General features: G+C 70.3%; 54 protein-coding genes, 1 pseudogene and 1 riboswitch (1 of these 56 running past the window's edge). Of the genes and pseudogenes, 32 read left to right on the forward strand and 23 right to left on the reverse strand.

Annotated elements, in window-relative coordinates:
- Nucleotides 1-2,752: the 3' portion of an excinuclease ABC subunit UvrA gene (gene uvrA, locus AB3X07_RS16310; RefSeq protein ID WP_369939683.1), read on the forward strand. It extends 212 nt beyond the left edge of the window; only the last 2,752 of its 2,964 coding nucleotides appear in the window; its start codon lies beyond the left edge, outside the window; it ends in the stop codon at nt 2,750-2,752.
- Entirely contained in the window at nt 2,749-3,180 is a 432-nt protein-coding gene (locus AB3X07_RS16315) for an acyl-CoA thioesterase (RefSeq protein ID WP_369939684.1), read from the forward strand. The genes uvrA and AB3X07_RS16315 overlap by 4 nt, the downstream gene beginning before the upstream one ends.
- Before the next feature lie 90 nt (nt 3,181-3,270).
- Here AB3X07_RS16315 and AB3X07_RS16320 read toward each other — a convergent pair whose 3' ends face one another.
- Nucleotides 3,271-3,639 (reverse strand): hypothetical protein, encoded by a 369-nt coding sequence (locus tag AB3X07_RS16320; protein WP_369939686.1) that lies wholly within the window; start codon nt 3,637-3,639, stop codon nt 3,271-3,273.
- Here AB3X07_RS16320 and AB3X07_RS16325 point away from each other — a divergent pair.
- Entirely contained in the window at nt 3,638-4,087 is a 450-nt protein-coding gene (locus tag AB3X07_RS16325; protein WP_369939687.1) for a hypothetical protein, read from the forward strand. The genes AB3X07_RS16320 and AB3X07_RS16325 overlap by 2 nt on opposite strands.
- 70 nt (nt 4,088-4,157) lie before the next feature.
- Here AB3X07_RS16325 and AB3X07_RS16330 read toward each other — a convergent pair whose 3' ends face one another.
- A complete protein-coding gene (locus AB3X07_RS16330) occupies nt 4,158-4,601 on the reverse strand; it encodes a copper chaperone PCu(A)C (RefSeq protein ID WP_369939688.1) in 444 nt (147 codons plus the stop codon).
- Between the two features lie 35 nt (nt 4,602-4,636).
- On the opposite strand from AB3X07_RS16330, the gene AB3X07_RS16335 reads away from it, so the two are divergent.
- From AB3X07_RS16335 to AB3X07_RS16345, 3 genes are all read left to right on the forward strand, one after another.
- Nucleotides 4,637-5,416 (forward strand): enoyl-CoA hydratase/isomerase family protein, encoded by a 780-nt coding sequence (locus tag AB3X07_RS16335; RefSeq protein WP_369939691.1) that lies wholly within the window; start codon nt 4,637-4,639, stop codon nt 5,414-5,416.
- 154 nt (nt 5,417-5,570) lie between these two features.
- Complete coding sequence (tesB, locus tag AB3X07_RS16340; protein WP_369939692.1) at nt 5,571-6,479, forward strand: acyl-CoA thioesterase II; 909 nt, start codon at nt 5,571-5,573, stop codon at nt 6,477-6,479.
- Nucleotides 6,480-6,489: 10 nt separating this feature from the next.
- A complete protein-coding gene (locus tag AB3X07_RS16345) occupies nt 6,490-7,014 on the forward strand; it encodes a putative signal transducing protein (RefSeq protein WP_369939693.1) in 525 nt (174 codons plus the stop codon).
- A 341-nt stretch (nt 7,015-7,355) separates the two neighbouring features.
- On the opposite strand, the gene AB3X07_RS16350 is transcribed toward AB3X07_RS16345, so the two are convergent.
- Nucleotides 7,356-7,955 carry an EF-hand domain-containing protein gene (locus AB3X07_RS16350; protein ID WP_369939694.1) on the reverse strand — a complete coding sequence of 200 codons (600 nt, stop codon included), beginning with the start codon at nt 7,953-7,955 and terminating at the stop codon, nt 7,356-7,358.
- 216 nt (nt 7,956-8,171) lie between these two features.
- Here AB3X07_RS16350 and AB3X07_RS16355 point away from each other — a divergent pair, with 216 nt between their 5' ends.
- The 7 genes from AB3X07_RS16355 to AB3X07_RS16385 all read left to right on the forward strand — a co-directional run bounded on the left by AB3X07_RS16355 (nt 8,172) and on the right by AB3X07_RS16385 (nt 13,319).
- Complete coding sequence (locus AB3X07_RS16355; protein ID WP_369939696.1) at nt 8,172-8,933, forward strand: arginyltransferase; 762 nt, start codon at nt 8,172-8,174, stop codon at nt 8,931-8,933.
- Nucleotides 8,934-9,001: 68 nt separating this feature from the next.
- Nucleotides 9,002-10,309: an endonuclease/exonuclease/phosphatase family protein gene (locus tag AB3X07_RS16360; protein ID WP_369939697.1), complete on the forward strand. Its 1,308-nt coding sequence runs from the start codon at nt 9,002-9,004 to the stop codon at nt 10,307-10,309.
- Between the two features lie 112 nt (nt 10,310-10,421).
- Nucleotides 10,422-10,784, forward strand: coding sequence for a roadblock/LC7 domain-containing protein (locus AB3X07_RS16365; protein ID WP_369939698.1), 363 nt, complete (start codon nt 10,422-10,424; stop codon nt 10,782-10,784).
- A 10-nt stretch (nt 10,785-10,794) separates the two neighbouring features.
- Complete coding sequence (locus tag AB3X07_RS16370) at nt 10,795-11,295, forward strand: PAS domain-containing protein (RefSeq protein ID WP_369939700.1); 501 nt, start codon at nt 10,795-10,797, stop codon at nt 11,293-11,295.
- The gene (locus AB3X07_RS16375; RefSeq protein WP_369939701.1) at nt 11,292-12,047 is read left to right on the forward strand and encodes a PhnD/SsuA/transferrin family substrate-binding protein; all 756 of its coding nucleotides are present in this window, start codon (nt 11,292-11,294) and stop codon (nt 12,045-12,047) included. The genes AB3X07_RS16370 and AB3X07_RS16375 overlap by 4 nt, the downstream gene beginning before the upstream one ends.
- A 10-nt stretch (nt 12,048-12,057) precedes the next feature.
- Entirely contained in the window at nt 12,058-12,702 is a 645-nt protein-coding gene (locus tag AB3X07_RS16380) for a hypothetical protein (RefSeq protein WP_369939702.1), read from the forward strand.
- The gene (locus AB3X07_RS16385; protein ID WP_369939703.1) at nt 12,699-13,319 is read left to right on the forward strand and encodes a hypothetical protein; all 621 of its coding nucleotides are present in this window, start codon (nt 12,699-12,701) and stop codon (nt 13,317-13,319) included. The genes AB3X07_RS16380 and AB3X07_RS16385 overlap by 4 nt, the downstream gene beginning before the upstream one ends.
- An 81-nt stretch (nt 13,320-13,400) precedes the next feature.
- Here the strand turns inward: AB3X07_RS16385 and purT are convergent, their stop codons facing one another.
- Nucleotides 13,401-14,588, reverse strand: coding sequence for a formate-dependent phosphoribosylglycinamide formyltransferase (gene purT / locus AB3X07_RS16390; RefSeq protein ID WP_369939705.1), 1,188 nt, complete (start codon nt 14,586-14,588; stop codon nt 13,401-13,403).
- A 34-nt stretch (nt 14,589-14,622) separates the two neighbouring features.
- A complete protein-coding gene (locus AB3X07_RS16395) occupies nt 14,623-15,339 on the reverse strand; it encodes a LysR family transcriptional regulator (protein ID WP_369939706.1) in 717 nt (238 codons plus the stop codon).
- A 77-nt stretch (nt 15,340-15,416) separates the two neighbouring features.
- Here AB3X07_RS16395 and AB3X07_RS16400 point away from each other — a divergent pair, with 77 nt between their 5' ends.
- The 8 genes from AB3X07_RS16400 (at nt 15,417) to AB3X07_RS16435 (ending at nt 20,708) form a co-directional block, all read left to right on the forward strand.
- A complete protein-coding gene (locus AB3X07_RS16400; RefSeq protein WP_369939707.1) occupies nt 15,417-16,301 on the forward strand; it encodes an SPFH domain-containing protein in 885 nt (294 codons plus the stop codon).
- A gap of 58 nt (nt 16,302-16,359) precedes the next feature.
- Nucleotides 16,360-16,539: an Arc family DNA binding domain-containing protein gene (locus tag AB3X07_RS16405; RefSeq protein ID WP_369939709.1), complete on the forward strand. Its 180-nt coding sequence runs from the start codon at nt 16,360-16,362 to the stop codon at nt 16,537-16,539.
- Nucleotides 16,536-16,712 (forward strand): DUF4177 domain-containing protein, encoded by a 177-nt coding sequence (locus AB3X07_RS16410; protein WP_369939710.1) that lies wholly within the window; start codon nt 16,536-16,538, stop codon nt 16,710-16,712. Before AB3X07_RS16405 ends, AB3X07_RS16410 begins: the two co-directional genes overlap by 4 nt.
- 1 nt (nt 16,713) lies before the next feature.
- On the forward strand, nt 16,714-18,015 hold the full coding sequence (locus tag AB3X07_RS16415; RefSeq protein WP_369939711.1) for an alpha/beta fold hydrolase: 1,302 nt from the start codon (nt 16,714-16,716) through the stop codon (nt 18,013-18,015).
- 5 nt (nt 18,016-18,020) lie between these two features.
- Nucleotides 18,021-18,569 carry a PH domain-containing protein gene (locus AB3X07_RS16420; protein WP_369939713.1) on the forward strand — a complete coding sequence of 183 codons (549 nt, stop codon included), beginning with the start codon at nt 18,021-18,023 and terminating at the stop codon, nt 18,567-18,569.
- A 15-nt stretch (nt 18,570-18,584) separates the two neighbouring features.
- Nucleotides 18,585-19,400 (forward strand): M15 family metallopeptidase, encoded by an 816-nt coding sequence (locus AB3X07_RS16425; protein WP_369939714.1) that lies wholly within the window; start codon nt 18,585-18,587, stop codon nt 19,398-19,400.
- Nucleotides 19,397-19,984 (forward strand): hypothetical protein, encoded by a 588-nt coding sequence (locus AB3X07_RS16430; protein ID WP_369939715.1) that lies wholly within the window; start codon nt 19,397-19,399, stop codon nt 19,982-19,984. The genes AB3X07_RS16425 and AB3X07_RS16430 overlap by 4 nt, the downstream gene beginning before the upstream one ends.
- Nucleotides 19,985-20,156: 172 nt before the next feature.
- Nucleotides 20,157-20,708, forward strand: coding sequence for a hypothetical protein (locus tag AB3X07_RS16435; RefSeq protein ID WP_369939717.1), 552 nt, complete (start codon nt 20,157-20,159; stop codon nt 20,706-20,708).
- 257 nt (nt 20,709-20,965) lie between these two features.
- On the opposite strand, the gene AB3X07_RS16440 is transcribed toward AB3X07_RS16435, so the two are convergent.
- From AB3X07_RS16440 to AB3X07_RS16455, 4 genes are all read right to left on the reverse strand, one after another.
- Nucleotides 20,966-21,337 carry a DUF423 domain-containing protein gene (locus AB3X07_RS16440; RefSeq protein ID WP_369939718.1) on the reverse strand — a complete coding sequence of 124 codons (372 nt, stop codon included), beginning with the start codon at nt 21,335-21,337 and terminating at the stop codon, nt 20,966-20,968.
- Nucleotides 21,338-21,432: 95 nt separating this feature from the next.
- On the reverse strand, nt 21,433-22,602 hold the full coding sequence (locus tag AB3X07_RS16445) for a polyketide cyclase (RefSeq protein WP_369939719.1): 1,170 nt from the start codon (nt 22,600-22,602) through the stop codon (nt 21,433-21,435).
- Nucleotides 22,603-23,195: 593 nt separating this feature from the next.
- Nucleotides 23,196-23,837, reverse strand: a complete 642-nt coding sequence (locus AB3X07_RS16450) for a response regulator (RefSeq protein ID WP_369939721.1) — start codon at nt 23,835-23,837, stop codon at nt 23,196-23,198.
- On the reverse strand, nt 23,837-25,030 hold the full coding sequence (locus AB3X07_RS16455; RefSeq protein ID WP_369939722.1) for a sensor histidine kinase: 1,194 nt from the start codon (nt 25,028-25,030) through the stop codon (nt 23,837-23,839). Before AB3X07_RS16455 ends, AB3X07_RS16450 begins: the two co-directional genes overlap by 1 nt.
- Before the next feature lie 139 nt (nt 25,031-25,169).
- On the opposite strand from AB3X07_RS16455, the gene AB3X07_RS16460 reads away from it, so the two are divergent.
- The 5 genes from AB3X07_RS16460 to AB3X07_RS16480 all read left to right on the forward strand — a co-directional run bounded on the left by AB3X07_RS16460 (nt 25,170) and on the right by AB3X07_RS16480 (nt 28,512).
- Complete coding sequence (locus AB3X07_RS16460) at nt 25,170-25,763, forward strand: GNAT family N-acetyltransferase (protein WP_369939723.1); 594 nt, start codon at nt 25,170-25,172, stop codon at nt 25,761-25,763.
- A 2-nt stretch (nt 25,764-25,765) separates the two neighbouring features.
- Nucleotides 25,766-26,530, forward strand: coding sequence for a septum site-determining protein MinC (minC, locus tag AB3X07_RS16465; protein ID WP_369939725.1), 765 nt, complete (start codon nt 25,766-25,768; stop codon nt 26,528-26,530).
- 36 nt (nt 26,531-26,566) lie between these two features.
- Nucleotides 26,567-27,376, forward strand: a complete 810-nt coding sequence (gene minD, locus AB3X07_RS16470; protein ID WP_369939726.1) for a septum site-determining protein MinD — start codon at nt 26,567-26,569, stop codon at nt 27,374-27,376.
- Between the two features lie 2 nt (nt 27,377-27,378).
- Entirely contained in the window at nt 27,379-27,636 is a 258-nt protein-coding gene (minE, locus tag AB3X07_RS16475; RefSeq protein ID WP_369939727.1) for a cell division topological specificity factor MinE, read from the forward strand.
- A 378-nt stretch (nt 27,637-28,014) separates the two neighbouring features.
- On the forward strand, nt 28,015-28,512 hold the full coding sequence (locus AB3X07_RS16480) for a hypothetical protein (RefSeq protein WP_369939729.1): 498 nt from the start codon (nt 28,015-28,017) through the stop codon (nt 28,510-28,512).
- Between the two features lie 230 nt (nt 28,513-28,742).
- On the opposite strand, the gene AB3X07_RS16485 is transcribed toward AB3X07_RS16480, so the two are convergent.
- Both AB3X07_RS16485 and AB3X07_RS16490 read right to left on the reverse strand, forming a co-directional pair.
- Nucleotides 28,743-30,038 (reverse strand): sensor histidine kinase, encoded by a 1,296-nt coding sequence (locus AB3X07_RS16485; protein ID WP_369939730.1) that lies wholly within the window; start codon nt 30,036-30,038, stop codon nt 28,743-28,745.
- Nucleotides 30,028-30,729, reverse strand: coding sequence for a response regulator transcription factor (locus tag AB3X07_RS16490; protein ID WP_369939731.1), 702 nt, complete (start codon nt 30,727-30,729; stop codon nt 30,028-30,030). Before AB3X07_RS16490 ends, AB3X07_RS16485 begins: the two co-directional genes overlap by 11 nt.
- Nucleotides 30,730-30,967: 238 nt before the next feature.
- Between AB3X07_RS16490 and AB3X07_RS16495 the strand changes: the two genes are divergently transcribed.
- The 3 genes from AB3X07_RS16495 (at nt 30,968) to AB3X07_RS16505 (ending at nt 35,532) form a co-directional block, all read left to right on the forward strand.
- Nucleotides 30,968-31,750, forward strand: coding sequence for a phosphatase PAP2 family protein (locus AB3X07_RS16495; protein ID WP_369939732.1), 783 nt, complete (start codon nt 30,968-30,970; stop codon nt 31,748-31,750).
- Nucleotides 31,747-33,393, forward strand: a complete 1,647-nt coding sequence (locus AB3X07_RS16500) for a phosphoethanolamine transferase (RefSeq protein ID WP_369939734.1) — start codon at nt 31,747-31,749, stop codon at nt 33,391-33,393. Before AB3X07_RS16495 ends, AB3X07_RS16500 begins: the two co-directional genes overlap by 4 nt.
- A 144-nt stretch (nt 33,394-33,537) precedes the next feature.
- Entirely contained in the window at nt 33,538-35,532 is a 1,995-nt protein-coding gene (locus AB3X07_RS16505; protein WP_369939735.1) for a M2 family metallopeptidase, read from the forward strand.
- 77 nt (nt 35,533-35,609) lie between these two features.
- Here AB3X07_RS16505 and AB3X07_RS16510 read toward each other — a convergent pair whose 3' ends face one another.
- The 4 genes from AB3X07_RS16510 to AB3X07_RS16525 form a co-directional block, all read right to left on the reverse strand.
- A complete protein-coding gene (locus AB3X07_RS16510) occupies nt 35,610-36,968 on the reverse strand; it encodes a DUF1963 domain-containing protein (RefSeq protein ID WP_369939736.1) in 1,359 nt (452 codons plus the stop codon).
- A 254-nt stretch (nt 36,969-37,222) separates the two neighbouring features.
- Nucleotides 37,223-37,753, reverse strand: coding sequence for a GNAT family N-acetyltransferase (locus AB3X07_RS16515; RefSeq protein ID WP_369939738.1), 531 nt, complete (start codon nt 37,751-37,753; stop codon nt 37,223-37,225).
- A gap of 4 nt (nt 37,754-37,757) precedes the next feature.
- Nucleotides 37,758-38,168, reverse strand: coding sequence for a hypothetical protein (locus tag AB3X07_RS16520; RefSeq protein ID WP_369939739.1), 411 nt, complete (start codon nt 38,166-38,168; stop codon nt 37,758-37,760).
- A gap of 50 nt (nt 38,169-38,218) precedes the next feature.
- Complete coding sequence (locus AB3X07_RS16525) at nt 38,219-39,469, reverse strand: multidrug effflux MFS transporter (protein ID WP_369939740.1); 1,251 nt, start codon at nt 39,467-39,469, stop codon at nt 38,219-38,221.
- Between the two features lie 288 nt (nt 39,470-39,757).
- Nucleotides 39,758-39,862, forward strand: a riboswitch (glycine riboswitch).
- 101 nt (nt 39,863-39,963) lie between these two features.
- Between AB3X07_RS16525 and gcvP the strand changes: the two genes are divergently transcribed.
- Nucleotides 39,964-42,825: an aminomethyl-transferring glycine dehydrogenase gene (gcvP, locus tag AB3X07_RS16530; RefSeq protein WP_369939742.1), complete on the forward strand. Its 2,862-nt coding sequence runs from the start codon at nt 39,964-39,966 to the stop codon at nt 42,823-42,825.
- A gap of 230 nt (nt 42,826-43,055) precedes the next feature.
- On the opposite strand, the gene AB3X07_RS16535 is transcribed toward gcvP, so the two are convergent.
- The gene (locus tag AB3X07_RS16535; protein WP_369939743.1) at nt 43,056-43,505 is read right to left on the reverse strand and encodes a helix-turn-helix domain-containing protein; all 450 of its coding nucleotides are present in this window, start codon (nt 43,503-43,505) and stop codon (nt 43,056-43,058) included.
- 168 nt (nt 43,506-43,673) lie between these two features.
- Between AB3X07_RS16535 and AB3X07_RS16540 the strand changes: the two genes are divergently transcribed.
- The gene (locus tag AB3X07_RS16540; RefSeq protein ID WP_369939744.1) at nt 43,674-44,462 is read left to right on the forward strand and encodes a class I SAM-dependent methyltransferase; all 789 of its coding nucleotides are present in this window, start codon (nt 43,674-43,676) and stop codon (nt 44,460-44,462) included.
- 57 nt (nt 44,463-44,519) lie between these two features.
- Here AB3X07_RS16540 and AB3X07_RS16545 read toward each other — a convergent pair whose 3' ends face one another.
- Nucleotides 44,520-45,995: a GGDEF domain-containing protein gene (locus AB3X07_RS16545; protein ID WP_369939746.1), complete on the reverse strand. Its 1,476-nt coding sequence runs from the start codon at nt 45,993-45,995 to the stop codon at nt 44,520-44,522.
- A 464-nt stretch (nt 45,996-46,459) separates the two neighbouring features.
- On the opposite strand from AB3X07_RS16545, the gene AB3X07_RS16550 reads away from it, so the two are divergent.
- Entirely contained in the window at nt 46,460-48,571 is a 2,112-nt protein-coding gene (locus AB3X07_RS16550) for a catalase (protein WP_369939747.1), read from the forward strand.
- Nucleotides 48,572-49,881: 1,310 nt separating this feature from the next.
- Here AB3X07_RS16550 and AB3X07_RS16555 read toward each other — a convergent pair.
- The 6 genes and pseudogenes from AB3X07_RS16555 to AB3X07_RS16580 form a co-directional block, all read right to left on the reverse strand.
- The gene (locus AB3X07_RS16555; protein WP_369939748.1) at nt 49,882-50,580 is read right to left on the reverse strand and encodes a glycosyltransferase; all 699 of its coding nucleotides are present in this window, start codon (nt 50,578-50,580) and stop codon (nt 49,882-49,884) included.
- Nucleotides 50,577-51,173, reverse strand: a complete 597-nt coding sequence (locus AB3X07_RS16560) for a class I SAM-dependent DNA methyltransferase (RefSeq protein WP_369939749.1) — start codon at nt 51,171-51,173, stop codon at nt 50,577-50,579. The genes AB3X07_RS16555 and AB3X07_RS16560 overlap by 4 nt, the downstream gene beginning before the upstream one ends.
- Nucleotides 51,170-51,831 (reverse strand): annotated as a pseudogene (locus AB3X07_RS16565) (PIG-L deacetylase family protein). The gene AB3X07_RS16560 and the pseudogene AB3X07_RS16565 overlap by 4 nt, the downstream one beginning before the upstream one ends.
- Nucleotides 51,819-52,799 carry an acyl-CoA dehydrogenase gene (locus AB3X07_RS16570; RefSeq protein WP_369939751.1) on the reverse strand — a complete coding sequence of 327 codons (981 nt, stop codon included), beginning with the start codon at nt 52,797-52,799 and terminating at the stop codon, nt 51,819-51,821. The pseudogene AB3X07_RS16565 and the gene AB3X07_RS16570 overlap by 13 nt, the downstream one beginning before the upstream one ends.
- A gap of 210 nt (nt 52,800-53,009) precedes the next feature.
- Nucleotides 53,010-54,173, reverse strand: a complete 1,164-nt coding sequence (locus tag AB3X07_RS16575; RefSeq protein WP_369939752.1) for a zinc-dependent alcohol dehydrogenase — start codon at nt 54,171-54,173, stop codon at nt 53,010-53,012.
- Nucleotides 54,174-54,638: 465 nt separating this feature from the next.
- On the reverse strand, nt 54,639-55,382 hold the full coding sequence (locus tag AB3X07_RS16580; RefSeq protein WP_369939754.1) for a FadR/GntR family transcriptional regulator: 744 nt from the start codon (nt 55,380-55,382) through the stop codon (nt 54,639-54,641).
- Nucleotides 55,383-55,405: the final 23 nt, after the last annotated feature.

Genomic DNA, 55,405 nt, shown 5'->3' on the forward strand with positions numbered 1-55,405 from the left:
GAAGCCCGACATCGATCACATCGAGGGCCTGTCGCCGGCGATCGCGATCGAGCAGAAGTCGACCTCGCACAACCCGCGCTCCACCGTCGGCACCATCACCGAGATCTACGACTACCTGCGCCTGCTGTACGCGCGCGTCGGCCAGCCGCGCTGCCCCGACCACGGCTACCCGCTGGAAGCGCAGACGGTCAGCCAGATGGTGGACCAGATCCTGACCCTCGATCCGGAGCAGCGCTACATGCTGCTGGCCCCGGTGATCCGCGACCGCAAGGGCGAGCATGCGCAGGTGTTCGAGCAGCTGCGCGCGCAGGGCTTCGTGCGCGTGCGCGTGGACGGCGAGCTGTACGAGATCGACGCGGTGCCGGCGCTGGCGCTGCGCCAGAAGCACACCATCGAGGCGGTGATCGACCGCTTCCGCCCGCGCGAGGACATCAAGCAGCGCCTGGCCGAGAGTTTCGAGACCGCGCTGAAGCTGGCCGACGGCATGGTCTCGGTGCAGTCGCTGGACGATGCCGCGGCCGCGCCGCACCTGTTCTCCTCCAAGTACAGCTGCCCGGTCTGCGACTACTCGCTGCCGGAGCTGGAACCACGCCTGTTCTCGTTCAACGCGCCGATGGGCGCCTGCCCGAGCTGCGACGGCCTGGGCGTGGCCGAGTTCTTCGACCCCGAGCGGGTGGTGGTGCATCCGGAGCTGTCGCTGTCTGCCGGCGCGGTGCGCGGCTGGGACCGGCGCAACGCGTACTACTTCCAGTTGATCGCCTCGCTGGCCAAGCACTACAAGTTCGACGTGGACGCGCCGTGGCAGTCGCTGCCGGCGAGCGTGCGCCAGGCGGTGCTGTACGGCAGCGGCGAGGAAACCATCACCTTCACCTACTTCACCGACGCCGGCGGCCGCACCCAGCGCAAGCACCGCTTCGAGGGCATCATCCCCAACCTGGAGCGCCGCTACCGCGAGACCGAATCGCCGGCGGTGCGCGAGGAACTGGCCAAGTACATCAGCGAACGGCCGTGCCCGGACTGCAAGGGCGCGCGCTTGAACAAGGCCGCGCGCAACGTGTTCGTCGCCGACCGCCCGCTGCCGGACCTGGTGGTGCTGCCGATCGACGACGCGCTGGCGTTCTTCCGCCAGCTCGACCTGCCCGGCTGGCGCGGCGAGATCGCCACCAAGATCGTCAAGGAGATCGCCGAGCGGCTCGGCTTCCTGGTCGACGTCGGCCTGGATTACCTGACCCTGGAACGCAAGGCCGACACCCTGTCCGGCGGTGAGGCGCAGCGCATCCGCCTGGCCAGCCAGATCGGCGCCGGCCTGGTGGGTGTGATGTACGTGCTCGACGAACCGTCGATCGGCCTGCACCAGCGCGACAACGAACGCTTGCTCGGCACCCTCACCCGCCTGCGCGACCTCGGCAACACGGTGATCGTGGTCGAGCACGACGAGGACGCCATCCGCCTGGCCGACTACGTGCTGGACATCGGCCCCGGCGCCGGCGTGCACGGCGGCGAGATCGTCGGCCAGGGCAGCGTGCAGGACCTGCTCAAGGCGCCGCGTTCGCTGACCGGGCAATATCTGTCGGGCAAGCGCCGCATCGAGATCCCGGCCAAGCGCCACAAGGCCAACCCAAAGATGACCCTGCGCCTGCGCGGGGCCAGCGGCAACAACCTCAAGAACGTCGACCTGGAGATCCCGGCGGGGCTGCTGACCTGCGTGACCGGCGTGTCCGGCTCGGGCAAGTCGACGCTGATCAACGACACCTTGTTCACCCTGGCCGCCAACGAGATCAACGGCGCCTCGCACACGGTGGCGCCGTACCGCGAGATCGAGCACATGGACCTGTTCGACAAGGTCGTGGACATCGACCAGTCGCCGATCGGGCGCACCCCGCGCTCCAACCCGGCGACCTACACCGGCCTGTTCACACCGCTGCGCGAGCTGTTCGCGCAGGTGCCGGAAGCGCGCGCGCGCGGCTACTCGCCGGGCCGCTTCAGCTTCAACGTGCGCGGCGGCCGCTGCGAAGCATGCCAGGGCGATGGCCTGATCAAGGTCGAAATGCACTTCCTGCCCGACGTGTACGTGCCCTGCGACGTCTGCCACGGCAAGCGCTACAACCGCGAGACGCTGGAGATCCTGTACAAGGGCTTCAACATCAACGACGTGCTGCAGATGACGGTCGAGGATGCGCTGCGCCTGTTCGAACCGGTGCCGAGCATCGCGCGCAAGCTGGAGACGCTGGTCGACGTGGGCCTGAGCTACATCAAGCTCGGGCAGAGCGCGACCACCCTGTCCGGCGGCGAGGCGCAACGCGTCAAGCTGTCCAAGGAACTGTCGCGGCGCGATACCGGCCGCACCCTGTACATCCTCGACGAGCCGACCACCGGCCTGCACTTCCACGACATCGAGGCGCTGCTCGGCGTACTGCACAAGCTGCGCGACGAAGGCAACACCGTGGTGGTGATCGAGCACAACCTGGACGTGATCAAGACCGCGGACTGGGTGGTGGATCTTGGCCCGGAGGGCGGCCATCGCGGTGGCACCATCCTCGCCACCGGCACCCCGGAGGAGATCGCCGCGCACCCGGATTCCTACACCGGCCATTTCCTGGCCAAGCTGCTGCCCGCCGGCACCGTGGCCAAGCCGACCAAGCCGGCGGCGATGGCCAACAAGCCCGACGCGTTGCCGCCGCGCAAGAGCAAACCCGAGAAGGTCGCCAAGAAGGCGGCCAAGAAGACCACGACCAAGAAGGCCGCACGATGAGCGCATCCCCCACCGAATCCCCCTCCACCGCGCACAAGCCGCTGGCGCGCGTGCCGATCAGCGTGCGCTGGCGCGACATGGACAGCATGGGTCACGTCAACAACGCCAAGTACATCTCCTACCTGGAAGAAGCGCGCGTGCGCTGGATGCTGGGCGTGGAAGGCGTGTCGATGACCGACCGCATCGCGCCGGTGGTGGCCGCGACCAACGTCAACTACCGCTTGCCGATCGTGTGGCCGAACGACATCGTGGTCGAACTGTTCGTCGAACGCCTGGGCACCAGCAGCGTGACCATCGGCCACCGCATCGTCGACCAGCGCAACGACAGCGTGCTGCACTCCGACGGCAACGTGGTGGTGGTGTGGATCGACACCGAGACCGGCAAGAGCGCGCCGCTGCCCGACGCCGTCCGTCGCGCGTCGAGCTGAGCCGCCGCCCGCGCCGGGCCCGGCCGGCGCGAGCGAATCTGTTGCGGCGTCGCTGTCCGGCATGGCTCCGTCGTTCGAACTGCCATCCGATCAGTCGCCGCCCGGCAACGCGCCCGGCCACCGGCCAGCACCCGAATCCCAAGGACGCCGGCCATGGCCGGCATGATGCAAAGGACCGCCATGTTCCAACGCACCGAACTGCGCGACCTGCTGCCCGGCATGGTCCCCTTTCCCAGCGACGCGTTCCCGACCGACCAGGCCTGGCTGGGCCGGCACCTGCTGCCGCTGCTGACGATCGACCTGGGCGCGCTGCGCCCGGAACTGGCCGGCACCGCGCCGACACTGCTGTGCCCGGTCGAGCCATACGACGGGCTGATCGGCGAAACCACCGAAGCGCAACACAACGCCTTCACCGCGACCAATTGGATCGCCTTCGAGCTGGACCGCCGACAACCGCATGCGGTTTCTCGGCAATCAGGGCTACTTCCTCGACCACCAGGCACAGGGCCAGGAGATGCAGGAGCACGTCGCGCAGATGCGCGAGAGCCATGCCAAGGCACGCGCCTACCACGCCGAACACGGCCGTCTGGCCAGCTACTCGATGTACGACAAGGACACCGCCAGGGAGCACGCCTACCTGGACACGCTGGGCGGCCAGATTCCCGACGGCAACTGGGTCGAAGCCGCACCGATTCCGCCGGCCTTCGCGCTCGCTTTCACGGCGGCGGCGGATGATCCTGATGCACGGGACGACGCCGAGACGATCGTCATCACCCGCGACGGCCATCCCTTCTTCGCAGTGGCCACCGTCGGCGGCTACAACTGGTGCGCCACCGGCGCCGACGCGATCGTGATGCTGTACGAGCCGATCAGTCGCACGGTGCTGTTCTCGTACGACTGGTCGTAAGCGCGCCACGCAGCAAGCCGCGCCGCCGCGGCCCGGCAGCGGCCACGCAGGATCGACCTCTGGCGCGGCGCTACTTCTGCGCGCGCACGGTCAGCGTGGCCGCGGCCTCGTCGCCGCCTTCCAGCTGCAGACGCAGCGGCACGGCCTGGCCCTCGGCCAGCGCGCCCTTGCCCTGCATCAGCATCAGGTGCATGCCGCCGGGCTTGAGTTCGACGCGCGCGCCGGGCGCCAGCGGCAGGCGCTCGATCGCGCGCATCCGGCTGACACCGGCCACCACGGTGGTCTCGTGCAAGGACACATCGCCGAAGCGGGCGCTGCTGGCGCCGGTGACCACCACCGCCTTGCCGCAGCCGTTATGCAGCACCCCGTAGCCGGCGGTCATCGGCATCGCCGGATTCGGCGGCAGCCGCGCCCAGCCTTGCTCCAGGGTGACGCATTTCGATTCCGCGGCCGACGCCGATGCGGCGGCCGCACACAACGCCAACAATACGCCAGCGAATGGTTTGGTTATCATCACCGCGGTTCCCTTCTTCGAAATCAGACCGCAGCATGACGACGCTCATCGACGTGATCAACCACGACCGCATCCGCGAACTGCGCCTGGCGCGGCCGCCGGTCAATGCGCTGGACACCGCGCTGTGCACGGAACTGGCCGCGGCCATCGCGCAGGCGCAGGCCGACGGGATGCAGGCGCTGATCCTGTCCGGCAACGCGCGCATCTTCTCCGCCGGCATGGACGTGCCGCACCTGCTCGCGCATGGCGACGATCGGGGTAAGCTGCTGCGAAGCTGGACCGCCTTCTTCGGCGCGGCGCGCGCGCTGGCCGACAGCCCGATCCCGGTGGTCGCGGCGCTGACCGGCCACGCCCCGGCCGGCGGCTGCGTGCTGGCGCTGTGCTGCGACTACCGGGTGATGGCGCGTAGCCCCGACCCGGCGCATCCGCTCACTATCGGCCTGAACGAGATCCAGGTCGGCCTCGTCGCGCCGGAAGGCATCCAGCGCCTGCTGCGGCGGGTGGTCGGCGCGCACCGCGCCGAGCGCCTGCTGGTCGGCGGCGACCTGGTCAGCGCCGAGCGCGCGCTGGAGATCGGCCTGGTCGACGAACTGGTCGACGCCGAACTGGTGGTGGCGCGCGCGCTTGCCTGGCTGCTGGAGCTGCTGAAGCGGCCGTCGCAGCCGATGCTGCAGACCCGCGCCATCGCACGCGCCGACCTGCGCGTGGCGCTGGCCGACGAGCACATCGGGCTGGAACGGCTGATCGACGACTGGCAGGCGCCGGACACCCAGGCCGCGCTGCGCGCGCTGGCCACGCGGCTGGGCAAGGCCTAGAGCGACCCGGCCAAGGCGCGCACAACCGCCGCCGTTCGGATCGGGCTGAGCCAACGCGGCGCAGCGGCGCACTCGGAGGGAGGACACGCCCTGCAGCGGGCGCACGCGGACGGCCCGGTATAATCGGCGCACGTCCGCCTCCAGGCCTCGCCTCTTGTCCGCCAAGCCCGCCCCCGTCGTGTCCGAACTGATCGAGCTGCTGTCGCTGGAACGGCTGGAGGACAACCTGTTCCGCGGCCAGAGCCGCGACATCGGCACCAAGTACGTGTTCGGCGGCCAGGTGCTGGGCCAGGCCCTGTCGGCGGCGCAGGCCACGGTGGAGAACGGACGCCGGGTGCATTCGCTGCACGCCTATTTCCTGCGCGCCGGCGACATCGACCATCCCATCGTCTACGACGTGGACCGCACCCGCGACGGCGGCAGCTTCTCGGTGCGCCGGGTCACCGCGGTCCAGCACGGCAAGGTGATCTTCTTCTGCGCGGCCTCGTTCCAGGAACAGGAGGACGGCGCCACGCACCAGTTGAAGATGCCGGAAGTGCCGCAGCCGGAGGACATCGAGCCGACCCCGGCGGCGCGCCCGGACGTGCTGGCGACGCTGCCGACCAAGGTGCAGCGCTGGCTCTCGCGCGGCGGCCCGTTCGAGTTCCGCCACGTCTATCCGCGCGACGAACTGAATCCGCCCAAGCGCCCGCCGTTCCAGCACATGTGGCTGCGCCTGAGCGAGCCGGTCGGCGACGCGCCGGAACTGCACCAGGCGCTGCTGGCCTACGCCTCGGATTTCCACCTGCTCGGCACCGCGACCTTCCCGCACGGCATCAGCTACTACACGCCGAACGTGCAGATGGCCTCGCTCGACCACGCCTTGTGGTTCCACCGCCCGTTCCGCGCCGACGACTGGCTGCTGTACTCGCTGGACAGCCCCAGCGCGCAGGGATCGCGCGGCCTGGCGCGCGGCCAGTTCTTCACCCGCGACGGGGTGCTGGTGGCCAGCACCGCGCAGGAAGGCCTGATCCGCGTGGTGCCCGATGCCGGCGCCGCGGCGCAGGTTCCGGCCAAGCACTGAGGCGACGACGATGCGGCAGATCTTCAGCAGCCAACGCGTGGAAACCGCCGAAGGCGTGGCCAAACTGTTGCGCGACGCGGGCATCGCGGTGCGGGTCAGCAATGGCCGCTCGTACCGCAGCCGGCGCAGCGGCCAGTTCAGCTATCTCGAACCGACCGCGGCGCAGGCGCAGCCGACGGTCTGGGTGATACACGCCGACGACCAGCCGCGCGCGCGCGCACTGCTGCGCGAATCCGGGCTGATCGACAGCACCCGCCAGGATCCGGCGCAGGGAGTGCCGTATCTCACCGAATTCCGCTCGCAGGCGACGCCGGCGCCCGGCAAGCGCTGGGCGTGGCGGATCCGTGTCGCGCTGCTGCTGGTGATCGGCGTGGTGGCGATGGCCACCGCGCTGCGCCACTTCGGCAACCGCGCACCGCCGCCGGCCCCGGCTGCCGCACCGGCGGCGCGACCCGCCGCGCCACCGGCGACGCAACCGGCACAGGACGGCGACGAAGTGCGCGTGCGGGTGCAACCGGCGCGGCAGGGCAACTGAGCCATCTTCGGCGAAGGCGTCGTGTTTCTTGCGGAGCCTGGAAGGGCGCTGATGCTCGACAGGCGCCGAAGCCGACGATGTCGCCATGGCGCCTGCGGAAGTCGACGCCGCTCGCGGTCCGCCGACTTTCTGAAATGCTGCTGCTCTGTAGGAGCGGCTTCAGCCGCGACAGGCAGCCGACGTTAGCCGCTTCGCCAAAGTGCCTGTCGCGGCTGAAGCCGCTCCTACAGGTGCACGGCGATTGGACCGGTGCGCGGCGTGGACAATAAAACGCCCCTGCGCATCGCTGCGCAGGGGCGGTTGTCGATCGGCGCCTTGTTGCGTGTTGCGAGGTGGAACGGTCAGTTCGCGTCGGGGGCGGCCGGTGCCGGCATCGGCCCGTGCTTGCGCCCGGGCTTGCCGTCGGGCTTGTGCATCCACATCGACTGCGCCGCATCGAACTCGGCGCGGCTGAGCATGCCGTCCTTGTTGGTGTCGGCCTTGGCGAACCAGGCGTCGCGATGCTGCTTGGCGCGCAACTCGAAGTCGGCGCGGTCGACGAAACCGTCCTTGTTCACGTCCATTTCCGCGAAGCGCGCGGCGAACTTCGGATCGGCGTTGGCCTCCTCGCGGCTGATGCGGCCGTCCTTGTTGGTGTCCAGCTTGGCCATCATGCCGCCATGCCCGTCGCGCTCGCCCGGGCGGCCGTGGCGCGGGAACTCGTCGGGCGTCAGCTTGCCGTCGTGGTTCTTGTCCAGCGCATCGAAGCGCTGGGCCAGGCGCGGGTTGGCCGCGGCCTCGCTGCGATCGATGACGCCGTCGCCATTCTTGTCGAGCCTGGCGAAGCCGCCGCCAGCGTCCGGCGCGGCGGGATCGGCCGGCGGCGGCGGATTGGCGGCGTAGGCGCCGCCGGACAGCACGACGAGCACGGCCAGGGCGAGCAGCGGATTGCGGTAGTTCATGGAGTACTCCCTCAGGGGAAAGCGGAAAATCGGACCGACGCGGCAGGCGCATTCGGCCGTCACCAGCGCCGCGGCGATGGACCGCGATGCGGACCGGCGCAGCGGCGCCTTCCCTGCTGAGAACGCTGCGGCGTCGGCGCGGTTGACGCGGCGCGGGGCGCATTCATGCGGCGGACAGTCGCGGCCGCTGCGATCGCGAAGCGCTATGCTCCCGGCATGGCCATCCATACCGACGCCAGCGACGACCTGCGGCTGTTCCAGACCGGCCAGCACGCGTGCGGCTACTGGCCGGAACGGCAGGCGCGCGACCTGGTACTGGACCCGCACGACCCACGCCTGGGCGCGCTCTACCCGCTGGCGCTGAGCTGGGGTTTCCGCCGTTCCGGCGACCTGGTCTACCGGCCGCACTGCGACCACTGCCGCGCCTGCGTGGCGGTACGCATTCCGGTCGCCGAGTTCGCGCCCGACCGCAGCCAGCGCCGCTGCCTGGCGCGCAACGCCGACATCGACGTGCGCATCGTCGCCGCCGAACGCAATGCCGAGCAGTTGGCGCTGTACCAACGCTATCTGCGCCTGCGCCACCCCGGCGGCGGCATGGACGACCACGGCGCGCACGAGTTCGACCAGTTCCTGGTCGGGCGCTGGGCGCACGGACGTTTCCTGGAAATGCGCCAGAAGACGCCGCAGGGCACGCGCGGCCCGCTGCTCGGCGTGGCGGTGACCGACGTCACCGAACAGGCGCTGTCGGCGGTGTACACCTTCTACGCTCCCGAGGCCGGCGAACGCGGGCTGGGCACGCTGGCGATCCTGCACCAGATCGACTGGGCCAGGCGCGAGGGGCTGCACTACCTGTACCTGGGCTACTGGATCCGCGGCCACCGGAAAATGGACTACAAGCGGCGCTTCCGTCCGTTGCAGGCCTACGACGGGCGCACCTGGCGCGCATTCGACGACACCATCGGCCGCTTCGGCGACTGACCTGCGCCAGCCTGCTGCGGGCGTTACCCAGGCCCTCGCCGCCAGGCTGCGCCAACAGGCGCGGCACCATGCCACCACGCCGCGCGCGCGGCGCCACCGTCCGGACATGCGGCGCATGCGAAAATGCGCCGATGAACTCACGCCTCCTGTTGCTTGCCCTGACCCTGCTGTGCGGCGCCTGCGCGCACACCGGCCCCGCCCCGAGCATGCCCACGGCCGCGAGCGCCGACGCCACACACCTGCGCCTGGCCACCTACAACACCTCGTTGAACGCGGACCAGGCCGGCGGCCTGATCGCCGAGCTGCAGGGCGACAGCGCGCAGGCGCGCAAGATCGCCGCAGTGCTGCAGCAGGTGCGGCCGGACCTGGTGCTGCTCAACGAATTCGACTACGACGACGCGCACCGCGCCGCCGACCTGTTCGAGCAGCGCTACCTGGCGGTGCCGCAACCGCACGGCGGCGCCGCGCTGCGCTATCCCTATCGCTACCTGGCACCGGTCAACACCGGCGTGCCCAGCGGGCTGGACCTGGACAACGACGGCCACGTCGGCGGCGAAGGCCGTGCCCGCGGCAACGATGCCTGGGGCTACGGCCTGCATCCGGGTCAGTACGGCATGCTGTTGCTGTCCAAGTACCCGATCGACGCCGCTGCAGTGCGCAGCTTCCGTCTGCTGAAGTGGAGCGCGATGCCCGGCGCGCTGCGCCCGATCGACCCGGCCAGCGGCCGCCCGTTCCACAGCGACGCGGTCTGGTCGCAACTGCGGCTGTCGTCGAAGTCGCACTGGGACGTGCCGGTGCGCACGCCGCTGGGCGTGGTCCATGCCTTGGTCGCGCACCCCACCCCACCGGTGTTCGACGGCCCGGAGAAGCGCAACCTGGCGCGCAACCACGACGAGCTGCGGCTGTGGCGCGCGTACCTGGACGATGCCGACGGCGCGGCGACCTGGCTGTGCGACGACGCCGGCCGCTGCGGCGGGCTGGCCGCCGATGCGCGCTTCGTGATCCTGGGCGACCTCAACAACGATCCGGTCGATGGCGACGGACGCCACGACGCCATCCGCGCGCTGATCGACCATCGCCGCGTCCTGCGCTATCCGACGCCCACCGACGCCGGCGGCGCGGAGACCACCCGCGCCTACGCCGCGCAGGGCATCGCGCATCGCGGCGCGCCCGAACAGGTCACGGGCGATTTCGGACCAAAGGCCGGCACGATGCGGCTGGACTACGTCCTGCCGTCGGCCAATTTCCGCTACCTGGACGGCGGCGTGTTCTGGCCGGCCTCCAGCGCGCCGGCGGCGGCGATCGCCGACGGCAGCGACCATCACCTGGTGTGGGTGGACGTGGCGGTGGAGCCGGGAGTGGGGAGTCGGGATTAGGGATTCGCCAATCCGGCGCCGCGCGCGGCCTTGATCCAGATCAAGGGCAAGCCCGCGCAAACGCTGTCCAATGCATGCCGCACCCCGCCGGGATGCGTCACGGATAGCGAGCATGCGAACGCAACAGCTGCAACAGGCGCTGGAGGGACTCAATGGCGCCACCGCCGACATCGAGGCGTCGGCGCTGATCTCCCTGGATGGACTGACCATCGCCTCGGCGATGCCGCAGGGCATGGACGAGGACCGCGTCGGCGCGATGTCCGCCGCGCTGCTGGCGTTGGGCGAGCGCAGCGCGCGCGAACTGGCGCGCGGGCCGCTGGAACGGGTGCTGATCCAGGGCGAACAGGGCTACGTGATCATGAGCGCGGCCGGGCGTGAAGCGGTGCTGACCGTACTGGCCAAGCCCAGCGCCAAGCTCGGCCTGGTGTTCCTGGACATCAAGCGCGCCGCCCAGGCGCTGCAGCAGATCCTGTAGGAGCGCCGCCATGCCGCTGCCGCCGATGGATCCGCCGCACGAGCCGCATCGCAGCGCCGAGCTGCGCTACCACGACGGCAGCCGCCGCCTGGTGTACTGGAGCGAATGCGAGGTGGCCTACCCGGACGGGCGCCTGATCGTCTCGCGCACCGACCTGGACGGCGTCATCACCCACGCCAACGACGCCTTCGTCGAACTCAGCGGCTGGCCGCGCGCGACGCTGATCGGCGCGCCGCACTGCATCCTGCGCCATCCCGACATGCCGCGCCGCGCGTTCCGCGACCTGTGGGACACGGTGCTGGCCGGCGAGAAATGGCACGGCTACGTCAAGAACCTGCGCCGCGACGGCGCCTGCTACTGGGTCTACGCCACCGCGCTGCCGAACGTGCGCGACGGACAGGTGGTGGGCTTCACCTCGGTGCGGCGCAAGCCCTCGCGGCGGCGCATCGACGCCCTGCAGCCGCTGTACGCGCAATGGCTGCGGGACGAACGCGCGGAGACGCCGGCATGAGCCTCGACTTCCTGGTCGCGCCGGATTTCGCGCCGGAACACTTCGGCGGCTGGTACCTGCTCAGCACGCTGCTGCAGCGCCGCGCCGGGCTCGGCCTGCACCTGCTGATGCCGGCCGATGCCGCCGAGCAGAAGCAACTGCTGGACGGCGGCGAAGTCGACCTGGTGTACGCCAGCCCGTTCGATGCCAGCACGCTGATCCGCGAACGCGGCTACCTGCCGCTGGCGCGGCCGCGCGGGCGCGCCGACGAGGTGGTGATCGCCACCGCCGCGGAAGCGCCGGCGCACTGCGTCGAGGACCTGCCCTACGGCTGCCGCATCGCGCTGACCGACAACCACGACGTGCGCCTGATCGCGCTGCGGCTGCTGGAACCGGCCGATCTCGATCCCGAGCGCATCGCCTGGCGCCCGGCCCGCAGTTATACGGCGGTGGCGCGGCTGTTGCTGGAAGGCGAAGCCGATGCCGGGCTGTTCCTGGCCGACGCCTATCACCGGCTGTCGCGGCTCACCCGCGAACGGCTGCGGCCGCTGGTGGAGAGCGCGCTGTGCGACATCGGCCACGCGCTGCTCGCGCACCCGCGTATCGCCGCGCACCTGCCCGCGCTGCGCGACGCACTGCTGGCGCTGGGCGACGCGGCGCACCGCGAGGACCAGGCGGTGCTGGACGCGCTGGGCCTGGAGCACGGATTCGAGGCCATGCACATGGAGGACGCGCAATTCATGATCGACCTGATCGACACCTTGCTGGACTGAGCGCGACGCCATGACCGCCCATCCGTCTCCCGATCCGGCGCGCCTGGTGATGCGCACCCACGCGCGCGCGCTGTTGCGCGACCCGCGCGACGCCGCCGCGCACCTGGCGCGCCTGCACGCGGCGCTGCAACTGCACGACACCGAACCGGCGCAAGGCGTGCTCGCCGATTTGTTCGTGGCGCTGCCGCGGCACGACACCAGCTTGCGCCAGTTGGCCTTCCAGATGGCCGCCGCGCACCTGCCGCCGCACGTGGCCGAGGCCTTCCAGCGCCATTGCCATGGCCACGCCCTGTTGCCGATCAACGCCCTGGCCACGCGCTGGAGCGTGCTGGCGCGGCCCTCGGCCGACGTTCCGGCGCGGGTACGCCGGGCCAGTCCGGACCATTCGCGGCGCATGGTGCGCGAGGTGGTCGAGGCCTTGTGCGAAGGCGCGCCGCTGACCGCGACACGCTGCGAGCGCGAGTTCCTCGACTACTGCATCAGTTGCCAGGACAAACTCGCGTTCATGCTCGCCAGCCGCGAACTGCGCCGCCACGCGCTGGCCCTGGGCGACCGCTGGGACCGCACCGCGCGCTGGCTGCAGCAACGCGACCTGCTCGGCGGACGCAGCGCCGCCGCCGAGCCCTCCCTTTCCCGCGCAGGCCATCTGCCATGAACGAGCACGACCCCACCTGGCTGATGCCCACGCCGCATGGCGTGCTGCATGGCTTCGCCAGAGCCGCACCGGACCGCATGCAACGCGCGCTGCAACTGCTGCTCAGCGCGCACGGCGCGCTGTCGCTGCCGGAGTGGCGCACGCGCGTGGACGGCGACGCGCAGCGCCTGCTGGCCGATGCGCGCGAACAGCAGTGGATCCAATTGCTGCGCCGCCCGGTGCCCGGCCCGGAGATCCGACTGGACGATTTCGCCCAGCACGTGATCGCGCCGCTGTCGGCCGAACGCCGCGCCGTGCTCGCCTCCGACAGCGGCTTCTGCCTGGGCCACGCCGGGCTCGGCCAGGACGAGGCCGACACGCTGAGCGTGGCCGCCGCCGACTTCTCCGATTTCGCGCAACGGCAGAGCGCGCGTGGCTGGAGCGGCGCGCAGCGTTATGTCGCGTTCCACAGCGAACCGCAGCTGCTGCTGCCGGACTGGTCGTTCGTCCCGTTCTGGGTGGACGGCGCCGGCTACTGGCTGATCCTCGGCGGCGAGGCGCTGCTCAACAACCTGGCGATGGTGGAACTGGTGTGGAGCATCCGCCTGGCGGCGGCGCGGTTTGCGCCGCCGGTGTGAGGGGCTGGGAGTGGGGAATGGGGATTGGGGAATGGTAAGAGCGGCATTCCTTGTTCCGAGTTGTCCACTGCCCCTCGCGCCTTAGGCCTTCAGTTCGATGGTGAGGGCGGCGGCGGCGTCGCGGGCGGTCTGCCGTGCTTCGTCGATGCTGGCGCCACGCGCCAGGGTCACGCCGACGCGGCGGTGGCCGTGCACGCCGGGCTTGCCGAACAGGCGCAGCGCGGTGTCCGGGGCCTGCAGCGCGGCGGCGACGTTGCCGAACACCGGCACGCCTTCGCCGTGCGCCAGCAGCGCGCACGAGGCCGACGGGCCGCTTTGCCGGATCGCCGGGATCGGCAGGCCCAGGATCGCGCGCGCATGCAGGGCGAACTCGCTCAGTTCCTGCGACACCAGGGTGACCAGGCCGGTGTCGTGCGGTCGCGGCGAGACTTCGCTGAACCAGACGTCGTCGCCCTTGACGAACAGCTCCACGCCGAACAGGCCCCAGCCGCCGAGGTCGTCGGTGACCGCGCGCGCGATCTCCTGCGCGCGCTGCAGCGCCAGCGCCGACATCGGTTGCGGCTGCCAGCTCTCGCGGTAGTCGCCGTCCTTCTGCCAATGCCCGATCGGATCGCAGAACGCCGTGCCGCCGGCATGGCGCACGGTCAGCAGGGTGATCTCGTAGTCGAAGTCGATGAAGCCTTCGACGATGCAGCGGCCGGCGCCGGCGCGGCCGCCGGTCTGCGCGTACTCCCAGGCCGCGTCGATGTCGGCGGCGCTGCGCAGCGTGCTCTGGCCCTTGCCCGAGGACGACATCACCGGCTTGACCACGCACGGCAACCCGACCGCGGCGATCGCCGCGCGGTACTCCTCGGGCGTGTCGACGAAACGGTACGGCGAGGTCGGCAGGCCCAGCGTCTCGGCGGCCAGGCGGCGGATGCCCTCGCGGTCCATCGTCAACCGCGCCGCGCGCGCGGTCGGGATCACCCGCTGGCCGTGGTCGCGCTCCAGCGCCACCAGCGTCTCGGTGTGGATCGCCTCGATCTCCGGCACGATCAGGTGCGGCTGTTCGCGCGCGATCAGTTCGCGCAGCGCCATCGCATCGAGCATGTCCAGCACGTGCGAACGATGCGCTACCTGCATCGCCGGCGCGTCCGCATAACGATCGGCGGCGATCACCTCCACGCCGAAGCGCTGCAGTTCGATCGCCACTTCCTTGCCCAGTTCGCCCGAACCCAGCAGCAGCACGCGGGTGGCGGAGGCGGACAGCGGGGTTCCCAGGGTGGTCATGGCGGCGGTGCCTGCGCGAAGAGGGGCGCCCATTCTAAAGCCGCCCGTCCGCCTGCCGCACCGCATCGGCGATGGCCTCGGCGACACGCTGCACGCGCGGCGCGCGGCGCACGTCCGGGTGCACCACCAGCCAGATCGCGCGTTCGACGTCGCAGCGCGGCGCCGCGGCCAGCTCGACGAGCGCGGCGTCGGCGGGCGGCGCCGGGTCGTCGAGCAGAAACCGCGGCAGCAGTGCGACACCGGCGCCGGCCGCGCAGGCGCGCTGCTGCGCGGCCAGGTCGTTGGCGACGAAGGCGAAGCGGCGGGCGCCGGCGAAACGCTCCAGCCACTGCTGCTGCGGCGTGCGCGCGAACGCGGCGTCGTAGCCGACGAACGCCCAGGTGTCCGGCGGCGCGTCGGCCCAGTCGCGGGTCGCGCACAGGGCGAACCGCATCGTTCCGATGCGCCGGGCGGCCAGTCCCGGCTCGCTCGGCCGCGACAGCCGCACCGCCAGGTCGGCCTCGCGCGCATACAGGTTGGCCGCGTGCGCTTCGCCCAGCAGATCGATGCGCAGCGCCGGCCAGGCGCGCAGCGCGCGGGCCAGGCGCGGCGCCAGGAAGTGGCTGGCGAACACCGGCGGCGCCGAGACCCGCACCACGCCATCCAACGCGGCGGCGCCCTGCGCGGCGCGGCCGAAGGCATGCGCGACCGCGTCACGGCAGCAGCGCGATGGCGCCGTTGCTTTCGCGCGATTCCAGCAGCCGGTGCGCATCGGCTTACCGGCATCGGCGCCCCTTGCAAAGAGATATCAAAATGATATCTTTCCTCCACACACCCGGGGAGACCGTCATGAAAGAACGCACGCTTCGCTCGCTGCATGGCATTCCGCTGCTGCTCGGCATCCTGGTCCTGGCCGGCCTGGCGTTGTGGCTGTTCGTGACCGGCATCCTCAAGGACCCGGTCAATGGCGGCCCGACCTCGTTGCCGCTGGTGCTGCTGGCGCTGGCACTCGGCGCCGTCGCCTTGTTCGCGCTGTGCGGCCTGTACACGGTGCAGCCGAACCAGGCGGCGGTGCTGAGCCTGTTCGGCAAGTACGTGGGCACGGTCAAGGACAACGGCCTGCGCTGGAACAACCCCTTCTATTCCAAGAAGAAGGTCAGCCAGCGCGTGCGCAACTTCGAGAGCGGCCGGCTCAAGGTCAACGAGCTGGACGGCAGCCCGATCGAGATCGCCGCGGTGATCGTGTGGCAGGTGATCGACGCCTCCGAGGCCGTTTACAACGTCGACGACTACGAGAGCTTCGTGCACATCCAGTCCGAATCGGCGCTGCGCGCGATGGCCACCAGCTATCCCTACGACCAGCACGAGGACGGCCAGATCTCGCTGCGCAGCCATCCGCTGGAGATCAGCGAGCAGCTCAAGCGGCACCTCGACGAACGCCTGACCCAGGCCGGCGTGGACGTGATCGAGGCGCGCATCAGCCACCTCGCCTACGCCCCGGAAATCGCCCAGGCGATGCTGCAGCGGCAGCAGGCCAACGCGGTGATCGCCGCGCGCACGCGCATCGTCGCCGGCGCGGTGGGCATGGTCGAAATGGCCTTGGCCGAACTGCAGAAGAACGGCGTGGTGCAGTTGGACGAGGAACGCAAGGCGCACATGGTCAGCAACCTGCTGACCGTGCTGTGCTCGGACCGCGGCGCGCAACCGATCGTCAACGCCGGGTCGCTGTACTGATGCGCCGGCCGCGCCATCGCCGCGCCACGGCGGCCGCGCCGGCGCCAGGAATCCCCGCATGAGCGAGAAGAAGGCCTATCCGCTGCGCATCAACGCCGACGTGCTGGCGGCGGTGCAGCGCTGGGCCGACGACGAACTGCGCAGCCTCAACGCGCAGATCGAATACGTGTTGCGCGACGCGCTGCGCAAGGCCGGGCGGCTGCCCAAGCCGCGTGACGACAAGGAACCCGAATCATGAGCAAGCGCTGGGAATACCTCACCCTGGAGGCCAAGACCAATCTGATGCTGGGCCTGAAACTGGACGAGCTGCAGGCCGACCTGAACAAGCACGGCAAGCTCGGCTGGGAACTGGTCAGCGTCCTCACCCTGCCGGGCACCAAGCCGCTGTTGATGTTCAAGCGGGAGCTCTGACATGCGCCCGCTTCGCTTGCTCGCGCCCGCGCTGGCGGCGCTGCTGGTCCCGCTCGCGGCGCTGGCGGCGGCGCCGCAGCAGACCGCCAGCGCGCTGCTGGATCGCCTGCAGGCCGGCGACCTCGCCGCGGTCGAAGCCGAGTTCACCCCGGCGATGGCCAAGGCGGTGCCGCCGGAAAAACTGGCCGAGGCCTGGCGCACGCTGTCCGCGCAACTGGGCGCGCTGCAGCAGCGCGGTCCGGCCAGCGAACGCCAACAGCAAGGGCTGACCGTGATCGAGCAGCGCCTGCAGTTCGAGCGCGGCGCGCTGCTGGCGCATGTCTCGATCGACGCGGACGGCAAGATCGCCGGCCTGCTGTTCACCCCCGCGGCGCCACCGCCGGCGCCACCGCCCGCGGCCGATGCCGGCTTCACCGAACAGGCATTCGCGGTGGGTCCGTTGCCGGGCACGCTGGCATTGCCCGCGGGCAAGGGCCCGTTCCCGGCGGTGGTGCTGGTGCACGGCTCCGGCCCGCACGACCGCGACGAGACGATCGGCCCGAACCGGCCGTTCCTCGATGTCGCACGTGGACTCGCCGCGCAGGGCATCGCGGTCCTGCGCTACGACAAGCGCACCTTCGCCATGCCGGAGAGCTTCGCCGGGCGCATGGAAGCAGGCTTCACCATGGACGACGAAACCACCGACGATGCCGTCGCCGCGGTCGCGACGCTGGCACGCACGCCGGGCATCGACCCCAAGCGCATCTTCGTGATGGGCCACAGCCAGGGCGGCATGCTCGCCGCGCGCATCGCGCGCATGTCCGGCAAGACCGCCGGCATCGTCCTGTGGGCGGCACCGGCGCGCTCGCTGCTGGACCTGCTGCTCGACCAGAACCGCTATCTGCTCGGCCTGCAAGGCGCGCCGTCCGCCGAAGGCAAGGCACGCGTGGCCGAGATCGAACGGCGCGTGGCCAAGGTCCGCGGCGACGGTGCGGTGGCGCGGAACGATTCGCCGCAGGACTTGCCGGCCGCGTACTGGCGCGCGTTCGACAAGGTGGACCCGGTGGCCGACGTCCTGGCCCTGCGCCAGCCGGTGCTGTGGCTGCAGGGCGAACGCGACTTCCAGGTCACCGCACCGGACTGGCAACGCTGGCAGCAGGCGCTGGGCCAGGACCCGCGCGCCACCCTGCACCGCTATCCGCAACTCAACCACCTCGGCATCGCCGGCACCGGCACGCCCGGACCGGCCGAGTATGCGCAACCCGGCCACGTCGATCCGCAGTTGATCGCCGACACCGCGCACTGGATCGGGGCGCAGCGATGACCGCCATGCACAGCCCCGCGCGTCCCGCGCCCGCCGTCCGCGACTACCGCGTCGCCACGCCCGGACGCCTGCCGCTGCTGACCCTGTGGCTGCCGCTGCTGCTGACGGCCGGCCTGATCGTCGGCCTGGGGCTGTCCCAGGCGCAGCGCGCGCCCTGGCTCACACCGGCCTTCCTGGCCGCGCTCGGCGTCGCACTGACCCTGCTCTACCTGCGCCGCGGCATCCGCCTGGAAGGCACCGCGCTGCGGGTTCGCTCGACCATGTTCCAGAACCGCACCGAGCTCGCGGCGATCGACCTGTCGCGCGCGCGCGTGGTGGACCTGGCCGAGCACACCGAACTGGCGCCGACGAGCAAAGCCATCGGCTATGGCCTGCCCGGGTTCAAGTCCGGCCACTTCCGCCTGCGCAACGGCCAGGGCGCGTTCTGCCTGCTCACCGACGCCAGTCGCGTGCTGGCGCTGCCGCTGCACGATGGGCGCTGGTTGCTGCTCAGCCCCGAGCAACCAAGGCAACTGCTGCAGGACCTGCAACGGCTGGCCGCGCGCGCCGCTTAGCCCTACCCTGTGCGGATGCGCGCCGCCCCCGCCCTGCTGCTCAATACCGACTGCATCGAACTGCTGCCGGCCGCGCTGTACCGCGCGCGCAGCAACGCCGACGCGCGCTTGCTGGCGCAGGCGACCTGGCTGCTGCGGCGCAAGCGCGACGGCCACTATCTGGCCGTCGCCTCCGCGCGGGGCCTGCATGCGCTGCTGCCGCGCCTGCTGCACGAGCCGGGCATCGACGCGGCGCTGGATCGCCTCGATGCGCTGCCCACACGGCGGCTGCCATCGCACGACGACGGCGCCGTCCTGCCGTTGCACGGCCTGCACGCCTGCCTGGCCGAGCTCGGCCTGGACGCGAACGCGTACGCGCGCACCACCGGCCTGCCGCTGCACGCCGAACCGGCCGTCCTGCACGCCGCCGGCCACGATCGCTACCGGCGCCCGCTGTGGCTGAGCGCCGGCGCCGCGCGCGCCTGGCAGGCGCTGCGGCGCGCCGCCGCGCGCGAGGGCGTGGTGCTGGAGGCGATCTCCGGCTACCGCAGCCACGCCTATCAACTTGGCATCTTCGCGCGCAAGTTCGCGCGCGGGCAGCGCCTGCAGCAGATCCTGCAGATCAACGCCGCGCCCGGCTACAGCGAACACCACAGCGGCGACGCGCTGGACATCGGCACCCCGGGCGAGCCGCCGGCCGAGGAAAGCTTCGAGCGCACGCCGGCGTTCGCCTGGCTGCAGGCGCACGCCGCCGGCTTCGGCTTCCGCATGAGCTATCCGCGCGACAACCCGCACGGCATCGTGTACGAACCCTGGCACTGGCGCTGGCATCGCGCGGGGGGCGCGGCATGAAGCGTGCGCTGCCCAGCCTGCTACGCGGCGCCCTCGCCTGCCTTGCCCTGGCATCGCCGTTCCTGCCGGGCGACGCCGGCGCGCAATGGCGCGATCGCCAGGGCGCGCCACTGCCCGACAGCGCCGACCGCGCCCACGACAAGGATTTCGGTGCCTCCGTGCAGATCGCCGATGACGCCGAGTTCGTGCGTTTCGCCCAGGAATGGGTGCAGACCGGCCCCGGACATGCGCCGCAACTGCGTACCGTCACCAGCGTGCGCCGCGGCCAGGCCGTGCGGGTGGCGTTGCTGTATGCCGGCTGCGCGCCCAGCCCGAACAACGGAGGCGCGTGCGATGCGCAGGTCAGCCTGCGCTTGCTCGCGCCCGACGGCAGCCAAACGCTGCAGGAACCGATGCGCCCACTGGGAACCGACGCCGCACCGGCCGCCACCGGCCTGCTGCAACTGTCGCCGCTGTCGGTGCAACTGCGCTTCGACGACAACGATCCGCTGGGCATCTACCGCCTGCAGGCGACTGTGAACGACCCCAGCCAGGACGCATGGGTGCGCCTGCAGACCGAGATCGCGCTGGTCGCCGACGAGTGATCGCGGCAAGCCGCGCTGCCTGGCGTCAGCGCGTAGCCCAGCGTCGGCAGGCGGCAAGCGCGCCTTCGCGGTACGTCCGGCGCTGGTCATAGGCGCGAGCCTCCGGCGGCAGTGAAGTTTTCGTCATCCCAGCCGATAAGCGTTGTCCCACCCCAGCAAGGACGCCGCCGCCATGGCCGAAAACCCCTACGCCGCACCGCATGCGCACGCGCATGACGCACAGCCCGCCGCGCCCCTGGCGAAAGCGCCCGACACCATCCTGCGCAAGATCATGGTCGGCTGGATCGTGGCCAGCCTGAGCGCCGCGATCGACGTGTTCTGGGCGCTCCGCGCCTTCATCAGCGACAACATCCAGGTGGGCGTCGGCATCAGCATCGATGCGGTGCTGCTGGGCGCGGGTGCCTACGGCCTCTACCGCAAGAGCCGGGTCGGCGCACTGTTGCTGCTCGGGTACTACGTGCTGGGTCGGGTGCTCATGCTGATCGGCGGCAATGTGAGCGGCATGGTGCTGGGCGTGATCATCGTCTTCATCTACGTGGCGGCGGCGAAGGGCACCTTCGACCACCACCGCTGGTTGCTGCAGGAGCGCCGTTCGCCATCGTCGCTGCGGCCTCGGCTGAGCGACGACCCGTTGTTCCGCACATCGGCCGCCGCACCCGCGACGCCCCAGCCGAACGCCACGCCGGCGACCGATTCGGCGCCGGCCGCAGCGCCGCCGGCCTGATCCCACGCCACTACACGATCGCGCCGCATGGCGCGGTCGTGCGCCGCTGCGCGACGTCGGACACCCTATCTGCACCCAGCGGTCACCCGGCTTGCCGGCAGGGTGCTTCGATGGCACGACTGCCGCGCCGCGACCAGCCTTCGTGAATGGCGATGCGGCGCCGCGCGCGGCCTGTCCGCCGTGGTGCCGGAACAATGGTCTGGTCGCCTGCCGTGCCGCGCGGCGGCCCCGCGCCGCGTCCCGTCTGCGCTTTCGCCTCAGCGCCTGATCGCGTCCAGCGCGTACAGCAGCCAGCCCAGCATCAGCGTGGTGCCGCCGACCGGCGCCAGCCGGGTCGGCCACTGCGCCAGCGCGTTGCCGGCCAGGCTGCCGGAGAACAGCAGCGTCCCCAGCAGCAGCAATCCCAGCGCGGCGCGACCGAGCAGGCGTTCGCCGCGCCGACCCAGCGCGGCCAGGGCCACGCCGTGGCTGAATGCATACAAGGCCGCGGTCTGCAGATGCGACTGCGCCAGCGGATCGGCCACGCCGTGCGAGGCATAGGCGGACAGGCCGATCGCGGCCGCCGCCAACAGGCCGCCGGCGCCGGCCAGCCAGGCGCGTTTACGGGGACGGTGATCCAGATGCAGCATGGCGATGCTCCGTTGCGGCCGGTGCGCCGGCCCCATAAACGAAACGCGCCGCAAGCTGCGGCGCGTTTCGGGTCACGCATCCATCCGGGCGGCGCTTACTTGATCGCCCAGTAGATGTCGTAGGTGCCTTCCGGCGAGAACGCCTTGTCAACGCCGCCCTTCCAGGCTTCGTACGGACGGTCGGTCACGTCGTAGCCGCTGGTCGCGGACCAGGCACGCACCGCATTGCGCGCCGCGTCCAGGCCCGCCATGTGGCCGGTGTAGCTGGCGAACGCGGAGCGGTGGGCCTGCGTCCGCAGGTAGGTCACCGGCGCGCCCTGCGGGATGGTCAGCTTCAGCGGCTCGCCGCTGGCGGCGACCGGGGTGGCATCGACCGGCGGCGCGGCGGCAGCGGCCGCATCGTCCTTCTTCGCGTCCGGCTTGGCCGCCGCGTCCGGCTTCGGCGCGCCACCGGCACGCTTGCGCACCGGCTGGGCCACGTCGAAGGCGTACTTTTCGGCACCGAAGTCGGTGGTGACGATGCGCACCGGACCGGCCGCTTCCAGGCCGTTGGCGTCCATCACCCGCTTGATCCACTCCTGGTTGTCCTTGATGGACTTCTTGATGGCGTCGTTGTCGCGGTCGATGTTGCCGGCGTTGACCACCAGCAGATCCTCGGCCGGGACGTCGACGACCTTGAGGTCGGTCAGCGGGGTTTCCGGGGCGCGGTAGTCGACGTTCGGCACGGTGGCCAGCACGTTGCTCAGCCGCGACAGGCCCAGCTTGATGTCGTCGCCGACATGGCGGCTCACGTACAGGCCGGCATAGCGACCGAACAGGTCCCAGCCGTACTTGACCGTGTAGTCCTGGGTGATCTTGACGTTGCGGCCACCCTTGCCGGTCGGCTCGAGCTTGAAGGAGGTGGTCTTGTCGCGCCCCTTGCCCTCGTCCTCGATGCCGATGACGACCTGCTTGTTCTGCTCGGTCGAGGTGATGGTCCAGCTACCCTTGCCGATGTAGCCCTCCTTGGAGACGTAATCCAGGCGGGCGCCGACGCCGGACTCGGGGCCGGACAGCTTCAGCTGGATCTTCGGATCGCGCAGCACCAGAGGGTTCCAGTCCTTGAACCGACGCAAGCTGTTGACCGTGTCATAGACGATGGTCATGCGCCGGTTGGTTTCGACGCTCTCGGACATGTGACGCTCCGAGGGCAACACCACGCCGACGAGGACGAACAGGCCAGCCACGATCCCCAGTGCGATCAGGAATTCGATAATACGGGTCATTCAGGAGGTCTCCGGGGCCGATCCCACGGCCGGGTTAATGAAGCGAAGCGGCCATCCTAGCAGGCTTCGCGGTTCGTGGTCATGCCGATGGCGGCGCGGAATTCGGCACAGTGGCGAAAACCCCGCGAAGGCGCCGTGCACGGGGCCGCCGCGCGACGGGGCGGGCGACCAGACCATTGTCCCGGGACCACGGCGGACAGGCCGCACGCGGCGCCACTGACATCGGCGAAAGCCAGTCATGGCGAGGCCTTGGCGCCCCCGCCGGACCGCTGCCGGTAAGCCGGACGGCCAGACCAGTGCCTGCGCGACGGGCGCCTGCCGGGCGGCGTGCGGGCCGCCTGCAGCCGCGGCATGGGCGTCGACACGGTCGCCACGACGGGGGCATTGCTGGCGGCGCCGGCACAGGCTCGCCGCGTCCTCTCGCGGCCAGACAGCAGTCCTTCCCATCCCGCAACAGCCCGGCTGCCGGCTGCCGGCTGCCGGCTGCCGGGCGCCAGGCGCATCGCGTCCGCCGCGCAGGATCGAACGACTGCCTGCCAAACGGCGCCCGGCGCCCGCGAACAGCGCGCCGCGCCCGGTCGCGCCCTCCGCCGTCAGACCAATTGCAGCTCGAACGCCTTGAGCACCGCCCGCGTACGGTCGCGCACGCCCAGCTTGGACAGGATGTTGGAGACGTGGTTCTTGATCGTGCCCTCGGCCACGCCCAGCGAATTGGCGATCTCCTTGTTGGAGAAGCCGCTGGCCATCAGCCGCAGGATCTCGGTCTCGCGGTCGGTCAGCGGATCGGGCCGGTCCAGGCTGACGAAGTCGTTGCGCATGTGTTCCAGGCCCGACAGCAGGCGCTGGGTCACCGCCGGCTGCACCAGCGAGCCGCCGGCGGCCACGGTGCGGATCGCGCCGACCAGTTGCTCCAGCGACACGTCCTTGAGCAGATACCCCTTGGCCCCGGCCTTGAGCCCGGCCAGCACCAGTTGGTCGTCGTCGAAGGTGGTGAGGATGATGGTCGGCGGCAGCGTGCCGTTGCGCGACAGCGTCTGCAGCGCCTCCAGGCCGGACATCGCCGGCATGCGCATGTCCATCAGCACCACGTCCGGCTTCGCCTGCGGGATCAGCTCCACCGCCTGGCGGCCGTCGTTGGCCTCGGCGATCACCTCGATCCCGCCGTCCAGCGCCAGCAGCGAGCGGATCCCCTGCCGCACCAGGGTTTGGTCGTCGACCAGGCAGACACGGATCATCACAGCACTCCTTGTGGAACGGCGGACGGCAGCAGGGCCGCCGCGCTCGGGACCGCGGCGCGCAGGCGGAAGCCCGCGTCCGGCGGCGCGTCGATCTCCAGGCTGCCACCATACTGGCTCAGGCGCTCGCGCATGCCGCGCAGGCCGTTGCCGGGCAGCAGCGTCGCGCAGCCCTGGCCATCGTCGTGGGCCTGGATCACCACCAGCGGGCCCTCGCGGCGCACCTGGATCCACAGGTTGTCGGCCTGCGCATGGCGCACCGTGTTGGTGATGATTTCCTGGGTGCAGCGCAGCAGGACGTGCGCGCGCTCCGGATCCTCGACGGTCAGCGGTTCGTCCACCTGCAGGTGGATCTGCAGCGCCGGCACCTGCTCGGCCAGCGGCCGCAGCGCGGCGGCCAGGTCGATCGCGCCACTGTCGCGCAACTGGCTGACCGCCTCGCGCACGTCGGTCAGCAGCAGCTTGGCCAGGGTATGCGCCTGGTGCACGTGTTCCTGCGCGCGGCCTTCGGTGATGTGGCCGGCCACCTCCAGGTTCAGGCTCAGCGCGGTCAGGTGGTGGCCGAGCAGGTCGTGCAGCTCGCGCGAGATGCGGGTGCGTTCGTTGATCCGCGCGCTCTCGGCCAACAGCGCGCGGGTGGCGCGCAGTTCGGCGTTGAGCTGGCGCTGTTCCTCGCGGGCCTGGGTCTGCTGCCGCGCGACCAGGCTGGTGACGAAGACGAACATCGAAAAGCCCGCGTACAGCAGCGACTGCATCAACGCGTCGAACATCGGGAAGCGGACCATCAGGTAATACACCGGCAGCACCGCCAACTGGCTGAGCACCAGCCACAGCACCCCGATCCGCACCGGCAGCAGCCACGGGATCACGCCCGCCGCCACCATCATCAGGATGCTGCCCAGCCCGCTGCCGGTGAGATAGCTGACCGCCAGCGCGCAGATGGTCAGCAGCAACAGGATGGCGCGGTCGTACCAGTGCGCGTGGCGGCCGCTGCCGAGCCCGCGGGTCAGCCAGTAGTAGCTGGCGCCGAAGGCGATGAAGAACCCGGACATCATCGCCGCCTCCCAGCCGCCGCGCCGGTTGGAGGCGTCGTCCGGGATCCAGTAGGTGTAGACCAGCGGCATGGCGATCATGGCCCAGGTGAACAGGCCGGCGAAGCGCAGCACGCGGGTGTGGCTGAGATGTTCCAACATGCGGCCATCTTAGGATGAACGGCGCGCATTGCCCCCCTACGGAAGTCATGCCTGGGCCGCTCGCCGCCCCGGGCCCCGCGTGCGATAATCCGCACGCGGTCCGTCCTGCGGCCGCGCGCGCATCAGCAATGGAGTCCCAATGTCGATCGTCATCCGCGACGTGCGCGAGCACGAGCTCGATTCGGTCCTGGCCCTGAACAACAATGCCGGACTGGCGATCCTGCCGCTGGATTCGGCCAAACTGCACCGCTTCTACGAGACCGCAGAGTACTTCCGCGTCGCCGAGCGCGACGGCAACCTGGCCGGGTTCCTGGTCGGCTTCGGCAGCGACGGCGATCACGACAGCAGCAATTTCGCCTGGTTCCGCGAACGCTACCCGGCGTTCTTCTATATCGACCGCATCGTGGTGGCCAGCCGCCGTCGCGGCGGCGGCGTCGGCCGCGCGTTCTACGCCGATGTGCAGAGCTACGCCGAGCTGCGCTACCCGCAGCTGGCGTGCGAGGTTTTCCTGGACCACGGCGCGGATGCGGCGCTGCTGTTCCATGGCAGCTTCGGTTTCCGCGAAGTGGGCCAGAACACGATGAACGAAGTGGAGGTGCGTGCCAGCATGCTGTTGAAAGATCTGTGCAGTTACGCCTGGGTCCGCGAGACCTACGGCGATCGCCTGCCCGACCTGCCCTGGGTCGGCCATGCCCGCCGCCTGCAACGGGCCCAGCGCCCGACCGGGACCTGAGCGTGTCGTCGGTGAATCTGGACTTCGAGCAGGCCGGCGAACTGAAGATCGGCCAGGTCGGCATCGCCAACCTGCGCATCCGCACCCTGGACGTGGCGCGCCTGAGCCAGGAGATGCGCGAGCGCGTGCAGCGCGCGCCCAAGCTGTTCGGCCGCGCCGCGGTGATCATCGATTTCGGCGGGCTGGCGCAGACCCCGGACGCGGCCACCGCGCAGGCGCTGCTGGCCGGCCTGCGCGAGGCCGGCGTGCTGCCGGTGGCGCTGGCCTACGGCACCCGCGAGATCGAGGAACTGTCGGTGGCGCTGGGCCTGCCGCTGCTGGCCAAGTTCCGCGCCCAGTACGAACGCATCGAGGGCGGCGCCCCCGCCGCCGCGCCCGCCCCGGTCTCGCCGCCGCCGCCGCCTCCACCGCCGCCGCCCGCGCCGGCCGCGCGCGCGCAGCCCGGCCGCATGCAGAAGACCGCGGTACGCTCGGGCCAGCAGCTGTACGCGGAGAACTGCGACCTGACCGTGGTGGCCACGGTCGGCGCCGGCGCCGAAGTGATCTCCGACGGCAGCATCCACATCTACGGCAGCCTGCGCGGGCGCGCGCTGGCCGGCGCCCAGGGCAACACCGACGCGCGGATCTTCTGCCGCGACTTCCACGCCGAACTGGTCGCCATCGCTGGCCACTACAAGGTGCTGGACGATATTCCCAAGGAACTGCGTGGCAAGGCCGTCCAGGTCTGGCTGGAGCAGGACCAGATCAAGATCGCCGCGCAAGACTGACGCGGCCCTACCACGAACGTATCAGGAGACATTCCTTTGGCTGAAATTATCGTAGTCACCTCCGGCAAGGGCGGCGTCGGCAAGACCACCACCAGCGCGAGCCTGGCCTGCGGGCTGGCGCGACGCGGCAAGAAGGTCGCCGTGATCGACTTCGACGTGGGCCTGCGCAACCTCGACCTGATCATGGGCTGCGAGCGCCGGGTGGTGTACGACTTCGTCAACGTGGTGCACGGCGAGGCCACGCTCAAGCAGTCGCTGATCAAGGACAAGCGCTTCGACAACCTGTACGTGCTGGCCGCCTCGCAGACCCGCGACAAGGATGCGCTGACCCAGGACGGCGTGGAGAAGGTGCTCAAGGACCTGGCCGCCGACGGCTTCGACTACATCGTCTGCGATTCGCCGGCCGGCATCGAGAAGGGCGCGTTCCTGGCGATGTACTTCGCCGACCGCGCGGTGGTGGTGGTCAACCCGGAAGTGTCCTCGGTGCGCGACTCGGACCGCATCATCGGCCTGCTCGACTCCAAGACCCGCAAGGCCGAGGAAGGCAAGAACGTGCCGGCGTTCCTGCTGCTGACCCGCTACAGCCCGGTGCGGGTGGAAGGCGGCGAGATGCTCAGCATCACCGACGTGGAGGAAGTGCTGGGACTGAAGGCGATCGGCGTGATCCCCGAGTCCGGCGACGTGCTCAACGCCTCCAACAAGGGCGAGCCGGTGATCCTGGACAGCGAGTCCCCGGCCGGCCAGGCCTACGACGACGCGGTATCCCGGATCATGGGCGAAGACCGTCCGATGCGCTTCATCTCGGTGGAGAAGAAGGGCTTCTTCACCAAGTTGTTCGGAGGGTGAGCATGGGACTATTCGACTTCCTCAAGACCAAGAAGACCACCGCCGAAACCGCCAAGAATCGCCTGCAGATCATCATCGCGCAGGAACGCAATCACCGCGGCGGCCCGGACTATCTGCCGCTGCTGCAGCGCGAACTGCTGGAAGTGATCAAGAAGTACGTCAACATCGACGCCGACGCGGTCAAGGTGGACCTGGTCAAGGACGGCGAACACGACGTGCTCGACATCTCGGTGGCGTTGCCGGAAGGGCCGAATCCCTGATTGGGTGAGGCGGGAATGGGGAATGGGGAAACGGGAATCGATAGGGCGCATGTCCGTCGCTTCCACGCTCCCTCGCTGCCCGGACTCGATAGGTGACAGCCGCCTCGCGCGATCGCCGCAGGCGGCACTCGCGGTGCACTGCGCAGTGCGTCGCGATGCATGCAGCGCCGACCGTGCCGTCGGAGGTGTGCGTGGTGGCGGGACCATCCGTGCCAGGCCGCGTCGCTGCGGTGCCTGTCGCCCACCGGCATCGCAGGCACGCAGTCGGCCACGCGCACAGGCATCGGCCTTGGCGACGCGCCGAATAGACTGTCCGCTCGCTCGCCCGTCCGCCACACGTCTGCCAGACGCACTCACAATCTTCCGCCCTCGCCCTCGATGCAGACCCAAGAATCCCCTCCCGCTGCCGCCACCGACGTGCTGACCGTCGGCGCCATCGGCCTGGACGCGCCGCGCGCGTTGCTGGCACGCCACGGCCTGGCCCTGCACCGGGTCGCCGACGGCGCCAGCATTCCCGGCAGCTACTGGGGCGAACCGGAAGCGGGCGTGATCGCCAGCGACGTGTACGTGCGCGACGACACGCCGGTGCATTCGCTGCTGCACGAAGCCTGCCACCTGATCGTGCTGCCGCCGGAACGGCGCGCGCGGGTGCATACCGACGCCACCGACTCGGTCGAGGAAGAGGACGCCACCTGCTACCTGCAGATCGTGCTGGCCGATGCACTGCCCGGCGTCGGCAGCGCGCGGCTGATGGCCGACATGGATGCCTGGGGCTACACCTACCGGCTGGGCTCCACCCGCGCCTGGTTCGAACAGGATGCCGAGGACGCGCGCGCCTGGCTGCTGCAGCGCGGATTGTTGCCGCAGCAGGACTGAGACCGGCACAGGCCGCCGCATCGGCTCTTCAAGCTCTTGCAGAAGACGCCCCCCCCCCCTGTAGGAGCGGCTTCAGCCGCGACTGCACCCGCAGCCTGGCGCTTTTCCACTTCGTTCGTCGCGGCTGAAGCCGCTCCTACAGATGGGTTGCTGCCGACCCAGGCCGACATGCGCATCCCCGAGGGCCACAAGGCCGTGGTGCCGACGACCGGTGCAAGCGCGGCAGCACGCTACGCCATGCCGCTGCCCTTCAACGCCGGACGCAGATCCAGCGTCGCGCGCGTGCCCTGCCCGGCGTCCGAATCCAGTTGCAGCGACCAGCCCAGGTGCTCGCACAGGCGCGCGATCAGGTCCAGGCCGATGCCGCTGCCCTCGCGGCCGCCGCCGCCCCGGGCCAGGCGCATGTAGATCGCGCTGATCTCCTCCGGCGACATGCCATGGCCCGGGTCGTCGATGCGCACCACGCCCGGCGCCGGCATCGCGATCTGGATCACGCCCTGGTCGCTGTTCTCGATCGCGTTGCGCAGCAGGTTGCCGATCGCCGCCTGCACGATGGTCAGCGGCGCCAGCACTTCGCATACCGGCAACGGCGCCAGCACCAGATCCAGGCGCTTGTCCGCGCTCAGGTGGCGGTGATCCTCGACGATATCCGGCAACAGTTGGTCCAGGCGAACCAGGTCGCTGCCGCGCGCCAGCCGCGCCGGGTCCTTGGCCAGCACCAGCAGCAGCGAGATCAACTGGCTGACGCCGCTGGCGGTGCGGCGGATGCGCAGCAACTGGTTGCGCGCGCTGGACGGAATATCGCCCTGCTCCAGCGCCAGTTCGGCGGCGCCGGCGATCACCGCCACCGGCGTGCGCAGTTCGTGGCTGGCGCTGTCGATGAAGGCGCGCTCGCGCTCGACGAACAGGTCGTTGCGCAGCAGATAGTCGTTCAGCGCATCGGCGATCACCACCTGTTCGGCGCTGGCACGCGGATGCACCTCGATGCGCTGGCCGGGCCGGTCCGGGCGCAGGCTGCCGATGCGGTGCGCCATGTCGGTGAGCGGTTGCACCACGCGACCCAGGCCCCAGGCCACCAACGCGCCGAGCAGCAGCACCGCGACCACGTTGGACAGCAGCATCCACAGCGCCAGGTTCTCCTCGTGCTTCTGCAGTTCGGTGATGTCCAGCGCCAGCGCCAGGCGCCGACCGTGCACGTCCTGCACCAGCACCACCTTGTCGCGGCCTTCCAGCGGCACGTCGTCGTGCAGGCCCGGGGCCAGCGCCGCCACCGCCGGCGGCAGCGGCTCGCCGCCTTCGTCGCCGTACAAACTGACGGTGCGGGTATCGATCCAGCGATAGTCCGGATCGACCGCGCTGCGCGCCAGGAAGTGCTCCAGTTCCGAACTCAGCAACGAGCGCCAGGTCAGTTGTTCGGCCTGGTCGTTGACGATGTAGCCATGCACGAACACCGCCAGCGACAGCAGCGCCGCATAGCCGACCAGCCACAGGGTGATGCGCTGCCGCAGTCCGGTCCTACGCGGCATGCTCGCTCTCGTTCGGGCCGATCACCGCGAGCCGGTAGCCGATGCGCGGCAGGGTGTGGATCAGCTTGTCGGCGAACGGGCCATCGACGCTGCGGCGCAGGTCGTAGATATGCGAACGCAACATGTCCCCGTCCGGCGGCTCGTCGCCCCACAGCGCGTGCTCCAGCCGGTCGCGGGTGACCGCGGCCGGGCTGGCCTGCATCAGCACCTCCAGCAGCTTGCGGCAGGCCGGATACAGGTGCAGCGTGCGGCCGCCGCGGGTCGCCTCCAGCGTACCCAGGTCCAGTTGCAGGTCGCCCACGCGCAGCAGCTTGCTGCGGCCGCGGCCGTTGGCGCGCAGCAACAGCGCCTCCAGCCGCACCTCCAGCTCCGGCAGCGCGAACGGCTTGGTCAGGTAATCGTCGGCGCCGGCGCGGAAACCGGCGATCTTGTCCGGCAGTTCGTCGCGCGCGGTCAGCATGATCACCGGCACGTCGGCATGGTGCTGTTCGCGCAGCGCGCGCAGCACCTGCGGCCCGTCCAGGCGCGGCAGCATCCAGTCCAGCACCACCGCGTCGTAGCGCTGGGTGGTGGCCAAGTGCAGCCCGGTGACGCCGTCCGGCGCCGCGTCCAGGGTGTGGCCGCGCACCTCGAAATAGTCGAACAGGTTCGCGACCAGGTTCTGGTTGTCTTCTATCACCAACAGCCGCATGGCGCTTGCTCGCATCCGGAGACGAGGGGGAATGCCGCCATGCTAGCGGATGCGCGTCGGAACACGGTCGGAACGCTGCATCTTGATCGAATCTCGATCAAACCTGGACGCGATCCGAAAACCGCCTCGGCAACCTGGGCTGAAGCGCCGCCGCCCGCCGCGGCCGAATCCGACCAGTCTCCGACACATGCCGCAACACCATGACATTCGCCACCAAGCGCACCGCCAGCCCGCCCCCATGCACAGCCCGTCCCTGCCCCTGCCCCTGCCCGCCAGCGCCGTCCGCTCCGCACCGGCCGCGTTCTACCGCCGGCATCTGTGGCTGCCGCTGGCCGCGGCGCTGCTGGGCAGCGGCGTGCTGATGGGCCTGGGCGGGGACTTCTGGTTCGCCGACCTGCTGTACCGCTGGGAAGGCGGCCATTGGGCGCTGCAGAACGCGATCGTGACCCGCAACCTGATCCATCACGACGGCAAGCTGCTCAGCACCGCGGCCTGGCTGGTGGTGGCCGGGCTGGCGGCGTGGGCCTGGCGCCGCCCCGACGGCCAGCGCTATCGGCTGCCGTTGCTGTTCCTGGCGCTGGCGGTGGCGCTGAGCACCGGCGTGGTGTCGCTGCTGAAATCGCTGACCCACATGGATTGCCCCTGGGACCTGAGCCGCTACGGCGGGCACCTGCCCTACATCGGCCTGTTCCAGGCGCGGCCGGCGGGCATGCCGCATGCCGCCTGTTTCCCGGCCGGCCATTCCAGCGCCGGCTATGCCTGGGTCGCGTTGTACTTCTTCGCGCTGGCGCTGAAGCCGGCCTGGCGCTGGCCGGCACTGGCGGTCGGGCTCGGCGCCGGACTGCTGTTCGGCCTGGGCCAGCAGCTGCGCGGCGCGCATTTCCTGTCGCACGATCTGTGGACGCTATGCCTGAGTTGGTGCGTGGCGCTGGGCCTGTACCGCGCTTTGCTGTGGCGGCCGCAGGGTTCGGCCCAGTTCGTGCATGGGTCGGTGCCTACCGTGAAGGAACGCCGCGCATGAGCGCCTCGCTGCCGCATCCCGCCATGTCCAAGCCCCAATGGTGGGCCCTGCGCCCGCAGATCAGCATCGAAACGCTGGCGCTGGCCGCCAGCGCGTTCTTCGCCCTGGCCTGCAACGGCATGTTCTGGCGCAGCGCGATGAGCGGCCACCCGGGCGACCTGAAACTGGCCCTGTCGCTGTTCCTGCTGCTGCTGTCGGTGCACGGGCTGCTGCTGGGCCTGCTGCTGTGGCGCGGCGTGGCCAAGCCGCTGCTGGCCCTGCTGCTGGTCACCACCGCCTTCGCCGCGCACTACATGAACAGCTACAGCGTCTACCTGGACGCGGACATGCTGCGCAACGTGCTGGCCACCGACCACAAGGAATCGCGCGAACTGATGACCCCGGCGCTGATCGCGCCGCTGCTGTTCTACGCGACCCTGCCGATCCTGGCACTGTGGCGCGTGCGCCTGACCCGGCGCCCGCCGGGGCGGGCGCTGGCGATCCGTGCCGGCTTCCTGCTGGCGATGCTGGCGCTCGGCGGCGTCGGCGCGATGCTGTCGTTCCAGGACTTGTCGGCGATGATGCGCAACCACCGCGAGATCCGCTACCTGGCCACGCCGATCAACTACCTGGTCGCGCTGCGGCAGAACCTCAAATCCGCCAGCCCCACCCGCAAGGCGCCGAAGCTGCCGCTGGAGCACGACGCCGTCGCCACCCCGCGCGCGCCCGCCAGCAAGCCGCGGCTGCTGGTGGTGGTGCTGGGCGAGACCGCACGCGCGCAGAACTTCGGCCTCAACGGCTACGCCCGCCAGACCACGCCGCAGCTGGCGCAGATGGACGTCATCAACTTCCCCGACATGCATTCGTGCGGCACCAGCACCGAGGTCTCGGTGCCGTGCATGTTCTCCCCGTTCGGTCGCCACGACTACAACGAGGACAACATCCGCAAGCACCAGTCGCTGCTGCACGTGCTCGAGCACGCCGGCATCGCCACGCTGTGGCGCGACAACCAGTCCGGCTGCAAGGGCGTGTGCGACGGCCTGCAGATCCAGCGCCTGGACGACGCCAAGGACCCGCAGTTGTGCAAGGACGGGCGCTGCATGGACGAGATCCTGCTGCAGGACCTGGCCGCGCAGGTGCGCGCCAAGCCTGGCGATCGCGTGGTGGTGCTGCACCAGCTCGGCAGCCATGGCCCCAGCTACTTCGAGCGCTATCCGGCCAGCTTCCGCCGCTTCACCCCGACCTGCGACACCGCCGACCTGGGCGACTGCGACCGCGAGCGGATCGCCAACGCCTACGACAACTCGCTGCTGTACACCGACCACCTGCTGGCGCGCACGGTGTCCACGCTGCAGGCGATGCCCGACTACGACACCGCGATGATCTACCTGTCCGACCACGGAGAATCGCTGGGCGAGAAAGGTCTTTACCTGCACGGCGTGCCGTATGCGATCGCGCCGCAGGAACAGACCCACGTGCCGATGGTGATGTGGTTCTCGCCCGGCTTCGCCCGCGACCGCGGCCTGGACCTGGCCTGCGTGCGTGCGCGTTCGCGCCAGTACGCCGACCAGGACAACCTGTTCCCGTCGGTGCTCGGGCTGATGCAGGTCAGGACCAAGGTCTACGACCGCGCGCGCGACCTGTTCGCGCCCTGCGCCGGGTAGCGACGGCACAGTCCGGAAACCGAACGCGGCGCCAGGCGCCGCGCACGACCACATGGCGGATGCAGCCGGCGACGGCGGCCGGCGCTTGCGGCGAACGGGGCGGGCCACTAGCCTTCGTCGCATTCGCCATCGCAAGGATCCGCCGTGAACCACCGCCCCCTGCTGCTTGCGCTGTGCATCGGCGCCAGCGTGCTTGCGCTGTCCGCGTGCCGCAAGGAAGCGACGCCCGAGACCAGCGCCGCGCCGACGGCCGCCGCGCCCGGCGAGAACGCCGACCAGTTCGTCGCCCGCATCAACGAGGAATACCGCGCGCTGCTGCCGGAACTGACCTCGGCGCAGTGGCTGTCGATCACCTACATCAACGGCGATTCGGAGCGACTGGTGGCCAAGGCCAACGCGCGCTGGCTGACCACGCTCAACGGCTGGATCGCCCAGGCCAAGCGCTACGAGGGCACGCCGATGTCCGCCGACAGCGCACGCGCGCTGACGCTGCTGAAGCTGATGACCGCGATGCCGGCGCCGCGCGATCCGGCCAAACTAGCGGAGCTGGCCGGCCTAGCCTCGAAAATGGAAGGCGCCTACGGCGCGGCGAGCTACTGCACCGGCGAAGGCGAGGCGCGCCGCTGCCGGCAACTGGGCGAACTGGAGGACGTGCTGCGCCGCAGCCGCGACTACGACCAGCAACTGGACGCATGGCAGGGCTGGCACGGCACCGCGCAACCGATGCGCCAGGACTACCAGCGCTTCGTCGAACTGGTCAACGAAGGCGCGCGCGACATCGGCTTTGCCGACACCGGCGCGATGTGGCGCAGCGGCTACGACATGCCGCCGGCGCAGATCGCCGCCGAGACCGACCGGCTGTGGGCCCAGGTCAAGCCGCTGTACGAACAACTGCACTGCTACACCCGCGCCAAGCTCGACACCGAGTACGGCAAGGACAAGGGCGAGGTCGCCGGCGGCCTGCTGCCGGCGCACCTGCTCGGCAACATGTGGCAGCAGGACTGGAGCAACCTGTGGGACCTGCTGCAGCCCTACCCGGGCGCTGGCAGCCTGGACATCACCGACACCCTGGAAAAGCAGTACCAGGGCAACCTGAGCGCGGCGCTGGCGCGGCGCAATGGCGACACCTCGCCGGAAGCGCGGTTCATGGCCCAGCGCGAGGCGCAACTGCTCAGCGCCAGACAGATGACCGAACGCGCGCAGGATTTCTACACCTCGCTGGCCATGCCCAAGCTGCCCGACAGCTACTGGGCGCGCAGCCAGTTCATCAAGCCGCTGGACCGCGACGTGGTCTGCCACGCCAGCGCCTGGGACATGGACATGGCCGGCGACGTGCGCACCAAGATGTGCATCAAGCCGAACGAGGAAGACTTCACCACCATCTACCACGAACTCGGCCACATCTATTACGACCTGGCCTACAACCCGCTGCCGCCGCTGTTCCAGGGCGGCGCCAACGACGGCTTCCACGAGGCGATCGGCGATACCATCGTGCTTGCGATGACCCCGCAGTACCTGCATTCGATCGGCCTGGTCGAGGCGCCGCAGCTCGGCCGCGAGGCGCTGATCAACGCGCAGATGCGCATGGCGCTGAGCAAGGTCGCGTTCCTGCCGTTCGGGCTGATGATCGACCGCTGGCGCTGGGGCGTGTTCGACGGCTCGATCGCGCCGGAGCGCTACAACCAGGCGTGGTGGGAACTCAAGGCGCAGTACCAGGGCGTGGCGCCGGCCACGCCGCGCGGCGAGGACTTCTTCGACCCGGGCGCCAAGTACCACGTGCCCGGCAACACCCCGTACACGCGTTACTTCCTGTCGCACATCCTGCAGTTCCAGTTCTACAAGGGCCTGTGCGATGCCGCCGGCTACAAGGGTCCGCTGTACGAATGCAGTTTCTACGGCAACAAGGAAGCGGGGCAGAAATTCTGGTCGATGCTGCAGCGTGGCGGCAGCCAGCCGTGGCAGCTCACGCTCAAGGAGCTGACCGGCAACGACAAGCTCGACGCCGCCCCGCTGCTGGAATACTTCGCGCCGATGCAGGAGTGGCTCAAGCAGCAGAACCAGGGGCAGATGTGCGGATGGCAGGCGCCGAAGGCGCTGCCGGCGCAGTCCGCTGCCGCGGCGACGCCCGCGTCCAGGTAACGGCACGCGCGGCCGGGCCTTGCACAAGGCCCGCGCCGCTCGCACGGCGGCTGCGCCCTACGGCCGTCGTTGCGCGCTCAGCACGACTCCACGATGCCGACGACGCGGTCGAAACGCAGGTTCGCCAGATCCTCCCGGTCGATCCAGAACGTCGCCATGCCGCAATCGCCGAACCGCAGATCGATCGCATCGTCGCTGGCCAGCTGGAGCAGGCAGACCGGCTCCGACTCGGTGTCCGGCACCATGTCCTGCAGCAACACCGGGTGGCCCAGCATCTGATGGAGGTTGGCTTCGCTACGCAGCCTGGCCCCATCGCGCTCGTGCGTCCAAGTCCGCTCGAACGAAAGATGATGGTCTTCCAGGTACTCGTAGACGTCATCGGGGATGAGCCTGGCGGTGTGCGCGGATCCGCCGGTGCAGGCGATGGCCGCCAGCATCCCGCGCGTCAACGCGTCGCCGAGGTCGCTGTCCCCTAGCGCCGCATCGTCGCCGGTCCCGATCTGCTCGACCAGCCAGGCGCGAAAGGCCTGCCGGTCCTCGGGATCCGGCACGCCGTCCATGCCGATGGCCTCGGCGCGCCGAATCCAGCCGAGCACATCCTCGGCCACGCGCCGCTCCCCGCTGCGCCATCGCCGCCTGCCGATCACGCGCGCGATGCGGTCGACGAGGATGCCCGCTTGCGGAAACGCCTCCTGCTGGCGCAACCAGTCGACCGGAAATGTCCAAGGCATCGACATCGGCCGCGCCCAGGGCGGAGTGAAGTCCAGATTGGACATCAGCCCCGTCGCCGCCACCGCCGCGCCCAGCCGCAGTTGCGCCAGCCTGCGCTGGTAGCGCACATAGTCCGGCCGGGGCGCGGCATCCGGCAGCATGCAGTAGTCCGGCCAGGTGTCGATCCGGTGCGCGAGCAACGGCCAGTGCGCATGGATGCGCGGGCCGTCCTCGTCCGGCAGCAACCAACACAAACGGGAGGACGGGTGCTCGCTCGCCACGATCGACAGAATCGGCTGCAGCGCCGCTGGCGGCTGGCGCACGGGCGTGTCGAGCGCCACGCCCGCCACGTACAGCACCCGCACGCTATCGGCCGGCTCGCCCTCGTCCCAGCGCTGTTCCTCGGCGTTCACCGCGAAGAAGAACAGCATGCCCTGCCGCGGCATGTCCGCGCACACCGGCGGCAATTCCGCGCAATCGATCTGCGCCAGAAAATGCATCGGCGTCTGCTCCCCGCGCAGCGCCCCGATCGGCCAGTCGATGTGCGCAGGCAGCTGCGGCAAGCCGCCGAGGCGGCTGCGGACCCGCGGCGCCGTGCTCGGCGGATAGGGACGTTGCAGCAGCACGCCGACGCGTCGGTGCGTTGCCAGCAGGGCGTCCAGTTCCGCCTCGGCGCGATGATCGCGCACGTCGGCATCGAAGGGGGTGGGTTTGATGTCGTCCATGACCGAAGCTCCCGGGATTGCGCCCCACCTGTCGCAGCGAGGCTGGCGCGGCCGAATATAGCAAACGGCCCGGCGCCTTCGCTGTCATGTCTTCGCTGCCATGTCCCTGCGTCGCGCTGCCGGCCCCGGCGCGTGTGTCGGCGTGCCGCATTCATTCCGGCGATCGCGCAGCGGCGATCCTTCCTCGCTACCGATGCATACATTTTCGGATGCCAACCTCGCGCCAGTGAGACGTCGGCGACGCGAGCGAGCGCTCAATCGTCCGCCAACCGCGCCCAACGTTCGTGGTCGCGCCACACCCCGCCGATGCGCAGGTAGCGCGGCGAATAGCCTTCGCGGCGGAACCCGGCGCGCTGCACCAGCGCCAGCGAGCGCGTGTTGTCCGGCTGGATGTTGGCCTCCACCCGGTGCAGACCGAGTTCGGCGAACGCATACGCCACGCACAGCCGCAACGCATGCGTCATCAGCCCGCGACCTTCGCAGCCGGCCATCGCGTGGTAGCCCAGGTAGGCGCTCTGGAAGCAGCCGCCGACGATCTCGCTGAAGGTGAACAGCCCGGCGACCTCGCCGCTGTCGCGCGCACGCGCCAGCAGCGCGACGTTGCTGCCGTCCAGGGTCTGCGCGTACCAGGCGTTGAAGCCGGGCACGTCGGTGAACGGATACGTCCAGGGGTGATGCAGCGCGACGCTGGCGCGGTGCGCCTGGATCAGCGCCAGGCCATCGCGGCGCCGCACCCGCGCCAGCGACACGGCGGCGTCCGCAGCCTGGCTGGCGCTCAGGCCCATCGCCTCAGCCCGGCAACGCCGTGCGCTCGCCGCGCTGCATGACCTGCGCGTGGCGGTCCTTGAACTCGTCGAAGCTCAGCCCCTGCGCCTGCGCATCGGCGTGCGCGGCGTCCTTCAGCGCGTCCGAATACACCAGCCGCACCGGGGTGCCGGCGCGCTCGTGCAGCTCCGCCGCCTGCATGATCAGCGAGAGCACCTGCGCGGCGCTCTCGCTCTGCCCGGCGATGCGCCCGTCCATGCCCAGCACCCACTCGCCGTCGCGGCGCACGATGCCGGCCAGCAGCGTGCGCTGCTGGTCGCGCAACTCCGCATGCGGTTCGATCGGGGCCGCGCCGCCGGCGGCCTCGGCGCGGTGGCGCAGGCGCTCGGCCAGCTTCTTGCGCACGTCGCGGCGCTGCTTGGACTGGATGGACATGCGGTTTCCTCAACGATGACCCGACGACGATAGCCCAACCGCGGCGATGCTCACAGCGGGTCGGCCGGTTCCAGCCGCGGCACCTGCGCATCCGGCCGCGGCAGGCGCTTGCCGCTGCGCCGCTCCCAGCGCCAGAACCCCCAGCCGAGCAGGAAGAACGCGCCCGAGCCCAGTGCCAGGTGCAGGGCGTGACCGCTGAGCAGCGGCGACAGCACCCCGGCCACCAGCACGGTGACCATCAACTGGGTGAAGGCCTGCAGCGACGAGGCCAGCCCGCGCTGGCGCGGATACATGTCCAGCACCGCCAGCGCCAGGATCGGGAAGATCAGCGCGGTGCCCAGGCCGGCAAAGAAGATCGGCAGCACCGCCCACGGCAGCGCGATGGCCGGCGCCAGCGCGCTGTAGGCGATGTTGCCGGCCATCGACAGGCCGCAGCAGACGAAGCCGAAGCGCACCTGGCGCATCGGCCCGAGCCGCCCGGCCATGCGCCCGGACAGGAACGCGCCCAGGGTCATGCCGCCGATGGTGGGCAGGAACAGCCAGGCGAAGTCGCGCTCGGTCTTGCCCAGCAACTCGATCATGAACACCGGCGCCGAGGCGATGTACAGGAACACGCCGCCGAAGTTGAACGCGCCCGCCGCGGCCAGGCGCTGGAAACGCGGATTGAGCGCGATGCCGATGTAGTCGCGCAGCAGGGTGCGCGGCGCCAGCGGCGTGCGCGCCTGCGGCGGGTGCGTCTCCGGCATCCAGCGCAGGGTCGCCACCAGCAGCAGCGAGGAGAAGCCGACCAGGAACCAGAAGATCAACGGCCAGCCGCGGCCGCTGCCCAGGATCCAGCCGCCGATGACCGGCGCGATCGCCGGGGCGATGCCGAAGATCATCGATACCTGGCTCATCAGCCGCTGCGCGTCGTCGCCATGGAACAGGTCGCGGATCACCGCGCGGCCCACGATCATGCCGACCCCCGCGGAGACGCCCTGCAGCGCGCGGAACGTCAGCAGCGTCGGCAGATCGCGCGACAGCGCGCAGCCGGCCGAGGCCAGGATGAACACCACCAGCCCGGCGACGATCACCCGCCGGCGCCCCAGCGCGTCGGACAACGGCCCATGCGCCAGGCCCATCAGCGCGTAGGCCAGCAGGTACACGCTCACCGTCTGCTGGATCGCCACCGGATCGGCATCCAGGCGCTGCGCCAGCTGCGGGAAGGCCGGGAAAATGGTGTCGATGGAGAACGGGCCGAACATCGCCAGCCCGGCCAGCAACAGGGCCATGCGGCGCGTGGACACGGACGGGAGCGTCATGGGGACATCATCCTGAAAGCCGGCCGCGGCGGCCGCAGCATGGGCGCACACGCGACGACGCCGTCCGGCGTGGACGGGCGCGCGAGAAGGGAGTGCGGCCATGATACGCGCTGCGGCCACGCGCGCGCATCCGCCGCGGCTTGCCCATTCAGGCTGGCGTGGGCGCGAACGGCCCGCCGTGGGCAGCGCCGGCCACGCTATAATCGCCGCGCAGCATGGTGGGAGAAGCGGGGCGACCCGCTGCCGAAGGCGCAAACGCCCGTAATCGCTCAGGCCCGATACCACCCGCACCAAGACTCTGGAGAGACCGGTCCAACCCGGCGCCGAAGGGGCACGAAGCGCAGCGCCAGCCGCCGCTTCCAAACTCTCAGGCAAAAGGACAGAGGGGCAATGGGAAGACCTGTGGCTTCCCGTCGGTCGTGTCCGCGTGTGCGGCCGACGGCGGCATCCGTGCGTCCTCCGCCCTTCGTGCCCTCCTCTGCCGGACGACCGCCATGTCTCATACCCCCTCGCTGCGCGACCTCGAACACCACTCGGCCTTCGTCGAGCGCCACATCGGCCCGAACGACGCCGAGATCGCGCACATGCTGCACACCGTCGGCCACGACTCGCTGGAGGCGATGACCGACGCCATCGTGCCGGGCAAGATCAAGTCGCCGCAGCCGCTGGCGCTGCCCGAGGCGGTCACCGAAGAGGAAGCGCTGGCCAAGATCCGCGCCATCGCCGACAGGAACACGGTGCTGCGCAGCTTCATCGGCCAGGGCTACTACGGCACCCACACGCCCAAGGTGATCCTGCGCAACATCCTCGAGAACCCGGCCTGGTACACCGCCTATACCCCGTACCAGGCGGAGATCTCGCAGGGCCGCATGGAAGCGCTGATCAACTTCCAGACCATGTGCGCGGACCTGACCGGCATGGAGATCGCCAACGCCTCGCTGCTGGACGAAGCCACCGCCGCGGCCGAGGCGATGACCCTGGCCAAGCGCTCGGCCAAGTCCAGGTCCGACACCTTCTTCGTGCACGACGCGGTGCATCCGCAGACCCTGGAACTGCTGAGCACCCGCGCCGAGCCGCTGGGCATCGTGCTGCGCGTGGGCACGCCGGAAGAAGCGCTGCAGGCCGAGTGCTTCGGCGTGCTGCTGCAGTATCCGGACAGCTTCGGCCACATTGGTGACCACAAGGCGCTGGCCGACGCGGTGCACGCGCAAGGCGGCCTGGTCGCGGTCGCCACCGACCTGCTCGCGCTGACCCTGATCGCCGCGCCCGGCGAATGGGGCGCGGACATCGTGGTCGGCAACTCGCAGCGCTTCGGCGTGCCGTTCGGCTTCGGCGGCCCGCACGCCGCGTTCATGGCCTGCCGCGACGCCTACAAGCGTTCGATGCCGGGCCGCCTGATCGGCGTGTCGATCGACGCCGCCGGCAACCCCGCCTACCGCCTCACCCTGCAGACCCGCGAGCAGCACATCCGTCGCGAGAAGGCCACCTCCAACATCTGCACCGCGCAGGTGCTGCTGGCGGTGATGGCCTCGATGTACGCGGTGTACCACGGTCCCGATGGCCTGACCCGCATCGCCCGCCGCACGCATCGCCTGGCCGCGATCCTGGCCGCGGCGCTGCGCGGCGCCGGCGTCGCCGTCGGCGAGCGCTTCTTCGACACCCTGCACGTCACCGGCGTCGACGCCGAGGCCATCCACGCCAAGGCGCGCGCGGCCGGCATCAACCTGCGCGCGATCGACAGCACCGCGCTGGGCATCAGCCTGGACGAGACCGCCACCCGCGCCGACGTGGTCGCGCTGGCCGCGCTGTTCGGCGCGCAGGCGGACGTGGACGCGCTCGACGCCGCCACCGCCGACGCGCTGCCGCCGCAGCTGCTGCGCCACAGCGCGTTCCTGCAGCACCCGGTGTTCAACACCCACCACAGCGAGCACGAACTGCTGCGCTACATGCGCGCGCTGGCCGACAAGGACCTGGCGATGGATCGCACCATGATCCCGCTGGGCAGCTGCACCATGAAGCTCAACGCCACCGCCGAGATGATCCCGGTGACCTGGCCGCAGTTCGGCGCGATCCATCCGCTGGCTCCGGCCGAGCAGAGCGTGGGCTACAAGCAGCTGATCGACGAACTGGAAGCGATGCTGGTGGAGTGCACCGGCTACGACGCGGTCAGCCTGCAACCCAACTCCGGCGCGCAGGGCGAGTACGCCGGCCTGCTGGCGATCCGCGCCTACCACCGCGCACGCGGCGAAGGCCATCGCGACATCTGCCTGATCCCCGAATCCGCGCACGGCACCAACCCGGCCTCGGCGCAGATGTGCGGCATGAAGGTCGTGGTCACCAAGTGCGACGCCAACGGCAATGTCGACGTCGACGACATCCGCGCCCAGGCCGAGAAGTACTCCGAGCGCCTGGCCGCGCTGATGATCACCTACCCGTCCACCCACGGCGTGTTCGAGGAGGACGTGGTGGCGATCTGCGAGGCGGTGCACGCGCACGGCGGCCAGGTCTACACCGACGGCGCCAACATGAACGCACTGGTCGGCCTGGCCAAGCCCGGCAAGTGGGGCTCGGACGTGTCGCACCTGAACCTGCACAAGACCTTCTGCATCCCGCACGGCGGCGGCGGCCCGGGCGTGGGCCCGTGCGCGGTGAAGGCGCACCTGGCGCCGTACCTGCCGCGCACGCTCGGCGGCGAAGGCGATGTCGGCATGGTCTCGGCGGCGAGCTTCGGCTCGGCCTCGATCCTGCCGATCAGTTGGATGTACATCACCATGATGGGCAACGCCGGGCTGCGCAAGGCGACCCAGGTGGCGCTGCTCAACGCCAACTACATCGCCAAGCGCCTGGCCCCGCACTACAAGACGCTGTACACCGGTCGCAACGGCCTGGTCGCGCACGAATGCATCCTCGACGTGCGCCCGCTGGAGAAGGTCACCGGCATCGGCGCCGAAGACATCGCCAAGCGCCTGATCGACTTCGGCTTCCACGCGCCGACGCTGAGCTTCCCGGTCGCCGGCACGCTGATGGTGGAGCCGACCGAGAGCGAATCGCTGCACGAGCTGGACCGCTTCATCGACGCGATGATCCAGATCCGCGAGGAGATCGCCGCGATCGAGGACGGCCGCCTGGACCCCGAGGACAATCCGCTCAAGCACGCGCCGCATACCGCCGCGCAGGTCACCGCCAGCGAGTGGACGCATGCCTATCCGCGCGAGCTGGCCGGGTTCCCGCTGCCCACGCTCAAACAGGCCAAGTACTGGCCGCCGGTGGCGCGCGTGGACAACGTGTACGGCGACAAGCACGTGATGTGCGCGTGCATCCCGGTGGATGCGTACAAGGACGACGTGGTGGCGTAACGCCCATCGCTGCGCCGCGACCACCGAACCCGGCCGCGCACGTCGCGGCCGGTGTTTTGTTGTGCGAGGCAGCCCGCCGAGTGCTTCGCTGGACCCGGCAACTGCGCGATCCGCAACGCGTCTCGAAGGCTCGCGCGCATCCACCCACCCCTACGCCGTCACCGTCCGGAACCCGACGCGATTCGCCAACGCCGCTCCGACGCGGCGAACGCGCCGGACCCGGATGGCCGTCAGCGCGGCGGGAGGCGCCTGGTCTGGCGGCTGGGGGCCAGCGGGGACGCCGCGCCCGGCGTCAGGCGGCCTGCGGCAGCGGCCTGCAGCAACCGCTGGAAGGTCGGGCACTGCGTATGCTGGACGGCGGGACATGCCGCGGCATGGCGCAGCCCCTTGCTCATCGTGCGCAGCCGTTTGATGGTCGCGTCGATGGCGTCGGCCTTCGCCGACAGCAACGCCCTGTCCACCTGCAGCGCGCCCCCGGGACTGAGCATGGCGCGGATGTCGTCCAGCGACAGCCCACCGGCCTGCCCCAGCGCGATCAGCGCCAATTGGTCGAGCACGTCCGGCGCGAAGTGCCGCCGGCCACCCGCCGCGCGGCTTGCCGGGATCAGCCCCTTCTTCTCATAGAACCGCAGCGTGGAGGCGGGCACGCCGGTGCGCTTGGCGACGTCGGCAATGTCCATCGCCCGCCCCCTTGACTTGAAGTTGACTTCAACTTCTACCATGCCATCACCGCGCCATTGGAGCAATCGCCCAGGGAACGGGCATGACGCGGACGGACCCGGAACCGCCGGGTTTCGCAGAAGGCCTGTTTCGTTGCGGCGCGGCGATCGCATCATCGGGAGTCCGACATGAAGACCGATCACATCCAGTTTCACGATGGGGCGGCGTATGAGCGATACATGGGAACGTGGAGCCGGCTCGCCGGCCGCACCTTCCTCGACTGGCTCGCACCGGAGCCGGACCAACGTTGGCTGGACGTCGGCTGCGGCAATGGCGCCTTCACCGAAATGCTTGTCGAACGCTGTCGCCCGGCCCTGGTGCAGGGCGTGGACCCCTCCGAGGAGCAGCTTGCCTACGCGCGCATGCGGCCGGGGCTGGGCGACGCGCGGTTCCACCAGGCCGATGCGATGGCGTTGCCTTACCCCGACAACACGTTCGATGCCGCCGTCATGCCCTTGGTGGTGTTCTTCGTCCCCGACCCGGCCAGAGGCGTTGCCGAGATGGAACGCGTGGTGCGCCCTGGCGGGTCCGTTGCCGCGTACGCCTGGGACATGCCGGGCGGCGGCTTTCCCTATGAACCGCTGCTGGTGGAAATCCGCCGGCTTGGCATCGCGGTTCCGACACCGCCAAGCCCCGATGCGTCGCGCATCGAGGTCATGCGGGCGTTGTGGGCTGGCGCTGGCCTGGACGCGATCCACACACGGGCGATCGACGTGCGCCGCGCGTTCGCCAGCTTCGACGACTTCTGGGCGACGGCCCTGGGGGCGCCAAGCGTCGGACCGACGCTCGCGACGATGGCGGCTCGGGACCTGGCGGTTCTGAAGGCACGGCTACGGACGCGCCTGCGAGCGACAGCCTCCGGCCCTCTCACCTGCGGCGCCCGCGCCAATGCGGTGACAGGTCGTGTTCCGACGTAGCCGCCCCCTGCCGCGGAAGAACCGATCGGCCATGCCGTGCTGGCCGACCGCCACGCCTCAGCCCGGCGCGGCGATGCCCGCAGCGTCCGCCGCCGCATCCCGCGCATGCACGCAGTCATTGCGGCCGTTGCGCTTGGCACGGTACAGCGCGGCGTCGGCCTGCTGCAGCAGCTCGAGCGCCGCGTCGGCGGTGGCCGGCCGGGTGGCGATGCCGATGCTGACCGTGACCACTCCCAGCGGGCTGGCGGGATGCGGGATCCGGCGGTGCGCGACCGCCGCCAGCAGCCCACGCGCGATCGCGTGGGCGGCGTCGGCCGCCGTCTCCGGCAGCACCACCGCGAACTCCTCGCCGCCGTAGCGCGCCACCGTGGCCGTGGACGCCGGCACCGCCTCGGCCAGCGCGGTGGCGACCTCGACCAGGCAGGCGTCGCCGACCACATGACCATGGCTGTCGTTGAACTGCTTGAAGAAGTCGATGTCGATCATCAGCAACGAGCAGTCGGTACCGCTGTCGAGGTCACGCAGGCGCGCCGCCAGACCGACCCGGTTGGCGATGCCGGTCAGCGGATCGCGCGCCACCTGCTGCTGCAGGCGACGCGTGCTAGAACGGCTGATGCGCTGGATCTCCAGGTGCGCGCTGTGCAGGAACGCCACATGCACGCCGTACACCATCATCGCCAGCGTGGCCGCGACCATGCCCCATAAGAAGCTGACCCGCGACACGCTGATCGCCAACAGCAGCACCGCCAGCGCGAACACGATCGGCGCGAACGCGGCGATCAGTTCGGCACCGCGCATGGTCGGCCGCGCGCGGCGCAACCAGGGCCCGCGCGGCAGCGCCGCCGCCAGCACCAGCGCGACGCTGGGCAGGTCGATCAGCAGCCCGCCCCACCACGGCAGCCCGGCCAGTTCGATGCGGTTGTAGACCGCCACCACCGCGCCGTTGGCCCACAGGTAGGCACTGGCGCTCAGGTAGAAGTGCCGGCGGCTGCAGCCGCCGGCGCCGAACAGACGCAGCGTGGCCATCGAGGCGAGCAACAGGTCGATCGCGTCGGCGTGATGGACGATCAGGCTGACATCGGGTTCGGAGAAGCCGTCGCCCGCCGACAGCGCAAGATGGATCAGCAGGTACAGCAGTCCGGCCCCGACCAACGCCAGCAGAGCGTCCAGCGCCTCGATCAGCCGCGACTGCGGCCGGTTGAACGAGCGCGCGATGAGGAACAGCGCCGGGATCATCGACGAGCCGGAAAACATCACGCCCAGTTGCTGCAGCACCGGGCCGTGCTGCGGCACCAGCAGCGCCAGCAGGTTGCAGGCGGTCCACAGCATCTGCATCGCGACCATCCATCCCAGCAGCCGCCACGGCAACCGGTCCACCGCCGCCGCATGGCGGTGCCGGTGCAGCACCGCCAGCACCGAGACGGCCTGCACCGCCAGCCCGCACCACTGCGCCGCGGGCGTGCCGGAGCCGCCACCATGCGCGACCAGGGCATGCGCCAGCATCAGGCCAATGACGACGATGGGCAGCAACATTCGCTCTCCGCGGCACACGATGGTCCAGGGGCGTGCCGCCATGCGGCCGCTCCCGATGGAAGCCCCTCCCCCTCTCACGCAGGCGAGTCGACGGATCGGCGCACAACGCGCTATCGGCTCCGGAGCGCGATCCTGTAGCGGTCAGCTTACCGGGATTGCCGACCGTGCCGGCGGCCGGACCGCGGCGCAGGCCACAGCCGGCGGGGGCATGCCGCACCGTCGGCCACACCCCCAACGGGGACCGCGCCCACGACGCCGCTTCCGTTCGCTCCGCATCCGCCATGGCGATGCCGCAGCGCGCGCGTCACGCCGCGCGACGAAACCGCGCGTGGGTGCGCGCCCGGCAGTGCACGGACCATTCACGCCCCTCGGACCAGCATCGGGCAACGGCTCACGCCTCTCGCCGCAGCGCACACGTCTGGGCTGCATCCGCATCGCCTGATCTCCCCCGGAGTGCACCGCTCATGGCCAGCTCGCCACGCAAGCCCAATTCCCCCAAGTCCAGCGCGCCTGTCGACACCCGTACCGTCGCCGACCGGCGCGGCCGCGGCGACGAACTGCATCAGAGCGCCGGCGGCACCCATCCGCCGCTGACCACCAACCAGGGCATCCCGATCGCCGACAACCAGAACTCGCTGCGCGCCACGCCGCGCGGGCCGACGTTGCTGGAAGACTTCATCCTGCGCGAGAAGATCACCCACTTCGACCACGAGCGCATCCCCGAGCGCATCGTGCACGCGCGCGGCAGCGCCGCGCACGGCTACTTCGAACTGACCGCGTCGCTGGCCAAGTACACCACCGCCAAGATCCTCACCGAGGTCGGGGTGAAGACGCCGGTGTTCACCCGCTTCTCCACCGTCGCCGGCGGCGCCGGCTCGGTGGACACGCCGCGCGACGTGCGCGGCTTCGCGGTCAAGTTCTATACCAAGGAAGGCAACTGGGATCTGGTCGGCAACAACATCCCGGTGTTCTTCATCCAGGACGCGATCAAGTTCCCGGACCTGATCCACGCGGTGAAGATGGAGCCGGACCGCGGCTTCCCGCAGGCGGCCAGCGCGCACGACACGTTCTGGGACTTCGTCTCGCTGACCCCCGAATCGCTGCACATGATCATGTGGGCGATGAGCGACCGCACCATTCCGCGCTCGCTGCGCATGATCGAAGGCTTCGGCATCCACAGCTTCCGCCTGCTCGATGCGGACGGCAACAGCACCTTCGTCAAGTTCCACTGGCGGCCCAAGCTCGGCCTGCAATCCACGGTGTGGGACGAAGCGGTGAAGCTGGCCGGCGCCGATCCGGATTTCCATCGCCGCGACCTGTTCGAGGCGATCCAGCAAGGCGATTTCCCGGAATGGGAGCTGGGCGTGCAGTTGTTCACCGAAGAAGAGGCGGACACGTTCCCGTTCGACCATCTGGATTCGACCAAGCTGATTCCCGAGGAACTGGTGCCGCTGAAGATCGTCGGGCGCATGGTGCTGGACCGCTGGCCGGACAACTTCTTCGCCGAGACCGAGCAGGTGGCGTACTGCCCGGCCAACATCGCGCCCGGCATCGACTTCTCCAACGATCCGTTGCTGCAGGGCCGCCTGTTCTCCTACCTGGATACCCAGCTCAGCCGGCTGGGCGGGCCGAACTTCCACCAGATCCCGATCAACGCGCCGAAGTGCCCGTTCGCCAACATGCAGCGCGACGGGCACATGCAGATGGGCGTGCCGAAGGGCCGCGTGGCCTACGAGCCCAGTTCGCTGCAGGACGACACCCCGCGTGAGAGCGCGCGCGGCTTCCCCAGCCACGCCACGCCCAGCGAGAACGGCGCCAAGGGCCGCGTGCGCGCGGAGAGCTTCGCCGACCACTACAGCCAGGCGCGCATGTTCTACCGCAGCCAGAGCAAACCCGAGCAGGCGCATGTGGCCTCGGCGCTCGTGTTCGAACTATCCAAGGTGGAGACCGCGCACGTGCGTGCGGCGGTGGTCGGGCACCTGCGCCATGTCGACCCGGCGCTGGCGCAGCGCGTGGCCGACGGCCTGGGCATGGACGCATTGCCGCCGGCACCGCCGGCCGCAGTGGCACCGCAGGACCTGCCGCCGTCGCCGGCACTGCAACTGATCGGCAAGATGAAGCCGACCCTGCAGGGCCGCGCGATCGGCATCCTGGTCCACGACGGGTCCGACGCGGCGACGGTGAAGGCCTTGCAGAAGGCCGCGCGCGACGCCGGCGCCACGGTCAAGATCGTCGCGCCCAAGCTGGGCGGCGCCAAGCTCAGCGACGGCAAGAAGCTGGCCGCGGATGGTCAGCTGGCCGGTACTCCGTCGTTCGTGTTCGATGCGGTGGCGGTGGTGCTGTCGGCCGAGGCCGGCAAGCAGTTGAGCAAGGAGTCGGCGGCGGTGGATTTCGTCAGCAACGCCTTCGCCCACCTGAAGGCGATCGCCGCCGACGCCGGCGCGCAGCCGCTGCTGAAGGCCGGCAACGTGGTCAAGGACGCCGGGGTGATCGACGCCGGCAACGGCAAGGGCTTCATCGAGGCGGCCAAGACCCGCCAATGGGACCGCGAGCCGAAGCTGCGCATGCTCGCCTGAGCCTGCGCCGCCCGCGCCAGCCTAGCTCCCGACCGCGCCATGCCTTCGCATGGCGCGGTTTTCGTTTGCGGTGGGCGGCGGACCCGGGATCGCAGCGCTGGCGTTCCGGCAGGGCGTTGTACCGGCCCTTGACGGTCCGGCGCTGCGGCGCCCGATCGGTGTCGTGGGCACGGCGGCCGCCCAACACCGCCCTCTCCTGCGCCGACGCACGGCGTCGCCGTCCGCCGGAATCGGGACGGACGCGGGCCCCGGAAATCGCCCTGTCTAATTTTTCGCCATGTCTCTTGACAGTCTTGTGGCACGTGGCCGCGACGGGCTTATCCACACCCTTATGCAGAAGTCATCCACACCCCCTGTGGACAATGTCGCGCTCGTGGGCGCAGCGGAAGCCATGGAGCAAGTGATTGAAAAATAAAAGAAAGCATTTGCCGCCTATTGACAAACGCGGATCCACGCCCGGGCCGGCTGCTGTCCCGCAACAAAGGCGGGACAAAACTTATCCCGAGGCCTGTTCGCTGCGCGTACGGTTCCGCGTTCCTGGCTGAATGCGCGTTGCCCTGGCCGTGGTGCCGGCCTGCGCCGTCGCCGACATGAGACGGACATGGGCGTGGGTTGCGGCTCGATGGATGAGAATACTGGCGAAGCCTCGTGCGCCCAAAACTCGGCGAGACGCTTCGCGCCGGACCCTCACCCCAACCCCTCTCCCGACGGGAGAGGGGCTAGCGGCTGCTCCCTTCTCCCATCGGGAGAAGGTGCCCCGAAGGGGCGGATGAGGGTGCGGGCGCAGCCTCGTGCACCCAAACTCCGCGAGACGCTTCGCGCCGGACCCTCACCCCAACCCCTCTCCCAACGGGAGAGGGGCTAGCGGCTGTTCCCTTCTCCCCTCGGGAGAAGGTGCCCCGCAGGGGCGGATGAGGGTACGGGCGCAGCCTCGTGCACCCAAACTCCGCGAGACGCTTCGCGCCGGACCCTCACCCCAACCCCTCTCCCGACGGGAGAGGGACTAGCGGCTGCTCCCTTCTCCCCTCGGGAGAAGGTGCCCCGCAGGGGCGGATGAGGGTGCGGGCGCAGCCTCGTGCACCCAAACTCCGCGAGACGCTTCGCGCCGTACCCTCACCCCAACCCCTCTCCCAGCGGGAGAGAGGCTAGCGGCTGCTCCCTTCTCCCATCGGGAGAAGGTGCCCCGCAGGGGCGGATGAGGGTGCGGGCGCAGCCTAGTGCCCCCAAACTCCGCGAGACGCTTCGCGCCGTACCCTCACCCCAACCCCTCTCCCAACGGGAGAGGGGCTTATCGAGGCGCCCCGGCAGGCTCAAACCAGCACGTCGCCGCCCGGCGTGGGCAGTAGGGATTCGGCCAGGCTGCGCTCCATCTGCTTGAGGTAATCGCTGAAACCGCCGCGCGCCCGCGCCACGCGCCTCGCGCTGGTGACCACCACCGGTTGCGCGCGGCGCGCGATTCGCGCCTGAACGCGCACCATCGCCTCGACCAGGGCCACATCCTCGTGCGCGGCCAGAGGCAGGAAGCCTCCGCAACGCCTGTAAAGTTCCGCGCTCAGCCCAAGGTTGGCGCCATGCACATGCGAGTGATCGTCGTGGCTGCATTCGCCGGCACGGTAGGCATCGCGCAGGGCGTTGCCGTAATCGTCCCAGTCGCCGACCGTGACGATGCCGCAGAACGCGTCGCTGGCACAGTCCAACTGCGCCGACAGCCAGTTCGCCGGCACCACCGAATCGGCATCGGTGCACGCCAGCCAGCGCGCGCCGGCGGCCAGCGCGGCCTGCGCCGCCGCCGCACGCGCGCTACCGACGTTGCCGACCTCCAGGACGATGGCCTGCGCGCCATGGGCGGCGACGATGCCGGCGGTGCCGTCGCTGCAACGATCCAGGGCGACAAACACCTGCACCGCCTCGCCGCACAGGCTGGCGCATTGCGCCGCCTGCGCCACCGAGCGCAGACAGGCGCCGATCAACAGTTCTTCGTCGTGCGCCGGAATCAGCACCGCAATCATCGCAGGCGCTCCGCGGCGGCGACCGAATACGGCGTCGCGCTCCAGGCTTCCAGCAGCACGTCGTCATCCTCGTAGCGCAACAGGCGCGGCAACGAAAGGGTCTGCGCCAGGCAGGCGTGCACGGCGCGCCCGTCCATGCACGCCTGCGCGAACGGATGCAGCCAGTGGCAGGCGACCAGCACGCCCTGTTCGCTCAGCGACGCGCGCAGGCGCTGGATGCAGTCCTGCAGTTGCGGCAACGGCAGGTAGTAGCCGACCTCGCTGAACACGATCAGGTCGAAGCGGCCCGGCGGCCAGTTGCGCGGGTGTTCGGCCTGACGCACCTGCACGTGCGCGGCGCCGGCATTGCGCTGGGTGGCCAGGGCCACCGCGCGTTCGGACAGGTCGGTGGCCAGCAGCGCCGCGCACCGCGGCGCCAGGGCCGCGGTCAATTCGCCATTGGAGCAGCCCAATTCCCAGGCGCGCTCGAAGCGCGCGCGCGGCAGGCTGGCCAGCAACAGGTCGCGCTTGCGCGCCTCGTACCAGCGCTCGCGATAGCCGAACGGATCGTCGTCGCGGTAGATGGCGCCGAAATACGCCTGGACCGAACTCATGCGACAAACACCTCGAAGCGGCGGGCGAAACGTTGCAGCACCTGCGGCGGCAGGATCGGCGCCGGCACCGCCGGATGCGCGGTGCCCAGTTGCGAGGCGAAGCAGCGCAGCGCCTGCTGCTTGGCCTGCCAGTCGGCATCGCTCAACGCATAGCGGACCGCACCGCGCGTGCGCTGGCCTCGTGATCCGGATGGCCATCGTGGCGCCAGGTGGTCAGCACCAGGTCGCCGTCCTGCAACTGCGCATGCAGGCGTTCGGCGACCACGTCCTCGCGCTGCCCGACCTCGCCGTCGGGGACGTGCAGATGGCCGATCGAATCGGCATCCACGCCCAGGCAGCGTGCGGCCGCGGCCAGTTCGGCGCGGCGCACCGCCCGCAGGCGCGGCGGCGTCCAGTACGGGTCATCCGGGTAGCAGGCTTCGCCGTCGGTCACCGCGATCAGGCATACCGGCATCCCCCGCCGCCGCGCGCAGGCGACCGCGCCGCCGCAGCCCAGCGCTTCGTCGTCCGGATGCGGCGACACCACCACCAGCCGCCGTGCGCCGGCGATCAGATCCTCGACAGGGCGTTGCGGCAAGGCCGCCAGCCACGGCGAATGCCGCCACGCCGACTCCGGCGTGCCCTCGCCGTGGATCCGCGGCGCGCTCACAGCCGCCATGGCTGCGCCTGCTCGCCCAGCGCCTGGCCCAGGGCCGCCCAATCGTGTTCGGCGTGGCTCTGGCGCACGAACACGGCCAGGTCGGCGCACCGCATGGCGTGTTCGCGATCGCTGCACAGCGGCGCCGGCCCCAGCGCGCGGCCGACGCGATCGAGCACGTCGCTGGCGGCGCGTTCCACGAACGAGCGCAGACGGATCACCGCATGCCGGTGATCGTGTTCGGGGGCGGCATCGATGGCCGCGGCCAGTTCGCGCAGCAGCGCGCGCGCTGCGCCGAGCTGCTGGTCGATCGCGCCCAGGTGCATCGCCGCATGCGCATCGCGCCGCAGCTTGGGATGCGCGCGCAGGCGCTCGGCCACCGCGCTCGCCGCGCCGAACCAGCACGCGGCGATGCCGGCGCCGCCGTGCCAGAACCCCGGGCGCGCCAGATAGTCGCCCGGCGCCCCGATCGCGCGCGCCGGCACCGCGGCGAAGGTCACCGGCCCGCTGACCACGCGCGCCATGCCGACCGCCACCCAGGCCTGCGTATCGATGGCGATGCCGGGATCGCGCAATCGCACCCGCACCAGGTGCAGGCGGTCCTCGTCGTGCGCGGTGAGCAACGCGCCATCGACCATGCCGGCACCGGAACACCAGGCCTTGCGGCCGTGCACCTCGCCGCCATGCGCGTCGCCGCGGTAGGCCAGGCGCGCATCCGGCGCTTCGGCGGCCCACACCGCGAATAGCTGCCCGGACGGCGGCGCCGCGGCGCCGAGTTCGGCCAGGATCGCCTGCGCGTCGTAATGCGCCTCCAGCACCTTGGCCAGGCACACGTCGGTGGCGGCGATCTCGGCCAGGATCCGCCAGCGGTCCAGGGTGTCGCCGCCACCGGGCGACGGCAGGTGCGGATAGCGCGCGAGCACGCGCAAGGCGGCGCTGCGCAGATCGCAGGCGTCGCCCAGGGCGGCGGGGGACAGCAATTCGGTCAAGCGCGTTCTCTCTGCAAAGACGGCGACAGCGCCGGCGGGTGGCCGCGTGCCGTGCGTCGGGTGCGGGTTCGGGGCGAGGCGCGATCACAGCAGGCGCCGCGCACGCAACGTGTGCACGCCGCGCGGCGGCGTGCACATGGATGAAGGGTTCATGCAGCGCGCCTGCGGCGCCGTTGCCGTACCCACGGCGCTGGCGCGGCGGCGCACCGGTCACGGCGTCAGGATCACCTTGCGGCAGTCCTGCTCCTTCTTGTCGAAGATCGCGTAGCCGTCGGCGGCCTGCGCAAGACTCATGCGGTGGGTAATGATCTCGTTCGGCTTGAGCCGGCCTTCGCCGATGTGCTCCAGCAGTTCCGGCATGAAACGCTGCACGTGGGTCTGGCCCATTTTGAAGCTCAGCCCCTTGTCGAAGGCGTCGCCGAACAGGAAGCCGTGGATGAAGCCGGCGTACACCCCGGGCACGCTGACCGTGCCGCCGCGGCGCGTGGCGGCGATGCACTGGCGCAGGGCCGTGCCGCTGCTGCCTTCCAGCTTCAGCGTGGCCATCACCGTCTCCACCGTGCTGCCCTTGGCCTCGAAGCCGACCGCGTCGATGCTGGCGTCCACGCCGCGGCCGTCGGTCTGGCCGACGATGATGTCGGCCGGATCGTCGATCTCCTCGAAGTTCAGCGGGATCACGCCGTAGGTCTTCTGCGCGAAATCCAGCCGGTACGGATAGCGGTCGACCATGAAGATGCGCTCGGCACCGAGCATGCGGCAACACGCCGCAGTCATCAGGCCCACCGGACCGGCACCGAAGATGGCCACCGTGCTGCCCTGGCACACGCCCGCGTTGAGCGCGGCCTGGTAGCCGGTGGGCAGGATGTCGGAGAGGAACAGGACCTGCTCGTCGTGCAGCACGTCGGGCACCACCAGCGGGCCGACATTGGCCTTGGGCACGCGCACGTATTCGGCCTGGCCGCCGGCGACGCCGCCGTACAGATGGCTGTAGCCGAACAGCGCCGCCGGCGGGCGGATGCCCTTCTGGTTCAGCGCGGCGCCCTTGCCGGTGTTGGTGGTCTCGCAGGCGGCGTATTCGGTGAGCCGGCAGTGGAAGCACTCGCCGCAGGCGATCACGAACGGGATCACCACGCGATCGCCGCGCTTCACCCGCGTCACGCCCGGGCCGATGTCCTCGACCACGCCCATGAACTCATGGCCGAGCACGTCGCCGGTATGCAGGTCGGGGATCTTGCCGCGGTACAGGTGCAGGTCCGAGCCGCAGATTGCGGTCGCGGTGACCCGCAGCACGATGTCGTCGGCGTCGATCAGCACTGGATCGGGCACGGTCTCCACGCGCACGTCCTTGGTGCCGTGATAGGTGAGGGCTTGCATTTGGAAGTCTCCTGGGCGGCGAGTGCTGCCAGTGTGGTCACGCGTTGCGTGCAACCCGGGTGACCAGCCTGTGAGAACAGCGTCGCGGTACCGCGGCAGCACGTGCTTCGGTGCGCGCATGGCTCTCGCAAAGCGGATGCATGCCGCGCCCATGGCGCAGAGAAGGCATAGCGCGCTGGCGCGCCTCGCCAGCGCGCGCGGTCATGGCGGAAGCGACGCCTCAACATGCCAACGCCTCGGCGCATTCGCGCGGCGCCGCATCGCTTGCGGGCGCACAGGCCGCGCGCACGCGGCCCGAGAGGCGACAGTGCGAGTGCGATGGACGGCGACGTGGCATCAGCGCAATCGCATGCGCGTGCCGACATCTCGCGCACTTGCGCACCAGCGCGACGGCGCGGGCAGCGCCAGCCACGCCGTCCGCCACGCACGCGCATCGCGTCGCCGGGCGGCGCGCGCCCCGCGCGCTCAGATCCGCGTGGTGGCCAGGAAGCGCTCGCGGTCCTGCTGGGTGCGGCGGCGGATCTCGGCCAGCGCCTGGCTCTCGGTCGCTTCCAGCATCGATTCGAACAGGCGCTGGAAGTGGTTGCGCATCGCGTTGCGCGAGGCGGCCGGATCGCGGGTCTTCAACGCTTCCAGGATCGCGGCGTGTTCGTCGGTGCGGGTGGCGTCGTCCTGGTGGCAGACGTGCGCGTATACCTGGCGCACCCGCGGCAGTTCGTTGCGCATGCGCCAGATCAGGTGGATGCAGTACTCCACCACCGGATTGCCGGACAGGCGCGCGATCGCCAGGTGGAAACGGCGGTCGTACTCGCCGGCCATCTCCTCGGTGGTGGTCGGATCGGACATCGCATGCACCAAGGCCTGCAGTTCCTCGATGTCGGCGTCGGTCAGGCGCCCGGCGGCCAGGGCCGCGGCCTCGGCCTCGATCACCGTGCGCGCGGCGGTCAGGTCGAATGCGGTGACGTCGGGCAGCGCGCCCTGCGCGTCGATCGGCCGCGGCCGCACGTACACGCCCGAGCCGGTCTTGATCGCGATCCAGCCCTGCGCCTCCAGCGCGATCTCGGCCTCGCGGATGGTCACCCGGCTCACCCCGAAACGCTCGGCCAGATCGCGCTCGCCGGGCAGCCGCGAACCGGTCGGGAATTCGCCCGACTCGATCAGCGACAGGATCTTCGCGGCGATGGACTGGTAGAGGCGGCTTTCGGACATCGAGCAGGACCCGTCTGGTGAAT

It is taken from the genome of Xanthomonas sp. DAR 35659 (assembly GCF_041242975.1).
Lineage (GTDB): Bacteria > Pseudomonadota > Gammaproteobacteria > Xanthomonadales > Xanthomonadaceae > Xanthomonas_A > Xanthomonas_A medicagonis.

Bases quoted from the DNA above. Each gene is read 5' to 3' on its own strand.
- AB3X07_RS16500 (WP_369939734.1), top strand. From the start codon at position 31,747: ATGAGCGCCTCGCTGCCGCATCCCGCCATGTCCAAGCCCCAATGGTGG.
- AB3X07_RS16560 (WP_369939749.1), bottom strand. From the start codon at position 51,173: ATGAGTTCGGTCCAGGCGTATTTCGGCGCCATCTACCGCGACGACGAT.
- AB3X07_RS16520 (WP_369939739.1), bottom strand. From the start codon at position 38,168: ATGTCCATCCAGTCCAAGCAGCGCCGCGACGTGCGCAAGAAGCTGGCC.
- AB3X07_RS16430 (WP_369939715.1), top strand. From the start codon at position 19,397: ATGAAGCGTGCGCTGCCCAGCCTGCTACGCGGCGCCCTCGCCTGCCTT.
- AB3X07_RS16365 (WP_369939698.1), top strand. From the start codon at position 10,422: ATGCGAACGCAACAGCTGCAACAGGCGCTGGAGGGACTCAATGGCGCC.
- AB3X07_RS16315 (WP_369939684.1), top strand. From the start codon at position 2,749: ATGAGCGCATCCCCCACCGAATCCCCCTCCACCGCGCACAAGCCGCTG.
- AB3X07_RS16480 (WP_369939729.1), top strand. From the start codon at position 28,015: ATGCAGACCCAAGAATCCCCTCCCGCTGCCGCCACCGACGTGCTGACC.
- AB3X07_RS16350 (WP_369939694.1), bottom strand. From the start codon at position 7,955: ATGAACTACCGCAATCCGCTGCTCGCCCTGGCCGTGCTCGTCGTGCTG.
- AB3X07_RS16335 (WP_369939691.1), top strand. From the start codon at position 4,637: ATGACGACGCTCATCGACGTGATCAACCACGACCGCATCCGCGAACTG.
- AB3X07_RS16355 (WP_369939696.1), top strand. From the start codon at position 8,172: ATGGCCATCCATACCGACGCCAGCGACGACCTGCGGCTGTTCCAGACC.
- AB3X07_RS16580 (WP_369939754.1), bottom strand. From the start codon at position 55,382: ATGTCCGAAAGCCGCCTCTACCAGTCCATCGCCGCGAAGATCCTGTCG.
- AB3X07_RS16495 (WP_369939732.1), top strand. From the start codon at position 30,968: ATGCACAGCCCGTCCCTGCCCCTGCCCCTGCCCGCCAGCGCCGTCCGC.
- AB3X07_RS16320 (WP_369939686.1), bottom strand. From the start codon at position 3,639: ATGCGGTTGTCGGCGGTCCAGCTCGAAGGCGATCCAATTGGTCGCGGT.
- AB3X07_RS16380 (WP_369939702.1), top strand. From the start codon at position 12,058: ATGACCGCCCATCCGTCTCCCGATCCGGCGCGCCTGGTGATGCGCACC.
- AB3X07_RS16385 (WP_369939703.1), top strand. From the start codon at position 12,699: ATGAACGAGCACGACCCCACCTGGCTGATGCCCACGCCGCATGGCGTG.
- AB3X07_RS16445 (WP_369939719.1), bottom strand. From the start codon at position 22,602: ATGACCCGTATTATCGAATTCCTGATCGCACTGGGGATCGTGGCTGGC.
- purT (WP_369939705.1), bottom strand. From the start codon at position 14,588: ATGACCACCCTGGGAACCCCGCTGTCCGCCTCCGCCACCCGCGTGCTG.
- AB3X07_RS16535 (WP_369939743.1), bottom strand. From the start codon at position 43,505: ATGGACATTGCCGACGTCGCCAAGCGCACCGGCGTGCCCGCCTCCACG.
- AB3X07_RS16550 (WP_369939747.1), top strand. From the start codon at position 46,460: ATGGCCAGCTCGCCACGCAAGCCCAATTCCCCCAAGTCCAGCGCGCCT.
- AB3X07_RS16330 (WP_369939688.1), bottom strand. From the start codon at position 4,601: ATGATAACCAAACCATTCGCTGGCGTATTGTTGGCGTTGTGTGCGGCC.
- AB3X07_RS16375 (WP_369939701.1), top strand. From the start codon at position 11,292: ATGAGCCTCGACTTCCTGGTCGCGCCGGATTTCGCGCCGGAACACTTC.
- AB3X07_RS16555 (WP_369939748.1), bottom strand. From the start codon at position 50,580: ATGATTGCGGTGCTGATTCCGGCGCACGACGAAGAACTGTTGATCGGC.
- AB3X07_RS16420 (WP_369939713.1), top strand. From the start codon at position 18,021: ATGCACAGCCCCGCGCGTCCCGCGCCCGCCGTCCGCGACTACCGCGTC.
- AB3X07_RS16525 (WP_369939740.1), bottom strand. From the start codon at position 39,469: ATGACGCTCCCGTCCGTGTCCACGCGCCGCATGGCCCTGTTGCTGGCC.
- gcvP (WP_369939742.1), top strand. From the start codon at position 39,964: ATGTCTCATACCCCCTCGCTGCGCGACCTCGAACACCACTCGGCCTTC.
- minE (WP_369939727.1), top strand. From the start codon at position 27,379: ATGGGACTATTCGACTTCCTCAAGACCAAGAAGACCACCGCCGAAACC.
- AB3X07_RS16370 (WP_369939700.1), top strand. From the start codon at position 10,795: ATGCCGCTGCCGCCGATGGATCCGCCGCACGAGCCGCATCGCAGCGCC.
- AB3X07_RS16345 (WP_369939693.1), top strand. From the start codon at position 6,490: ATGCGGCAGATCTTCAGCAGCCAACGCGTGGAAACCGCCGAAGGCGTG.
- AB3X07_RS16490 (WP_369939731.1), bottom strand. From the start codon at position 30,729: ATGCGGCTGTTGGTGATAGAAGACAACCAGAACCTGGTCGCGAACCTG.
- AB3X07_RS16410 (WP_369939710.1), top strand. From the start codon at position 16,536: ATGAGCAAGCGCTGGGAATACCTCACCCTGGAGGCCAAGACCAATCTG.
- AB3X07_RS16540 (WP_369939744.1), top strand. From the start codon at position 43,674: ATGAAGACCGATCACATCCAGTTTCACGATGGGGCGGCGTATGAGCGA.
- AB3X07_RS16575 (WP_369939752.1), bottom strand. From the start codon at position 54,173: ATGCAAGCCCTCACCTATCACGGCACCAAGGACGTGCGCGTGGAGACC.
- AB3X07_RS16400 (WP_369939707.1), top strand. From the start codon at position 15,417: ATGAAAGAACGCACGCTTCGCTCGCTGCATGGCATTCCGCTGCTGCTC.
- AB3X07_RS16405 (WP_369939709.1), top strand. From the start codon at position 16,360: ATGAGCGAGAAGAAGGCCTATCCGCTGCGCATCAACGCCGACGTGCTG.
- AB3X07_RS16450 (WP_369939721.1), bottom strand. From the start codon at position 23,837: ATGATCCGTGTCTGCCTGGTCGACGACCAAACCCTGGTGCGGCAGGGG.
- AB3X07_RS16435 (WP_369939717.1), top strand. From the start codon at position 20,157: ATGGCCGAAAACCCCTACGCCGCACCGCATGCGCACGCGCATGACGCA.
- AB3X07_RS16440 (WP_369939718.1), bottom strand. From the start codon at position 21,337: ATGCTGCATCTGGATCACCGTCCCCGTAAACGCGCCTGGCTGGCCGGC.
- AB3X07_RS16545 (WP_369939746.1), bottom strand. From the start codon at position 45,995: ATGTTGCTGCCCATCGTCGTCATTGGCCTGATGCTGGCGCATGCCCTG.
- AB3X07_RS16455 (WP_369939722.1), bottom strand. From the start codon at position 25,030: ATGTTGGAACATCTCAGCCACACCCGCGTGCTGCGCTTCGCCGGCCTG.
- AB3X07_RS16460 (WP_369939723.1), top strand. From the start codon at position 25,170: ATGTCGATCGTCATCCGCGACGTGCGCGAGCACGAGCTCGATTCGGTC.
- AB3X07_RS16395 (WP_369939706.1), bottom strand. From the start codon at position 15,339: ATGCGCACCGGCTGCTGGAATCGCGCGAAAGCAACGGCGCCATCGCGC.
- AB3X07_RS16360 (WP_369939697.1), top strand. From the start codon at position 9,002: ATGCCACCACGCCGCGCGCGCGGCGCCACCGTCCGGACATGCGGCGCA.
- AB3X07_RS16485 (WP_369939730.1), bottom strand. From the start codon at position 30,038: ATGCCGCGTAGGACCGGACTGCGGCAGCGCATCACCCTGTGGCTGGTC.
- AB3X07_RS16325 (WP_369939687.1), top strand. From the start codon at position 3,638: ATGCGGTTTCTCGGCAATCAGGGCTACTTCCTCGACCACCAGGCACAG.
- AB3X07_RS16515 (WP_369939738.1), bottom strand. From the start codon at position 37,753: ATGGGCCTGAGCGCCAGCCAGGCTGCGGACGCCGCCGTGTCGCTGGCG.
- AB3X07_RS16425 (WP_369939714.1), top strand. From the start codon at position 18,585: ATGCGCGCCGCCCCCGCCCTGCTGCTCAATACCGACTGCATCGAACTG.
- AB3X07_RS16415 (WP_369939711.1), top strand. From the start codon at position 16,714: ATGCGCCCGCTTCGCTTGCTCGCGCCCGCGCTGGCGGCGCTGCTGGTC.
- AB3X07_RS16510 (WP_369939736.1), bottom strand. From the start codon at position 36,968: ATGGACGACATCAAACCCACCCCCTTCGATGCCGACGTGCGCGATCAT.